This is a genomic window from Candidatus Cloacimonadota bacterium (genome assembly GCA_016932035.1).
GTDB lineage: Bacteria > Cloacimonadota > Cloacimonadia > JGIOTU-2 > JGIOTU-2 > Celaenobacter.
Map to the genome: position 1 here is coordinate 1 of JAFGDR010000053.1, position 40,693 is coordinate 40,693.

The window sequence follows — 40,693 nt, forward strand, 5'->3', positions numbered from 1 at the left end:
AAAGAAGAAGCCCACGAACTGGTCAAAGCACAATTAATGGTAGCGGAAGATATGCTTCCAGTTCTGGAAGAAGATGAATTTTATCCTAACCAGCTTGTTAACTACACAGTTATTACAAACGATGGCGTGTTTATCGGAAAAGTATCAGATATATTATCAACTCCTGGACAGGACATCCTGATAATACCTAACGATGATAAAGAAATAATGATCCCCTTCTGTGATGAGTTCATAAAAGTTATTAATCACGATGAAAAGAAGATCATGATTGAACCGATCGAAGGTTTACTCAATGCACATTGATATTCTGACACTATTCCCTGAAATGTTTGAAAGTCCGCTTGCACACAGCATTGTGAAACGAGCTATTGAACGGGAAAAGCTCTCGATCGAACTGATTAATTTCCGAGATTTTTCAGATGACAAACATAAACAGGTTGATGACTACCCCTTTGGAGGAGCCCCGGGTATGGTCATTAAGCCACAACCTATTTTTGACGCAATTGATTTTCTTAAAGAAAGAAGAAGAGAAATAATAGATGATGCTCCTTTCCCTCTCATCTATTTAACTCCTCAAGGTGAAAGGTATAATCAGAAAATCGCTGAAGAATTAAGTAATGAAAAATATCTTGCAATTTTATGCGGACACTACAAGGATGTTGACTATCGTGTTCGTGAGCATCTTGTAACCAGAGAAATTTCAATCGGCGATTACGTGCTATCTGGTGGTGAGCTTCCAGCAATGATTATCATCGATTCGTTAGCTCGTCTTCAGGAAGGTGTACTTACGAACATCGAGTCTGCGTACAGTGACTCTTTTCAGGAAGACAGCTTTGATGGTCCATACTATACCAGACCGCGTGAATATCGAGGTTATAAGGTACCCGATGTGCTACTATCTGGTAATCATAAAAAAATCGAAGAATGGCAAAAAAAAAAGCGGAAAAGATTGAAAGATAAGGTGAAAGGAGTTCCACATGTATGATAATCTGTTTCTTGGATTAGTCCATTATCCTGTATATAACAAAAACAAAGAGATCGTTACAACTTCTCTCACCAATCTCGATATTCACGACATAGCTCGAACATGCAAAACCTATGGTATCAAGAATTACTTTATAATAAATCCCGAACCAGCGCAGAAAGAGATTTTTAATAAACTTCAGGATTTCTGGCGAACAGGTCCAGGTAAGCAATATAATATCAATCGATTTGATGCCTTTAAACTTATCGAGTTTGTCCCGGATATTGAATCCGCAAAACAGTGGATCAAAAATAGGTATTCACAGGATCCAATTATTATCACTACTTCTGCCAGATTAGTTCCCGGTAGTGTTTCTTACAAAGAGATGAGAAGAATAATAGATCGATCGTTTCCAAAGCTTATCCTTTTTGGAACCGGCTATGGTATGTCAGAGGAGTTAATAAACTCAAGTAATTTCCACGTTTTACGTATCGAAGGAACCGGTCCATATAATCATCTTTCAGTTCGCAGTGCTATTGCTATAACACTTGACAGGTTAATTGGCAATTACGAATAAAGGCACAATTCACAAAAAATATTAAGGACTTAAAATAATTAAGCAATAATGAGGTTTTAATGGATATTTTATATAGAGTTGGTCAAGAACAAATGAATGTAGATCTACCGGATTTTAATACCGGAGACACAATAAAAGTGCACTATGTAATTCGAGAATTCGAAAAACCACGTATCCAGGTTTTTCAAGGTATCGTAATCCAGAAGAAAGGTTCTGGAATCAATAAGACTTTTACCGTACGTAAGATCAGCCATGGTGTTGCAGTGGAACGTATTTTCCCTCTTTTTTCACCATTGATCCAACAAATTGAAATAGTACGTTATGGTCGTGTACGCCGCTCAAAACTTTTATATCTGAGAAAACTTCGAAGTAAAAGCACAAAGGTGAAACGAGGGAAAAGACCTACGGTAAAGAACATTGCTGAAACAATAACCGAAGAATAACGAAAGGTATCAAAAAGCGCAAAGGAATATTACTGTTTTCTTAACATCATTCTGACTCAGAAATATAATATTCATGCACTGTTCATAGCTTTAGGCTACTGAAAATTATGTTTAAGCGAATTGATTTCAAGAAAGAATATTGGCAATTCTTTGAACTGTTAATGTGTTTCCTGTAGCTATTTGCCTGGCTTTCTTCATTATTTATCAGCAATTCCACCCCAAAATTATACCGCTTTTCAACCAATATACGCAGATTCTCATCCTGTATTTTGCATTTCTCAATATTCTTAAGATTTATTACAATCGAGGTAGCTTTTCTTACATCAAGAAAATATTTTTCGATCTTTGTGCCGTTGTTATTTCCTTTGTTTTTTATAACGATCTGATTGTATTCCAGGTATATATTATCCTGAGACAAATTGTCATCCTTATAGATATGCTTGCTTCAACAAGACCAGCTGTTAATCTTTTCTCAAGATTTAGAAACCATCCCTCCAAAGTGATCCTTCTCAGCTTTGGTATTATTATCCTTCTTGGAACGACATTCCTCAGTCTCCCGCTCGCTTCATCAAATGGAGAAAGTATTGGAATTATCAATGCGGGTTTTACAGCAACATCTGCAACGTGCGTAACAGGTTTGATTGTTCTCGATACCGGTGCTGACTTCTCCTCTTTTGGACATATAATCATACTCATCCTAATGCAGATCGGTGGACTCGGTATTATGACCTTCTCTACTACCCTGATCATGCTCTTCGGTAAACAAATCAGCCTTCAGGGGCAATCCCTTCTGCAAGGGGTTCTTGGTGAAGCAACAAAAGAGAGTGTGGTAAAATTGCTTCGAGCAATTATTATTACAACGTTGATCTTTGAGCTTGTCGGAGCAATGATTCTGTTCTTGAAGTTCAGACCTCTCAACCACTTTGCTGCACTCTCAAATATGGACCTGTTTGGACATAGTATGTTCCATTCTGTTTCTGCCTTCTGCAATGCAGGATTTTGTCTCTACCCGGACAGCTTTATCGGTTTCCAGGGTAGCTGGACAGTCAACCTTGTTATCATGTCGTTAATCATTTTTGGTGGTATTGGCTTCACTGTTCTACTGGATGTTTATAACAATGTTATACGAAGAAGACATATTAGATTTCTATCCTTGCACTCAAAAGTTGTGATCGTTACAACTGTTGCACTCATTATCATTGGTAGCGTTCTTATCTTTGCTTTCGAGTATAACAATCAGTTGAATCAATTACCCATGAAGAATAGTATTCTCGCTTCGACATTCCAATCTGTGACAACTCGAACCGCAGGATTCAATACCCTCGATATTTCGAAAATGAGTTTTGCATCTGTGCTTTTAATGATCGTTTTTATGTTTATTGGAGCATCTCCTGGTTCTACAGGTGGTGGAATAAAAACAACAAGTTTTGCAATACTGGTATTGTCTGTATGGTCGATCATTAGACATCGTGAGGATGTTGAAGTATTTCATCGCTCGATCTCATCAGAAAATACAAAAAAAGTGATGTCTCTCATCTCGATTTCTGCAACGATACTCGTAACACTTATTCTCGTTCTTCTTATATCAGAAGCAAGCCGTGGGTTCAAATTTGAACAGATAATCTTTGAGGCATTTTCGGCTTTTGGTACCGTCGGTCTCTCAATGGGTATCACTCCACACTTGACATCCATCGGTAAACTTGCAATTATTGCTTTAATGTATCTTGGACGTGTTGGTCCCCTGACTATCGCTTTCGCATTAAGCGAGAAAAAAATAAGTGTTCATTATCATTATCCTGATGAAAATATAGCTATCGGTTAAAAGATAGTTGTTCGGAGGAACAATGGCTCAATTTGGCGTTATCGGACTTGGTAGATTTGGTGTTACAATTGCTGAAACCCTTGTAAAAAAAGGCGCTGAAGTAATTGCGATCGACAATGACGAGAAGAAGGTCGAGGAAGCTCGTGCTTTTGTGACCAATGCTGTTTGTCTGGATTGTACAGACGAACAAGCGCTTCGTGCAATCGATATTGGAAACGTTGATGCTGTTGTCATCGCAATTGGAGAAAATATTGAAGTAAGCGTTCTTTCTGCAGCAGTTCTACGAAAAATCGGTGTGGGTAAAATTCTCGCAAAAGTCGATAGTGAGCTCCATGCCAGAATCCTTTCGATCATGGGAGTGCAACGCACAATTTTCCCTGAACAATATGTGGGTCGAGAAATTGCAAATCTGCTGATCTCTCAACATATTTTTACGTATACAGAAATTTCAAAAGAACATAGTGTCGTTGAAATCGCAGTACCGGCTTTCTTTGTGGGCAAAAGTCTTAAAGAACTCGATGTACGAAACAAATATAATATTAGTATCATTGCCATAAAAAGTACCAAACCCACCGTTGATGAACTTGGCAACAACATTCTCCTTGAAGAAACGAATGTTCTACCTTCTGCTGACGATGTACTCCATAAAACGGATAAGATCATCATCATTGGTAAAAATAATGATGTTGACGCTCTTGTAAAGATGGCAGAAAAACACAAGGTCAAGGAATAATTTGGAGATACCATGCATTTAACATTCCAATCAAAATTACGTATCATCGTCATTATTCTATTAATTTTTATTATTGCTAATACAGGCTTTATTCTCTATAAAATTAATAATCCTGCAATGCCAGAAATCGTTCGCGATAGGATCATGACAATTCAATACATCTTTCTATTCATCGAGCTTATTCTCGGTATTGTCCTTCTTTTTTATGTTCCTATGATACTTCAAAATTCACTAAGACCAATTGAATCTGTTTTTGAAGAGTTAAAAAGAGGTAAATTTGATATTTCGATTCCAGAAGAATATCATACAGGACCCGTTGCAACACTTATTGCTGCAACAAACCAGATGATCACAAATCTGAAACAATTCGATATTGAGAAGAAGAGTAAAATCCTTGAATACGCTCACCGGTTGAATGTGATACTTGAAAATACTGATGACGGCATCATTATAACAAATGAAAAAGATGAAATTGTCATGATAGATAGACATGCTCAGAAACTTCTCGGACTGACCTCTGTGGAAGACAATCCTCCACTGCTGGATTATCATTATGAAGGTGAAGTTTTCAAATTCTTCCAGGAATCGGTTGCTCAAAAAATGCTGGTTCCTGAGAGGAAGATTTATATTCCAAAAATAAAAAAACATGTATCATTTCATGTAGGTATTATTCATAATGAAGAGGGTTTGGTGATAGGGATGGTCTTTGTCATAACCGGTATCGACTTGAAAAAATTATATGAATCACCCGGGACTGAAGATGGAAAATCACGAGCAGAATGATAGGTTTGACAGGGAATTCACTTTCGCAGTTCGCACCGAAGAGAGTATCAGGATTGATAAGTATTTAGCGAACTTAAACATAAACGAACTGTATTCACGATCCTTTGTTGATCGACTTATGAAAGATGGTTTCGTGACACTTGACGGGAAACCGGTAAAAAAAAGCGAACATGTTCAGCAAAATCAGATCATTCATATAAAGATCCCACCTCCATTAAAAAAGGACATTTTCCCTGAAAATATTGAACTCTCATTTGTCTATGAGGATGAGTATTTAGCAATTATCGATAAACCTGTGGGTATGGTCGTTCATCCTGCTCCAGGTCACTATCATGGAACGCTCGTAAATGCTATCATGTATCATCTCAAGCAGCTTTCTGAACCTGATGATCCCCTACGCCCGGGTATCGTTCATCGACTTGATAAAGATACGTCCGGTTTAATCATCGTTGCAAAGAATGATCTCGTTCATACTAAGTTAAAAGAACTTTTTTCAAATCATCAAATTCAAAAAACATATATCGCTTTCACCATGGGAAACCTTGAAAACAATGAAGGTACGATCCGCACCTATTTTGGAAGGAATCCTGTCAATTCACGAAAAATGTCTGTTATTGATGAGGGTAAAATAGCGATTACACATTACGAAGTTATTGAAACCTTCCCCGGGATTGATATTGTAAAAATTGATCTTGAGACTGGTAGAACTCACCAGATACGAGTCCATTTTTCCCATCTTCATCATCCTGTGATGGGAGACACACTCTATTCAACGCAAAAACAGATGGTGAATCTCGTACCCGAACGAGCAAAAAAAATAATCAAGCACCTTCTGGCAAACACAATACGAAGACAGGCACTCCATGCTCATCAGCTTGAGTTCATACATCCTATAACAAACGAAAATATCTTTGTCACAAGCCCGATTCCTCAGGATATGGATAATGTTGTTAAGATCATGAGAAAAAGTTTTTACGGATCTTATATTTAAATTCGTCCATATTCAACAGTATATCCAAGGCTTCTTATTCTCTCATAACGATTCATAAAAAAATTGCCAACTTCTTACCCTCATTCCAGTTATGTGAAAAATATTCTAGGTGGTCTGATGAAAAAGCAATTTTATCTTTCAAATAGAAAAGCATTGCTTACATTGATGCCAGATAAAAGTTTTGCGGTTTTTTCTGCAACACTAACAGATTCCGGGAAATTACCGGTTGAATTCGTTCAGGATGCAAATTTCTTTTACCTGACAGGACTCAAAGAAGCAAATGCTCAACTCATTGTAGCAAAATATGGTAAAACAGAACATGCCATGCTCTTCATTGAGAGAAATATTCCTGAGATGGAAGTTTGGATTGGCAAGAAACTCTCAAAAGAAGAAGTGCAGGAGATATCCGGAGTTGAGAGGGTTTATTACGTTGATGAGTTGCCGGATGTATTACACCCGATTGCTCTCTCAAGCAGTGAATGTTTTTTTGACCATGTAAGCAGTAAGATCAACTCAAATCTGACGGATTCTCTTTCTCAATTGAAAGAGCTCACCACACATTATCCTACATTGAACATTCGCAATACCGGACAGCTCATTACACAGCTTCGAGCTGTTAAGAAAAAACCGGAAATAGAAGAGATGAAAGAGGCAATTCGTATCACTCGTGATGCAATTCTCAATATTATGAAGAATACGAAGCCGGGTATGATGGAGTATGAACTGGAAGCTCATTTCAGGCTTGAATGCGTAAAAAATAATGCGAAACAAATGGCATTTTCCCCCATCATTGCCAGCGGTAAAAATGCCACCATTCTACACTATGAAAAGAATATCGGAAAAGTTGGTAAACATGACCTTGTTCTTACGGATGTTGGTGTAAAATGGAATGAATATTGTGCAGATATCACACGAACATTTCCTGCAAACGGCACTTTCTCAAAGCGTCAAAAAGAAGTGTATGAAGCAGTGCTCACCATAAATAAGGAAATTATCATGAAAGTAAAACCCTGTCTTACTCTGAAAGATCTTCAGGATGAAACTATTAAATTGATGAAAAAGGCACTCAAGCAGTTAAAACTCATCAAGAAAGATGAAGAATTCAAGAAGTATTACATGCACGGAGTAAGTCATACACTTGGTCTTGCCGCGCATGATCTGGTGGATCGATCCAAAAAACTGGAAGAGGGATGGGTCATTACTGTTGAGCCAGGGATTTACATTCCCGAAGAAGGCATCGGCGTCAGAATTGAAGACGACATACTTGTTACAAAGAACGGGTATGAGAATCTTTCCGAGCACATACCTAAAGAAATATCTGATATTGAAGATATCATGAAAAAGTAACCAAATTTAAGGACTATCATGAAAGAAATTGCAATATATCCCGGAACCTTCGATCCGATAACAAATGGACATATTGATATTATAGAAAGGGCTGCACGAATTTTTAATAAAGTTGTTATCGGCGTTGCTGAAGAAACATACAAAGACTGCCTGTTTACTCTTGAGGAACGGGTCGAACTTGCGCATGAATGCACCAAACATATTCCAAACGTAACGGTTGAAGCATTCTCAGGACTTGCTGTCGAGTATGTTAGGAAAAGACAAAGTTCTGTTATGATCCGTGGACTACGTGCGGTATCTGACTTTGAATATGAACTCCAGATCGCTCTGGCAAACAGGACTCTTTCCGAAGAGGTTGAAACCGTTTTTCTCATCCCTCATAGTAAATATCTTTACCTCAGCTCCACACTCGTCAAACAGATCATTAGCTCCGGGGGTTCGATCAGAGAGTATGTTCCTAAATCAATAAGTGAAAAAATGTTGAGTAAGTACTTAAAGAAAGATTAAATGAGTTATCAAATCTCAACACTTACCAGCGGTGTAACGGTTCTTTCTGAGCATATAGAACACGTTCGTTCCCTCTCTATCGGAGTCTGGATCAATGCTGGCTCTCGCGATGAGACCATACATAATCGTGGAATTGCGCACTTTCTTGAACACATGCTGTTCAAAGGGACAACCACAAGAACCAAGATTGAAATCGCAAATTATCTTGAAGCAGTCGGCGGTTCGATCAATGCTTTTACAAGCAAGGAATATACATGCATATATGCCCGATGCCTTGAAGAATACCTTGAACATAGTATAGACCTTATCTCAGATTTGCTTCTACATTCAACATTTCCTGAAGATGAACTACAAAAAGAGAAAGATGTTGTCATCGACGAAATAAGCGATATACAGGACACTCCCGGTGATCTTATCTTCGATCTTTTTTATGAAAACATCTATCCTGAGAATTCTCTTGGCCATCCAATCGTTGGGTACAAAGAAGAGGTTATGGAATTTCAGAAAGAAACCTGCACCTCGTTCATCTCTAAAGAATATACTCCTGAACGTATCATCATTTCTGTTTCTGGACACATTGATCATAAACAACTCGTTCAATTAGTAGAAAAATATTTTGCTTTTGATGCTCAAGAAAAAGCAACATCTGTCAGGGAATTAGTATCTCCTGCACCAATCAGGAAATTTAAAAATGTTTACACAAAAAATGCTAACCATCAGTCACATGTTTGCATTGGAACAAGGACATTCCCCTATACAGATAAGGATCGCTACAAACTGCTGACCCTTAATGCAATTTTGTCTGGAGGAATGAGTTCACGACTCTTTCAAAACATCAGGGAAAAGCACGGCATTTCATATGATATCGGCTCGTTTACAGATTTCTTTCATGACACTGGCTGCATCGGGATCTATACAGCAACCAAGCCAAAAAACAGCAAAAAAAGCATCGATCTTATTCACAAGGAAATCAAATCCATTATTGATAAACCAGTAGCAGACATTGAACTCGAACGAACGAAAGCGCTTCTCAAATCGAGTATTTTGATTGGATTGGAAAGCACATCAGCTCGTATGAACCGTCTGGCTAAGCAGTATATTTATATAAAAGAAATTTATCCCATCGATAAAGTCATTGCTGAGATCGAGAATATAACTCCAGGCGATATTCAGGATGTTGCTAAACGAGTGTTTGAGAAAGAGGATTTTGTTACGACGATGTTGAAAGCTTCTGAGCAGGAGAAGTGATCGTATATACTGAATGTAACAATATTTTCCAGATTTACAATCAATAACTGAAAAGCCGCTCCCTTTTAAGATAATATTTCTTATACTTCTCGTTCAATTCCCTGTTCTTTTCATCATCCAAGTTATAATCGTTTTGGATAATACTGAAAGCCAGCTTTCTCGCATCTTCGAGGATTGGTCGATCACGAACAATATTTGCAATCCTAAAAGCAGGTAAACCTGACTGTTTGGTTCCAAAAAATTCTCCGGGACCACGTAATTCAAGATCTACTTCTGAGATTTTAAATCCATCATTCGTCTCTTTCATTGTATTAAGCCGTATCATTGCCTCTTCGCTTATCGGTTCGTAAGCCACAAGTACACAATAAGATTTATAAGCACCCCGTCCCACACGTCCACGAAGCTGATGGAGTTGAGATAGCCCGAATCTTTCTGCATGCTCGATCATCATAATGGTTGCATTTGGTAGGTCAATGCCAACTTCGATGACAGTCGTTGAAACAAGTACATCGATGGCATGCGCTTTGAAATCCTGCATGATCTGATCTTTTCCCTGGTTCGTCATTCTGCCGTGGAGAAGTCCGACCGAATATTCTTTAAAAACAGTGCTCTGCAATTCTTTATAGGTATTCGTTGCATCCCTCAAATCCGATTTCTCAGATTCTTCTACAAGTGGACAGACCACATAGACCTGCCGACCTTGCTTGAGCTGTTTTCTAATAAAATCATATACCTGTGCTTTTTTACTTGAGGAAATCCAGTTTGTATAGATTTCTTTTTTATGAGGTGGCAATTCATCGATGACGCTGACATCGAGATCGCCATAAACCGTAAGTGCAAGTGATCGCGGAATTGGTGTGGCACTCATGATCAGTTTGTCTGGTGTGTGCCCTTTTTGAGTTAAGGTTAGACGCTGCATCACTCCGAATCTGTGCTGCTCATCGATAACGATCATGCTGAGTTTTTTAAAATTCACGTCTTTTTGAATAAGTGAATGGGTGCCGATCGCAATATGAACATCACCTCTCTCGATTGCTGCTTTAATCTCATTTTTTCCTGCGTATGTTCCTCCCAAAAGGAGTTCAACACGAAGTCCAAAATTCTCAAGAAATTCTCGTAAAGAAAAATAGTGTTGTGTAGCAAGAATCTCTGTCGGTGCCATAATTGCTGCCTGGAAGCCATTTTCGATTGCCAGAAGCATAGCAAAGATCGAGATGATCGTTTTACCCGATCCAACATCTCCTTGAAGAAGCCGGTTCATTTGATGAGGAGATTTCATGTCTTCAACAATCTCATTGAGAACACGTTTTTGGGCGTGTGTTAACGTAAAGGGTAGCGATTCTCTTAGTTTAGTCGTATAGGTTCTCATTAACTCCATCGAATAACCGGAGGCTTTATGCCAGTTTACCTTTTTACGAGCAAGCATCAGTTCGAGGAAGAAGAGTTCTTCAAAGACAAATCGTTTTCGTGCGTTCTTAATATCTTCATCATTTTCAGGAATGTGAATTTTATAGAGAGCATCGTTGAGGGGCAAGAGTTGTTTATCATCCCTGATATACTGAGGAATTGTTTCATCTAGCATCAATTCCTGTGAAAGAACTGTCCGCATTATTTTTCTGAGTGTTTTGTTCGAAATTCCTTCTGTCAGAGGATAAAGCGGTAGAATATCCTGGTCGACCCAGAAACTCTTTTTCTCCTTATCCTGCACAATCTCAAAATCAGGATGTATGACGCATAATTTGTTATAGTAATACTGAATTTTTCCAAGAATGATTATCTCTTTGCCAACTTCAAATTGTTCCACGAGCCAGGGAGTTGGACGAAACCACATCAAGATCAGGTAGCCGGTGCCGTCAGAGATAAAAACTGTGAACGGATGTTTATGATATTTATTACCTTTTGATTCGAATCCAGTAATATGTCCTCTCACACTTGCCATGTCATTGATCTTCAGGTCAGCGATTCTTTTTCCTGATACCTTGCTGAGATAATCTCTTGGAAAGTAAAAAAGAAGGTCTTTTACGGTTTTAATACCCAGCTTATTGAGAAGCTTAGCACGTTTCGGTCCTACCCCCGGAACGAATTGTATATTATCTTGCAACTGGAATGCCACATTTACTCCGGTTGCATGCTAGCGGATTAGTGCAAATTTACCATTCACATAGTTTTTCCCAGAATCTGATGATATAACGTAGAAATAAATTCCACTTGCAGCATCTTTGCCATTGTTCTTGCCATCCCAGAAAAATCTAAAATGATCTGATTCCCCTATTTCAGCAATGAGTTCACCTGCAAGATTATAAATGTAAAGAGTATTGATTCCTGCCGGTAGTTTTGCATTGGGTCTGGTTTCAAAATAGACATAAGGATGTTCAGAGGGCTTGAAAGGATTGGGATAGATCACAATTTTTTCACCACTATCGGTCCCTTGTGTATTATTGATCTGAGCACCGATGTTGAATGAACACATACCCTCAGCGGTTCCAACATACAATTCACCAGTATAAACATTATGTGCAAATGAGAGAACAGCATTGCTTGGTAGGGATGAATTTTCAGTTGTAAAATTTCTGAAAGTATAGTTCTCTTCATCAAGAACAGAGATACCACCACCATTCGTGGCTATCCATTTCCTTCCATGCTGATCGACATAGACCTGGTTGATCTGTATTGCTTTTCCTGATCCCATACGCGGTTCTGGATTACCTTCATCATCATACCAGTAATAATCGTAATTATCCCACTCGATGCCGTTCCAGCGATACATTTTCACGTTTTCAACAAGCCCGTTCGAATACCTGAACCATTGTTGCCAATAGAAATCATACATATATAATCCATCTACACCGCATGCCCAGAGATAACGTCCATCTTCGGATTCCTGGTATTCGATATTGAGTATAGGACCGGAAAAGGATGGATTGCCAGCAGGGATGTGAATATCATTGACTATTGGAAATCCTGTTCCATCCCAGTAACGCATCCCACTATAATATGCACCAAACCAAACCTGACTGTAAGGCAGGAACAGAATTGATATAGGATCCTGTTTGTCATTTGGATGTGATGATGGAACAAAGCCCTGAAAACCATATACACTATCATCATTCACCACAATTTTAATATCTTTGTTATAGTCACCTATCCACATATTGCCATATTCATCATTTTGCAAAAAGGATATCGTATTTTCCTCTATGATCCCCGGCACATCACAGGTTGATCTGCTAGTTATCGACTGCCAGAGTTCTGTATCTTCTCCATAATCAGTAATCCTCGTGATACCGCTATTCCAGTCACCAACCCATATCCTGTGTCCTAAATCCTGTGTAATCCTGAATGATTTATCACCAACGAGTTTGCTGTTCGTCATATTATATGTAGTCCAATGATCATTTTCAAGAACTGAGATTCCTTTTACTCCCTGGCGTGCACCTGAGCCGATCAAACCGCTTGCACACCAAAGTCGCTTTTCATGGTCAATGAAAAGGTATGAAGCAAAATTGAATCCAATACAGTTACGCTTTACATTAATCCATTGTCCACTTTCCAGTGTTTTTCTATACAGATCCTCACCCCATGTTGAAACCCAGATATTCTGTTCATCATCAATGGCTATGTCAGATATTTGGTCCACGAAATCATTCTCACTATTCCAATGTCTGGGAACCCAACTTAATCCATCATATTCATATTGACTTATACCAGCGGCCGCCTCAATTGCCTGTTCATCCTCGTCGAACCAGCCAAATGCTACAATGAATAGTGTGTCTGATACAGGCTGGATATCTTGAATATAGACACTTGGTAATGCTGTATTGAATGCTTCATATTCAAAATTATCAGCATGAATATCTTTTATATAAGCAAATCCGTCTTCTGTTCCAAAATAAATTCTTGAGTTTTGATACGCTATGGTTTTTATCTTATCACTCGCTAGAGGATAGCCAATTGTTGATGAATTAATGTGATTCCAATTTGTACTTAAGATCATTTCGTCATACACAATCTTCGTGTAATCGATTCCTTCATCAGTAGCTACCCAGATCCTATTACTGTCATCGATAGCTATGCTGTTTACTCTGTCATGAGAAAGCCAACGCGGTGCAATGAAGGTTTTTTTGAAGATTGGTTTACCACCCAATATGATTTCAAACATAGAAAGTCCATTTTCAGAAGCAACAAAGATATACTCTCCATTATCATCGATATCATAAATGTAATATCCGTCAATACCTTGATTTTCCTGGTAGGGACTGAGAATTTCACCATTTTTATAGCGCATTACTCCTTCAGTAAAGGTGCCAAACCAGTATTCATCGATCTCAGGAATATAATGAACCGACCATAATTCGTTCTTCGCAAGACCATCGCCCTTTGTTATTGGTATAAAGGTTCCGGTCTCAGTGTCATAAATGCTTACTCCACCCCATGATGCAGATATAACTGAATCTCCTTCACATATCAGTTGATGTATATATGTTGTATTGGTATACACATTCCAGTTTGCAAGCGAAATATCTTCTGCCTCGTAAGCAAGAGCAGAAAATGATACAAGACAGATCATACATAGTGTAATTGCTGTTTTTTTCATTTTTTCATAAACTCGCTTTTTATTATATTATAGAAAATTATAAAAATCAATACACCCATACCTAGCAAAAGACTGAGCAGGATTTTCCTGTCAACTAAAAGAAATCCCAATGATACAAGACCAAAAAGCAATGTTATGAAATATCCGATCAGTACAACTGTCTTATAACTCAGACCAATCTCAAGAAGTATGTGATGAAGGTGGTTCTTATCTGCCTGGAAGATGTGTTTTGTTGATCTGATCCTTCTAAAGATCGCAAATAAAGTATCGATTAACGGTACAGACAACACGATGATCGGCACCAGCATGGTAAGTGCAGTTGCTCCTTTGTATTGCGCATTTCCAGCAATGGATAGAGTAGCAATGCAAAATCCAAGAAATAAACTTCCAGCATCACCAAGAAAGATCTTAGCAGGATGAAAGTTGTATCGTAAGAAGCCAATACAGCCCCCTAAGATGGAAAAGCTAAAAAGAGCTACAAAATAATTACCGGTACTCCATCCGGCAATACCAAGTATGAGAGAGACAATAGCAATGATCCCTGTCGCAAGTCCATCAAGTCCATCAATGAGATTGATCGCATTCACAACCAGCAAAAACCAGCAAATGGTAAGAGGATAGGATATGAAACCGATATTGATAGGATCTCCGAAAGGATTTGTGAGTAGCTCGATCTTGAAACCAAAAGAAATCATAATGAGCCCAATCCCGATCTCTATGATCACTTTCAGCCAAGCAGGGAGATTGTAGAGGTCATCGAGCAAACCAAGTATCACAATGAGAATCCCTCCTATTAACAAGCCATACATCAAACTATTGAGTTCCTGGAATTTAAAGAAAACTAATATCAACTGGGTTATAAATATCCCAACAAAAAGCGCTAAACCACCGCTGCTGGGAGTAATACTTGCATGAATACTCCTATCGCTGGGTTCATCAATGTTTCCCACTCGCTTCGAGAACCAGATATTTACTGGGGTAAGCAAAAAAACAAGTAAAAAGGTTCCAATCGTAACAAATATATTAATCATATTTTTTCTCTATTAATCTCTGATATAATTGTTCGTATGAACTCACGAACGTATCGAGTGTATATGACTCTAAAAATATCTTATAACCCGCTTCTCCAAATTTTTTTTGCGTCAGCGTGTCTTTTGATAGAGATATGATTTTTTTTGTCAACTCTTGATGATTATTTATATCAACGAGGTATCCATTTATTCCGTCAATAATGAGTTCATTATTCCCTTTTATGTTTGATGCAATAAGAGGTTTTTTCATGCTCATTGCTTCAAGAAGTGTCAATGAGAGCCCCTCCCATTTCGAATAAAGGATAACAATATCGAATAAATCATACCAGTCTTCAACATTCGACTGCCAGCCAACGAGTTTGATATTTTGAGTAACTCCAGCTTTGTGTATAATGTCCTGTGTTTCCTCAAAATACTCCCCGTCACCGATAAAAACAAATACAATATTCTCTGCTTGTTTAACCACTTCGACAGCTACATTGATAAGGTTGATAATATTCTTCTGTTCCGAAAATCGGCTAACTGATCCGACGATCACTTTCTCTTTTTTCAAACCAAATGTTTCGCGTGTTATGGGATTATGGGATTCCAATCCTACGATGCCATTGCAGATAGTCATAATTTTGTTTCTATTGATGAGATGTTTTTCAACTGCAAGATCACGCTCGAATACATTCACAGAAACCGCCTGATCACAGAAAATGCCTGCCAATCGCTCAAGATTTTCATAGAATTTTCGTACAAGTGGAGATTGATAGGGATGAAAAGGAAAGCCATGAATCGTATGAATAATTATCTTCACACCTGCGAGTTTTGCGGCTATTCTGCCCAATAAACCGGTTTTGGATGAATGAGTATGAACTATATCGAATCGATTATTTCTGAAGAATTTATAGAATCTGAATAAGATGAATACATCGTGCAGATTGATTTTCTGAATCAAATGATAAAATGCAACATGCTTTAACTTCATCTCATGTAACTTGTTAATCATTGGACCATCAGGAGCTGAGATGACCGTTATATCATATTCTGTTTTATCAAGATGATCGAGAAGATGGATCATCATGTTCTGTACCCCGGAAAGGAGTGGAAGCAACTGAACATGACAAATCTTATATTTCATAGTAACATATTGAGGGTTTCAGCAAGTTTTCCCGTCAATGTTCTACGCTCAAAAACTGAATAATCATTTGCTGCTAAAGGAAATCTGGATGTGATAATACCGAGTTCTCTTTCTCTTACTAACTCTACGACAGCTTCTTTGATCTTTTCAATATCATCCGACTCACACACAATTCCTGCATTGTTCCTGTTAATGATATGAGCAGCTTCTCCTTGTGATGGAATTATAGCCAAGATCGGCTTTCGTGCTGCAAGATACTCAAAAAGTTTTGCCGGTATAACAAGTTCTCCTTTGTACTTTGCAATAAACAGAAGCAAGAAATCACTTTCTAGGAGTTCTTTAATAGAATCCTTGTGTGATACTTGTGAGGTCAGTTGTATGTGGTCTTTAATCTTTGAATGTTCAAATTCTTCTCGAATAGAGTCTGATATATTCCCGAAAAATCTGAATAAAACATTTTCTGGCAATATCCTGGATTCCTTCAATTCTTCTAGTGCCTTGATGAGAAAAGCTGGACTGCGCTCTCCATAAAATCCGCCGGTATAAGTAAAAATAATCTTGTTTTTTGACGTAGCAAAATTTTGGGAATAATCCTCGGCATCAAAGCCATTATACAGCACACTAAATTTTGTATCATTTATTAAAGGATACAATTCACATATCCTTTTTTTTGCCCTTTCAGTATTCATAATGACTGCAGATGCCCGGCTAAGAATTTTCTTCTCCCATTTGTATGCATATCTTTCATGCCATGATGTTAAATAACTTTCATCCGGCTTCCCAACAAAGAGATCACGATAATCAACAACGAAAGGTATACCAAATTTCTTTGAAAGCCTATATCCAAGAATAGCTGAAGAAAATGGTCCCACAGTACTGTAAATGACATCAATATTTTGGGTTTTACATATTTTTTTTCCTTCACGATATGCAAAAGGTATCCAGCCAATCTTTGAATCGATAGGAAATATATCTCTGAAGAACTGCTTTCTATGCTGTGAAGTCTTTGTATAGATTCCTTGTTCCTGGTTTGTATCTTTGAGCTTTTCAAAAAGATACAAAAGACGCATCATATCCAGCGAATCGGTTCTATCAAGATCCACATTTTTAACTTCTGTAGTGAGTGAATCATCCCTTGCTATATACGCTATATCTTTGACAGTGAGGATTATTGGATGCCATCCGAATTCAGGGAGATACTTACAGAATTTAACAGATCGTTGCACACCCGGTCCACCAAGAGGTGGGAAAAAATAGGATATGAATAGAACGTTTTTCACTACTCTTTCGCCTTATTATATACTTGAATATTTCGGGATTTTAATAAAAAAATATGACATTCAGAACTAGGAAAATTAAAGATATCATACTGAGAAATTAAAGTATATTTTGAATCGTCAAACTCATTTGGTTCATTTGTGATGTAATAATTACCTGAATTATCTTCCTGGTGATATACAAATGGCAAATGGTTTATTGCTGCAAGGATACTTGAAGGCATGCCAAACATACAGTTTGTGTATTCTACGTATTTTTCATTAATATCTGCTTCAATATCTTTCTGAATAGAAAGTGCTGAATTTTTAAGTGTGAAATTCCTATGACATAAAAAATTTCCCATTTTCCATATGTTCCATGTGTTTGAAAGTACAATCAATATGAAAACGATTAATATACTTTTTGGGTTAATATCTATATTACTATTCGAATGAAAATAATCTTTCATAACAAGAAATATTTTCGGAACAAAATAGAGCATTGGAATAAGAAGTATAGTAAAGTAACGTTCTGCTTGAGGAGTAAAATATCCCAAAAACAAGAAGCTGGATATTGTAAGAGATAACATTATTAAATCAATTAATAATATTTTCCTCACTATAATAGATTTTTGTATAATAATAATGATACTCACTAACATAATGAGGAATAGAGCACTATTATAGATCAAAACATTGTTCGTAAAAAATCTCATGTAATTTTTCATGATCAGCAAAGGATTGAATTGGCTATTATTAACTGTTTCAACATTGATTATATATCTTAATGGCATTGAGAAAAAAGAACCTGTAATTATTTTGTTTGTAGTAAGTAATATCAACAACAGTGTGAATATTGTTGTGATAAAGAATAGAATCAATCCCTTAATATTTGCTCTATTATTCGATTCATTAAAAATTTTTAAAAACAAAACAGAAACGATTGACGATATAAAGAATATTAATCCTGTCGTTTTAACACACAAACATATGCCTATAGAAACTCCATGTATCGCGAATAATAGATACTTCCTTTTAGTTTTTGTTTCTTTTAGTGCATGATATAAAATTATCAATCCAAACATCCCAAAAACGAACATTGGAATATCAAAAAAAGCGATTCTACCTTGTATGAATAAAAAATAACTTGTTGCTGCAAGAAAGACGTAAAGAAGTATTGTTATTAGAAAAGTGTTACTTTTCTTCTCTCGCAGAGAGTATAATAAGGTTATTGCAATCAGAAACAAGAGTACGATTGAAAATAGAACAAAAGGTAAACGTAATGAAAAAAGTGATAAACCAAAAATTCTAAATGATGTATATACAATCAGGGGCATTACTGGCCATAGAAGCATATCATTTTTATCATTGCATAGCCATTTATTTGATATTATTTTGTTTATTGCATTTCCCGATTTCCATCCCTCGTCTGTTACATATGCACCTTGCAGTTTTGAAATCGAAACATCAGGATCTGCTTCTATAGCTATAAACCTTGTTGCTATGCTAAAGAGAATCCCTAAAAATATAAGTAAAATCAATACAAATCTAATTTTTGAATCTTTATTAGATTTTGTTTCGTATCTCATGAAGAATATCTTTCTTTTTTGTAATTATAAAAAATATTGCTCCAATAATAGCAATAAAAACAACTTTAATCAGAGTATGATAAAAATGATATGGAATGATAAAATTAATTATTGAGATAGCAGCCAGAACTACTATTGCTAAAATTACGTATCCAAAATTATATTTTACTGGATACATTCTTTCCGCAATGATAAGATTGAAGAACACAATGAGAGCAAAGGCAATGATAGACGCAATACCTGCTCCATAAATCCCGTACTGAGGAATTAACATGAAATTCAAAACTATATTAAGAATTGCTCCAAGTCCGACAGCAAGTGCAATGTTTCCTGCTTTCTTTTTAACATAGAAACTCAGATTGATAATATTAAAAATGCCGTAAAGATAATTTGAAATGACCCCAAATACAACAATTTTGATCGCTTCATGATACCTGGAATCGATAAATATCTTAAAGATTTCTGGAGAAAATAAGATGACAGAAAAGCCAATTAAACCTCCAAAAATAACATAAAAATTGAATACTTTTCTGAACGAATTTTTTGCATTAGAATCCTCAGCAACTCTCATCGCATAAGGGAAATAGACAAGACTTATGATCGAATTCAAAAAAGTAATGATCATACCGATTCGGTACCCTATCGCATAAATACCCACATCATATAATGACCGTGCAGAAAGGTAGGTCAACATATAACGGTCAGACACTTTGAGGATCAACATTGCAAACGTGCCGGGGATCATGACCAATCCGAAGGAGAGGAGTCTTTTTATGATCGGATATGAAAATATTTTCTTACTCCTGCTATTTTGTGATAATCTCCTCATGATCGAGCCCATTACACTGACCGCAACAAGTGCAGCACAACCGGAAGAAATAGTCATCAAAATAAAGATTGTCTTAAGGTCGAATCTTGAAGAGATAGCAGCTACAATAAGCAAGATGAGAAGGAGAACATGCTTGAAATTACCGACGAATATGTATTGCTTAGACCTCTCCATCATATTGAGGATACTCAGAACCATACCATAGACTACATCGAAAAAAAGGATCATACTCACCCATAACATGATATTAGAGAAAGCTTTTGTTCGTAAGATCAGTTGTGATAATTCAATTCTGAAAATGATAATTATTATCGATAAAATTATACCAAATACGATTATCGTTATAAATATCGAGCTAATAAGTGTGTAATGATACTCGGGTGATTTCTTTTCATAGAAATAAGAAAAGATCGCTTGCTGAAATCCGAGAAAATAAATCAAACTTGCGAATGATATGAACACCACAACATTCGTATAGACTGCATATTCTTCCGGTACAAGGAAATGAGTAAAAACAGGCAGAAGTATGAGGAGAATAATTTTTTGCAGTAGATTTCCTGCAGTGTAATGGAGTATTTTCTCTATATATTCTTTCATTTTGAGAGAACGTTTTTGTACATATTAACTGTCTGCTCGGCTATCTTATCCCATAGAAAATTCTTTAGAATATGGTTGCGAAGATCGGAAGATTTCTTTTTATTTAATGCAAGTTCAGTCATTTTTATAATAGACATAACAGAAGATGGTTCAGCATATTCTGCCAAGGAATCAAAGTATTCTCTGGTTCCACCATAAGGAGTTATGACAACATTTGCACCTGCCAGTCCCGCTTCCAGCGCAGCCCGTCCCGGCGTTTCATAACGGGTCGGTAGAACGAACGTATGACAAGCCGCATATGCAGATTCAAATAAGGGGTCATCATGCTTGAGCCAATCAATATGAAGTATATTTTTTGATTTCCCAAGCATCTCTTTGCAAAGGTCGCCCTCCTTATTCTTTAAAACATCTGCAATAAGAACTGCAGGATGATCGATCCTTTGTAACGCTTCGATGATCTTCGGACCATTCTTTCGTACAGCACCGAGATGTCCTACATAGAGAATGAAATCCTTGAGATCATACTTTTTCTCAAAAAGTGCCGGATCAGCATGAGCAAAGCGTTCCTCCACACCATTATGGATCACTTCGATCTTTTCACTTTTTACCCCAAGACCTCCACATAGAAGATTACCTTCATCACGCGTATTTGGCAACACTTGTTCAGCATTATCGCAGATGAATTTCGTGAAGTAGTAGTCGGAATAGGTTCTTTTAAAAATTTTCTTAAATGGAGCTTCAAGCATCCTGTACATATGGATCATCTGAGCTGAATGGTTACTGAAAAAAATGGGATTGACCACATATTTAGCACCATACAACTTTAGATTCATCGCCATCGGATAGGTATGGATGTTCGCATTAAATATATGAACGATGTCATCATCATCAAATTTCAGATCATAATCCCACATATTGAAAAATTCAACATTAATTTTAAGTTTATCCAAAGCCTGTTTTAATGACAAAATTTTATAGGTGGGTCCACCCCTATTGATCATCAATGTTTGGTAACTCGCTAAGTAAATTTTCATTATTGCTTCTTTGCTTTTTTATGTTCATGGTTTTGCAAAATATCTCTCCAGTAAAATTGCCGCATTGACTTGTTTTCATCAAAAAGGAGAGGGTCTACTTTTGTAAACATCAAACTATTTATTTTGTATTCTATGTTCGGTTTAAGATGGGTTACACTTCCTTGATCCGTAATAACTGAATAAGTCATTTCAGAGTCATTGCTCTGAATAGTAATTGTATCATTAGTCGAATCATACCAAAATTTATTGTTCAATCTTTTCTTCCACCAGGATGAGAACTCATACATCGTTGGATTCCAAGCATTTTTGTTTTTGATGTATAAGAATACTTCTTCGATAACATCAAGCTTTTTATGATGAGGATGGTGATAGATGATCGCGGGAACATTTCGAGAAAAATTATAATCGATAAAATTCTTATAATATTGTACCATTTCATCATTCATGAAGTGTGACCTTCGAAGTCTGCCGATGCTTATTGGATGGATAGGAATCTGCAGTACAGGAGAAAAATGATCCTTAAAGAATGGATGAAAGGCTACATCGTCATAATCGAGAGAAAATTCAGAGGAATAATCAAATCCTAAATCCTTAAGCACATGTCCAAGAGATTCATTCCATTCTCCAAATGGTGCAGCGAATCCTTTTACTTCTATACTATTTTTTCTCAAGGTATCCAAAGCATGTTCAAGATGATGATAATTTTCTTTGTAAGTTTTATGTACCTTGTGATGTTCACAATGAAGAGCAATCTCATGATCTGTAAAATTAGGATATACACCCTTAAGTAAGGTTTCATCGTGAGTATCGACAAACCAGGTTGCTTTAATGTCATATTTTTTGCAGAGCTCATAGAGATTTTGTGCATCTTGGGCTGAACAAAAATCTGTATCGATTCTAAACATAAAAGCATTTTCAGTCTTATCTGGATACACATCTTTTTCAACAACAGGAATATTCATTTGCTGAAAAAATCTACTAATCACCGTAAATATGATATCACGAATTTTACTCTTACTAACACGCGATACCACTTCTGAGGGAAGTTCTTTTCTGTCTGCATAGAAACGTTTTCTCTTAAATGCATTTGAAAGGATCGTCTCATTTACAGAAAAGGGAAGAATCACTACTTTTCCTTTGCCGATCTTTGATTCGTAAACACTGCAATCTTTATCAATTTGGTTACAAGATTCACCTTTTGCTATATAAAAATCTGTATAAAAATCAACCAGTCCAAGTGAATGAAATATTGATTCTTCGCCTGGAATTATGTATGTTATCTTTCTTTTCTTACATGTACTATCAAAAAAATACGGAAATGTATCTTTATCAAGAATTGCAAAACCACCGTTTGAAATAAATGCTTCTAAATCCTGTTTTTTTGTTTCAGCGAGTTCGCTGTTTGGAATAAGAAGGTTGAACTTCGAAAAATCAATCTTTGAATTGATATCCAGCTTTTCAAAACTTATACCTAGCTGTGTTATAATGATCTCCCAACCGGGATTAGGTGTACAAAGTCCTATCTTTATTTCCATGCTGTATGCTTGATAAGATTAACGAGAGCATTCTCTCTTCTTTGCATTGAGAAATGCTCTAAAATATGATTTCTGACATGAGTGCCTTTTGTGGATTGAAGGGCTTTTTGGATTGCTTTTGCGGTTTCTTCAGGTGCATTAAAAGGGACATAATAACCGTTATCTCCAACCAATTCGGGAAGAGCACCTTTTTTGGTCACTACCGGAATGCACTCGCATAACATTCCTTCAGCAAGTGAGATACCGAACCCTTCATGTCCCGAAACCTGCACATAGACTCTTGCCTTTTGATAAAATCTTATCAACTCCTCTTCTATTACATAACCGGTGAATATCACATTTTCAGTTGCAATTTTTTTCAAATATTGGAGCGTTGCTTCGTCAGCTTTTCCAATAACATAAAATGGAATACCGGGCAGATAGGCAGCTGCTTTCACGAACGTTTCAATACCTTTACGGCTCAAATTCGATGAGGTAACAGCACCAACAGTAATTGCAATATTTTCTTTTGGAATCACAGAGTCAACGAGAAATTTCTCTGTTTCAACACCATTATAAACAAGAATAGATTGAGTATATCCATAATTTTGAATCAACTCATTTTTACTTGCTTCAGAAACAGACAACACGACGTCAGCATGCCGGATGATCCAGGATATCTTACTTTTCAGTTTCGGGCTAAATGCTCCCCCATAGGAAATTTGAGGTTCATTTGCAACTTCATATCCACCTACCACCAGAATCGTTTTTTTCTTTAATAGCTTGGAGAACATAATCGTAATCATCGCTCTGAAATCAGCAAACCAGATGAATGAAAGATCACAAGATTGTAGTTTCTTCCAAATGACTATAATTGTTTTTAATGTTTCTCTAATTGTTTTTTTTATTCCGACAAAATTTGCAACCTCAACATTAAAATGCTGTTGTAGAAGTTCAATATCACGTAGAACAAATGCAACTGAGTAGGATGAAACTATTAAGACTCGTAAAGTCTTCTTCATCGTTGTTGTTTATTGTATTATCCGAATAATATCTGCTGAGATAGACTCAGGATCAAGATGCAGGTATGAATAAACTTCTTCACTGCTTCCCGAAATACCATATCTGTTGACGCCAAACGGATGAACACGAGCTTGGATTCCTATTTGGTTAATTTTTGCCGAAAGAATTGCTCCAAGACCTGTATGAACATTATGATCTTCATACGTGAATACGATCTTATTTTTTGAAATCTCTTTCAAGTCGTCCTGGTTTATATCCGTTGGAGAAGATATGTTCCACACATCGAGTTTGATGCCTTGATCACGTAGTATTTCATGAACTTGTACCGCTTTTTCAACCATTACGCCGGTGGCAACAAGTGTAGCATACTTTCCATGTCTTAAATGATCTGCAATACCATACTGGAATCCATAGTCTTTTCCGTAGAATTCATTACCATCTTCATCAGTAATAATTGCAGTTCCGGATCGTCCAATTGGCACATAGAAGTTACCTGGTTGAGTTGCAATATATCTGATGATCTTATCTGCCTGATTACCATCTGCAGGAATAACGATCTTAAAACAAAAGAGGTTACTCATCAAGGAGATATAGTCGATACACTGGTGGGTCTTGCCGTCCTCGCCGACATTCAATCCAACGTGTGTAGTCACGAGTTTTAAATTGGTGTTATTAATATCATTGAGCCGCTGCTGGTTATATGTTTCGTCAACGCCAAAAACCCCGAAATCTGAGAAAAAAGTAATGATATTCTCCTTCGACATAGCTCCGGCAACCACTGCTGTGTTATGCTCCTGAATACCCCCCTGATAGAACCTTGCCGGAAATACCTTTGCAAATTGTGATGTTTTGACGGATCCTGCAAGATCGCAGTCAAACACAGCGAATTGCACATTGGTATTCAGCTCCGCGATGTCTGCAAGAGCACAACCATATGCGCTTCTGCACGCAACTTTCTTATCTTTTGAATAAAACATTTCACCCATGTTATAAATATGAGGATAAATAACAGAAATTTCATTGTGTGGAGATGGGAAAAAATTCTCTCTTACCTTTATGTATTTATTAAGATCATTTTCCAGATCGAGTTCCTGTAATGCCTTTACACATTCCTCATATGTCAGCGCTTTTCCATGAAATCCCTCATCATTTTCCATGAACGAAACACCATGCCCCATGACTGTGTGTGCTATAATAACAGTCGGATTTGGATTTTTATGAGCTCTGTCAAGAGCGTCAAAAATCTGATGAAAATCATGACCATTTATTTCTATCACATCCCAACCGTCAGATATATAATTATCAGCAATGTTCTGAGGCATTACATCATGAACGCTACCGCTGATCTGTAACTGGTTATAATCGACAAGGGCTGTAACATTTGTGAGATCATATTTTTTAATAAATCTGCGTGCTTCACCCAATTGACCTTTCTGTTGTTCACCGTCACCCATGCACACGTAGACATTGTAACTCAATCCTTTTTGTTTTCCAGCCAACGCAAATCCTGCACCTGCAGATAAACCTTGTCCAAGATTTCCTGTGGCCCACTCGATGCCGGGAACATCAGGTTCTATGTGACCCTCAAAGATACTACCAGCTTTCCTGAAACATGCAATAACATCATTAATATCAAAAAAACCGAATCGACCAAGAACCGAATATATTCCCGGTGCGGTATGACCATGGCTTATGATGATCCTGTCCCTATTTTCATCGGTCAAATTTTCAGGTGTTATATGTGCAGACGCATACAATGCAAGATACAGGTCTAATGATGACATCGAACCGCCGGGGTGTCCGCTTTTAGCAATGGTCGTCATCTTAAGTATGTCACCCTTGCAAAGTTTGCTCATTTCATTAAGTTCTTCGATCGAACGCTTTAAATCTTTCATAAAATAAGCCCTTCTAGTATTAGTTCTTTTTGATAGGCAATAATCTCTTTTATCCCTTTCTCAGCAAACGAAAGCATCTCTTGTAACTGCTCCCGGCTAAATGGTGTTTCCTCGCTTGTACCCTGTACTTCAATAAAATTACCATTCTCATCCATCACAATGTTCATATCAACCTGTGCTGCCAGATCCTCATCATAGGCAAGATCCAGCAAAACAGTATCTTGTACAACACCTGTACTAATTGCGCCGATAAAATTTTGAATGGGAAACTCCTTGAGCCACTTCCTCTCTCTCATATATGAACATGCATCATAGAGGGCAATAAAACTACCGTTTATCGCTGCTGTACGTGTTCCACCATCCGCCTGGATGACATCACAGTCAAGGATGATTTGCTTTTCAGGAATTTGAGTTAGATCGAAAATAGCTCTGAGTGAACGTCCAATAAGGCGTTGAATTTCCTGGCTTCTTCCTTTTATCTTTCCCTGGTATCTGTCCCGCAAGATCCTTTTTTGAGAACTTCTTGGGAGCATATCATATTCAGCTGTTACCCATCCCTGGCTGAGACCCTGTTCTCGAATGAATTGGGGCACCTTATGATCAATGGTAGCTGTACAAATTACTTTGGTATTTCCTAGTTCAACAAGCACAGAGCCTTCAGGATCATTCAGATAATTTCTCGTTATTGTGAATTCACGTAATTGATCGACTTTTCTTTTATCACTTCTCTTGAAACTCATTCGAATCCTTATTATCTTCAGATTTCTTAACCTCTGCAGGTTTTGCTGGTTTTACGATTTCTTGTATAAACTTCATAAATGTCTTATTATCAATTTCGTTTTTAACAGACTGAATCGATTTTATCTCCTTTGAGATTTCTCCAGGCACTTGCTTTTCTAGGGTCAAAGTTAAAGCTAACTTACAATTCTTATCTTTTTGCGGACAACTCGCCTGTGTTCTTCCAGAGAGATACGCAACGATCTCCATGCCAAAAAGAATTGTCAGCCAGGTAAAATAAAGCCAGATCATAAGTATAGGAAAAGCTCCAAGTGTGCCATACACAGATCTTACATTTGTGAAGGTTGCAATATACCAGTCAAAGCCACCCTTTCCAATCGACCAGATAATACTTGTTATCACTGCACCAATTAATGCATGTCCTACCTTAGGATGGACAGGTGATACAACTTCAAACAACACAAATATTAAAAGAATCATTCCAAGGTATGGTAAAAGCTTGATAAAAATACCTATTTTTGTAATTTGACTGATGACAGGCATAGAAGCTGCAACGAGAAGTGCTGCAAGGACAATAAAACCCCCGACAATTGCTGCAATAAACCGTTCAAAATCCCTGAAAACTGAACGCTTTTTATGTTTTTGGGTAGGTAATATCTTAGAAAATGTATGCGATATTGATTTGAATAGGAAAAAGGATGTAATTACAAGTAGAATGATACCAATCACATCAAGACCTGTTCTGCGAGCAAGCAGATCATTGAAAATCTCTTTAAGAATTTCTGCAGATTTCGGAATGAATGTCTCGAAAATGAAATTGAGAAAAACATCTTTGATCTTTACCATAGTTATATTCGGCGTGAAGAGAAACGTAACCATGATGAATGGCATAAAAGCTAAGAAAGTAATATAGGAAAGTCCTGTTGCTCTCAAATATGCCTGATCCTCTACAAAATGTGCATAGAGAATTTTCAACGTTTTCCAAAAATTCTGTAAGCCTTTTTTCATATGCTACTCGTACCGTAATATTTTAATCGGATCAGAGCGACTCGCCTGCAGGGCTGGAAAAAACCCGGCAATAAATCCTACTCCTACAGAAAGCACAAGGGCTATTACAATCATATTAGGACTGGCTGCAGTTGGTGACGATAAAAATTTTCCCAAAGCTCGTAGAAGCGAAATCCCCATTATAACGCCTATTATTCCCCCGATCAAACTCATAAAGGTAGTTTGAATTAAAAACTGCACTAAAATATCTTTCCGTTTAGCCCCAACTGCCATTCTGACCCCAATTTCCCGAAGGCGTTCTTTTACTGATGCCAGGCTTATATTTGTAATAACAATTCCTCCGACAATGAGTGAAATTCCACCAACGATCATCAGAATAAGTTGTGTATCTTGTGAGCTTTTCTCGATATTTTCAAGTCGGTCACTGTTCGCCCGAACTTCAAAGATTTCGTTTCCATTTCTGAGAGCTTTGAGAAAACTATTTAGTCTCTCCTGAGTCGGCTTTACCATCTCAACTGATGACACCTGAAAATTTATCTCATCGATCGGCTCATCACCGAATAATTTCTTCAACATTGTTGTTAATGGTATGAAGGACTGCCTGTTCAACCAATCCATGGGATTATGTCCACTCCAACCGGACATCTCCATCGTCTTCTCTTCCATAACACCAACTACTTTAAATTGCGTTTCATTAACGATAATATTCTTACCAAGAGCATTTTCCTTACCAAAGAGTGCATCTTTCACCCTTACTCCGATAGCGATTACGCAGGAAGCTTGTTCGATATCGAATTCCGATATAAATCTTCCATCACCGATATGAAAATTCTCAGCATCCTGATACGCAGGAAAGACACCGTTCACAAGAGTGTGGAAGATTTTTTCCTTATACTTCAATCGCAGCCACTTGGAACTTTCCGGACTGAAATGTAACAAATCAGGAAAATAATTTCTGATCACTTTCATATCCTTAAGCATCAAACGCTGTTCATAAATCTGTGAGCGTTCATTAAGATCAAGACTCCACTTTGTATCGATTGACATTTTGAGAACACCACCCCGTTCTTCCAGCCAGCGAATTGACTGCTCACGTCCACCTTGGACCAGTGAAAGCACTGCTATGATTGACATCGTACCGAGTATGACTCCGAGCATCGTTATCAAGGTTCGTCCAACATTGTGGATCATATCGACAATACCGAGTTTGATGTTATATAGGATACTCATGAGCTTACGACTTTCCCATCCCGTAAGGTTACGACACGCTGGGTCATTTTTGCAATATTGCTATCATGCGTAACGACGATAATCGTATGTCCCTGTTCATGAAGATCGGAAAAGATTTTCATAATACTACTTCCTGATGTACTATCAAGATTCCCTGTTGGTTCGTCGGCAAGTATGATCGATGGGTTATTAGCGAGTGCTCGTGCAATTGCTGTTCTCTGTCTTTCACCACCTGATAATTCCTGGGGTTTATGCTTTAACCGATGTCCAAGTCCGACTTGCTCCAGAACCTCTTTTGCTCGATTTTTTCTTTTCTTTTTTGATACCCCTGCATACATCAAAGGTAATTCAACATTCTCGAGGATATTCATATTTGGAAGAAGATTGAATACCTGGAAAACGAAACCGATCTTGCTGTTCCTGATCTCAGCTAGTTTATTGTAACTGAGATCACTAACCGTTTCATGATCAAGATAATATACTCCTTCAGTTGGTGTGTCAAGACAACCAAGTATGTGCAGCAGTGTTGATTTTCCAGAGCCCGACGGTCCCATGATTGCAGTATAAGTATGCTTATTAATAGAAAGGTTGATCCCAACAAGAGCAGGGACTTTTACCTTTCCCATCTGATAGATTTTTGATATATTTTCAATTTGTATAACAGTATTATTGTTCATTTTTTCCTTCGTAAACTGATCGTACCCGAATCATATATTTTCAAATGATACATTCGATCTGATTCAAACAATCCTTTTATCTCGTGCAACAATGCAAGATTCTTGATGTGGGATTTGTACACATGAATCTTTTTCTCAAAGGGATACCATACATTTGCAATGCATTTTGCTGCTTCGGAGAGAAATTTTTCTGTTGTTGTTTTTGCTTTTTTCCATCTATCTGGTTTTACCTTATTTGGTGTAAGAAAATAACAATTTATCAGTGAATCATAATATTTATTAATGTTATAGATTTTATCATAAAGATACCTCTCCATATCTTTGACTGGATATCGTCTTTTACCAATATTAAGAATGATTTTGTTAAAGTTTTTTCTTACATCAGCTTCATATATCTTATGAGGAACTTCCTCGAGCTCGAATCTGTATTTCCCATCTGTATGAAACGGCTGATGAAGATCTGCAACATAATGTGAGATCACACCAAGCTCAAATACGAGAGCTTTTACTGGATTATCCAAAATGTTCTGTATATAAGAAGCACAATTAGGATGATAAACGAGTTTATCGTGATTGTCGATCATATGATTAATAAGTTCTGTCTCCTTAATAATCTTTTTCACGACACTGCCATAGTGATAACCAGCTGCACTTGGTGTGCAGTTGTAATAATGATTTGTGGAGTCGCAAAACAATTTATCAGGCGCAATGATGCCGAGTTCAAAATATTCAGGATAGATGGAAATGATTTTGTTGAATGGCTCGGACATTTTATTTAGTGCATGTTTACAAAGCTGAATATGGGTCGCGGGATTCCAAATCCAATTCATTGTTAATTATCTCCGAATTGCTCGATCCATCTCACGGTCAGCATCTCTTTCTTTGATCTTATCTCTTTTTTCATACGATCTTCTTCCCTTAGCCAGAGCAAGAACGATCTTTGCAAGCCCTTTGTCATTGATATATAGTGAAAGCGGTACGAGCGTATATCCTTTTTCTGTTATTTTACCCTCAAGTCTTCTAATTTCATATTTGTGCATGAGGAGTTTTCGAGCTCGTTTCGGATTGTAATCATAATTGAAACCTTTCTCGTAGGGGCTAATATGTAAATTCTCAAGCCAGAGTTCACCTTCCTTGATCCTGGCAAAACTGTCTGTAAAATTCACTCTTCCTTCTCGGATTGATTTTATCTCATTACCTGTAAGAACGATACCCGTCTCGTAGGTTTTTTCAATATAATAATCCTTTCTCGCTTTTTTATTTCTATACTCCATGCTATTTTTTATAGTATTCGATAATTTCTTTGAGGATACGGCTAAGATTTACTTTAGGTTTGTAGTTAATGTCGCTTCCTGCTTTTGATATATCAGGAATTCTTTGTTTCATATCCTCGAAGCCCTCTTCATATGCCTCATCATAAGGAATGAGTTTAATTTGCGACTTGCTGTTAGTAAGCTCCTTGACTTTTTCTGCAAGGTTGTAAATTGAAATTTCTTCATTAGTACCTATATTATATATTTGACCGATACATTTCTCATTTTCCATTAACTTAACAATGCCGTCCACAACATCACCCACATAAGCAAAACATCGGGATTGCTTTCCGTCACCATAAACTGTCAGAGGATGGTCGAGAAGTGCCTGTTGTACAAATCTTGGAACAACCATACCATATTGACCGGTCTGTCTGGGACCTACTGTGTTAAACAATCGAGCGATCACAACAGGTAATTTCTTCTCATGTAAGTATGCTAATGCAAGGAATTCATCAATGGCTTTGGATTCTGCATACGACCATCTCCTTATCGTAGTAGGACCATATACTCTCATAGCATCTTCTTTAAATGGAAGTTCGTCTGATTTACCATATACTTCAGAAGTGGAAGCAATAAAAATCTTCTTCTTATATTTATTTGCTGCTTGAAGTAAGATCTCAGATCCGCCGACATTTGTCTCAATTGTCTGAACCGGATTATCAACGATAAACCTAACACCAACAGCAGCTGCAAGATGATATATATGATCACAATCCTTAACCAATTCATCAACTAATTCGCGATTAAAAATAGTATCTATATGTACTTCCAGGTTCTTATGCCGATAAATATTTTTTATATTGGCAAGCCGTCCAGTAGATAGATTATCTAAGACAACTACATAGTGTCCCTTATTCAGCAAGTATTCTGCGAGATATGATCCAATAAAACCCGATCCGCCTGTGATTAAAACTTTCATGAGTTCTCCTTATTCAATAAAAAATCAATCGTTCTATGTAAGCCTTCTTCGAAAGGAATTTCAACCGTATATCCCAATAATTCATCAGCCTTTTGTATCGAGGCGAACGAGTGTTTAACATCTCCGCTTCTCGCTTCAGCAAAAAGTGGTTGGACATCTCTTTCCAAATATTTATTAATCATTTCAACCAGTTCTAATAGCGTTGTACTATCATGGCAGGCAATATTGATAACCTGTCCAGCAGCTTTTGGAGCTGTACATGCAAGCAAATTAGCATTTATAACGTTCTGAATAAATGTAAAATCCCTCGATTGTAATCCGTCTCCGTAAATCGTAGGTTGTATATTTTCAGAAATCAGTTTAATAAATTTTGGTATGACTGCACTGTACTGGGAAAAAGGATCTTGATTTGGTCCAAATACATTGAAATATCTAAGACATACCGTTTCTAGCCCATAAATCATTGTATGTATCTGGCAGTAACGTTCGGCTGTATATTTTGAAAGAGCATATGGCGAAAGGGGACGAATGAACATATCTTCTCTTTTCGGAAGTTCTTCACTATCACCATAAATTGAAGAAGATGAAGCATAAACGATTCTTTTAATATTAAATTCACGAGCTGCTTCCAGGATATTAAGTGTTCCCAGGATATTTACATCGTTCGTTGTAATCGGATCATTTATTGAGCGTGGAACCGATGGAAGAGCTCCTTGGTGAAGGATAAAATCAATTCCTCTCACCGCATCTCGAACCGTATGAAAACTCCTGAGGTCACCTTCGATTAACTCAAAATTAGAATTAGTCATAAAGGATAATATATTATCTCTTTTACCCGTAGAGAAGTTATCAAGAACACGTACTTCTTCTCCTCTCCTGAGAAGTTCTTGTACAATATTCGAACCAATAAAACCGGCACCGCCAGTAACTAAATATTTCATGCAATCTCCTTGATAATAGTACTTCAATGACGATAGTAAGCTTTTTTATGCAAGTTTTTCCTATCTCTGTAAATAATATTATAATAATCTTTATAAAATAGTAATTATCTTACTTGAATTCCTCTCTCTTTATAATACCACTCAATCGTCCGTGTAATCTCTTCCTCTATAGTATAACACTGTTTGTAACCGAGTTCTCTTATTTTCTCCGCTCTATAGTCAGTTGATGTCGCAAATTTTTTCATCCTATCACTATTTATTGGGAGATCTTTATGAACTATTTTTCCGATAACATCAAATATTTTACCAATACCAACGGCGAGACCTAATGGAATGCGGATATAGGGCATATGGAATCCCTTATGGCTCGCAATGATCTCCATAAGTTTGTGGAGCGTTATATATGGTTTATCGATACAATTATATGCTTGTATACCAGGTTTAAAATGAGACATTATAAAATATGTCATATCAACAAGATTTGCCAAAGATACAATCGACTTGATGTGATTACATTCTCCGATAGTAAAATAGGGTTTTCTATATAGCGTATCAACGAGGTTATACATATTTGCATAATTATATGGTCCGTAAATAATTGTGGGTCGCAAGAAAATCACTTCGCGCGAAACATCCTCTTTCCACCATTCTTCAATGACTATCTCTCCTGCTAGCTTTGCTTCACCATAGATAGTATTTGGCAGATGATCCGCAGATTCGTCGCATGGATGATCCTGGTGACCGTAAATAGAAACTGTGCTGTAATATATTATTTTTGGAATGCTCTTCCGGGTCATGAAATCAGTTAATACTTTGGTTCCATATTCATTGGTGCTGAAATAACTTTCTTGAGAAATTCCAAAATCGTGTTTTTCTGCGGCACAGTGAATTACCAGGTCAAAATCGATACTATCGAACTGCTCATAATCTTCTGTATTTCGGATATCCCCCCTTCGATTGTTTGGATGTTTTTCAATTAAACAAGACTCATCTCTATCAATACCCCAGACTGTATGTCCCTTTTCTTCAAGAAACCATATCAAACGTGATCCAACAAATCCTGTTGATCCTGTAATAAAAATATTCATCAATACTCCAAAATTAATAAATTCGAGATTATTGTTTCAATCTTGGCTGCAAGAACCTTTCTATCATAGTTTTTTTCAACGAACCTTCTTCCAATTTTACCCATTTGATTCAGATTTTCTCTGTTTTTTAACAACATTATTTTTTCAGTTAAATCGTTGTGTTCTTCAGGTTCATAAAAATAACCAGCTTTACTCTCTTCAAGAATAGCACGGGCTTCCCCATCTACACCAATGAGTACTGGAACCTCGCAAGCCAGATAGTCGAAAAGTTTTGAAGGTATCGTACCTTTAAAGACATTAGACTTGATCAATGGAACGATCCCACAATCTGCAATGGAAAGAAATCGTGCAATTTCCTCTCGGGGCTGTTCCTCAATAAACACTACATTTATAAGATGTAAGTCTTTATGAATGCTATGCAATTTCTCCCGTTCGGGACCATCACCAATAATTAGGAATTGTATGTCTTTTGTATCTTTTAGAATATTTGCTGCTTTTAAGATCGTTTCAACACCTTGCGCAAGACCGAGATTACCAGCATACATCACGACAAATTTATTATCAGGATTATATTTCATTTCTAGATCAGTAGTATCCTGCACCCGACTCCAATTACTGATATCAGTTCCATTTCTTACAACATTGAGTTTATTGATGTTAACACCTTTTTTATTTATTTCATCTCGAAAATAATATGTTACAGGAATAACTGAATCTGCTAATATATAACATTCTTTTGCTAACTTAGTACTTAATTTAATAAACTTAGGATTATTAAGTTCACCCATCTCAACTGCAACATCAGGCCATAGATCTCTTACTTCAAAAATAAACTTTATCTTGGGGAATAGTCTTTTGATTGTGATTCCAATTCCACCTACAAAAAGCGGAGGAGAAGAAACAAATACAAGATCATAATCGCGCCAGGTAAGCAGAGCTGTTAACAGTCCAAATATCATAAATGATATATAAAAAAGGATTCGAGTGATGAAATTTTTCTTTGGGGATGTATATATCCACGTCCTCAGCACATCAAATCCATCCATATTTTCATGAATGAATATTTTCTTTCGATATGGTTTAAAAATTATACCCCGTGGATGATTGGGCATCTCGGTGAGGACTGTGACGTGATGTCCACTATCACTCAAATGCTTTATTGTTGCATAAGCACGATTAGACGGAGCACAGGTTTCCGGTAAAAAATATTGTGTTATATACAAGATTTTCATAGAGCTCGAATTCTTGTTTCCAAAAATTTTGTGTCCACAAATCTACCTGATACAATTAATGTATCTTTATCCTCTTTTATATACATCTTCGGAAAGAGAGAAGTTTTCTCACCAACTATATTTTCATCCGATAGGATAAACTCCATATTATTATCAATAATTACGTTATTCTCAGACAGTTGAATCGAACAGTTGGGAGAAAAATGAAAAAACATTCGAAATGCATGTTCTCCTGTTGCAAGCAGGATGTCTCGAATGATGATTGCATCATTCTCGATTTTAATCTCTCTGCTATGGCTGATATTACGAAATTTATACGTACAACGAATTAATTTGCTGGAAATTTCAGGCTCAGTAATAAATGCACGATTCCCTACCCGGAATGCTTTCCACATTTCTGCCTGATCACTTGAATCAATCTCGATCGTATTATGAGCTTTTGTTGATCGAGAATATGCTCTTTCATCGCTTTCAGAATAGGTATAATTGCCTGTATCAACCAAGATCCGCTTGCCATTATACCAAAGAAGAACAGAGTTTATATCTGCGTGTGAGTGGGAAGGATTGTATGGTGGATTGAAAGGAGCACAACACATCATTATTTTCATACTTCCATTATTGATCGTGGGATAATAACTTGAATGTTGATTCTTCTTGCTATTAATTCCTAACACCTGAGCTAACTTAATAATCTCATCAGGTTGAGGAGTATCCTGATAATTTACATCATTTATAGGAAGATAGCCCTCTTTATCATAATAATACTGATTCCAATAAAGCGCTGAACTGGTCACATTTTGCAGATTTCTCACTGTTTCGTTATTGACGTTACAATCATTATTTGACAGCAAGTTATACACATTAAGTAGATCCTTGGTAAAAATCGCATGATAGGTTGGAGAAAATTCAAAATGATATCCCTCTTTAGTGATTTGCTCATCAATTTGTTTATTTAGATCATGAAGCGCCCATTGAAACCACTTTTTATTGCTGAAAACATATCCTAAATACAATAAAGCAACAATATTCTTAAAGAAATGATTTGCAAGAAGATGGAATTCTCTTTGATGATACAACCAGATTCCCTGCAGATGAAGGGAATTGTATATCGTTTGATCCTTAATATCAAATTTTGCAATGAATTTGATCCAATTTACCACTCTGATCGAAATTGTATAAGGATCCCATTCAATAGAATCAGATGGCGGATTTTCATGAATCCAGTTGAGAATAATATCTAAACCTGTTCCTTTGTCGATACCTAAAATGAAATCATTATAATGAAGATGATATTGGAATAAAGTATCGTTTATATGCTCTTTCCAATTTATATGAGTTAGATCGATAGAATCATTAAATAATTTATATTTACGATCTGCGTATTCTCGAATTTTGGGAATTATAAGTTTTGGTATATGTAATGAAGATGGTGGTTTGCAGTTTTTTTTGAATGCACACAGGTATTGTCTTTGACATCTCAACCATATCCTCGAAAGGAATTGTATTACATTAATATACCTCAAGGAATGAAAATAACAAGAGCACCTGGATAAAAACATTATATCTTGAGTGCAAGTCCCGTCTTTATTGATTCCATTGCGCGAATTGTCGTCAATGTAGTGATATATAGGTCGTTAAATGCAATAGGTGATGATTTTCCATTTCTGATTGCATTGAAAAACTGAGAATATTCTTCCAAGAAACCCTTATTCTGACCTTTTGAGGAATATGATGTCTTCTTGCCATCATGATATAACTCGGTTTTGTAGAAGTTATACATCTTAGCAGTTTTGTTTCCAGAACTTGCTTCAAAATACTCCTTAGGTAAAGAGCGATCACCAACGGCATGATATGTAATACAACCGATCGAACCATCTGCAAATTTGATTGTAATTTGTACAGAATCGTCATTATTGTATAGTATATCATCTGTGTTTACTGAAATCGCATAAACCTCTATTGGATCACTCTGACAAATTGATTGCATAAAATCTATAAAATGACAGCCTTCTCCGATTATTCGACCTCCGCCAATTTCAAGATTTTGAGTCCAATGTTCTGGAGGTATTGCTCCCGCATTTATCAAGTAGTTCATAACCAATGGTGTTCCGGAATTTTGCATGAACTCTTGTATCTTTTTTGCATGTGAAGAAAATCTTCTATTGAAACCTACCAGGATAGAAACATCTGACTTTTCATATATTTCCTTGATTTTCTTGAGTTGTTCTTCGTTCATAGCTAAGGGTTTTTCAACAAATACATTTTTACCTGATTTAATGCAATCAATTGCTAGTCCTGTATGAGTATTATGGGGAGTTGTGATCATAACTGTATTTATGCTATCATCTTTGAGTATTTCGTTGAGATCTGAAGAAACCTGTGAAAATCCGAATTTTTTTCCGATATGTGTTGCAATTGATGTGTCAAAATCTATTAGGGCTGTAAGATTGGCATCGGTTTTACGCAAAAATGGTAATGCTACAGATTGACAAAAATTACCAGCACCAATAACTGCAAGATTAATACTTCCCGATTTATTATGTGCATTGAGCTCAACAGTACTCTTTTTATACTCGATTTCTGAATACTCTAAAACAATGCCAAGATAAGGTTCTTTTTTCTTACCAGTTAGTAGTTCATAAGCTTCAAGCACATTGGTGAAATCAAAAACGTGCGAAATAAGTTTTTCCGGAGTGATTTTTTTCTGAGAAATAAGGTTAAGAATAGCTTCCATATTCCTTTGTTCAGTCCAGCGCACAAAAGAATAGGGATAATCTATACCTCCTTCTTCATATGAAGGATCATATCTTCCAGGTCCATATGACATTGATAGTTTACATTCAAGTTCTTTTTTATAATAGAGATCTCTCGGAATTTCTATCGGAAACATTCCTACGATGATGACCCTCCCCCTTATTCTGCACAATTCGCCAGCACTGGTCATAAGAGATGGAGATGTCGTTGAAGCAGTAATGATAACGCCATCAACACCTCTGCCCTCTGTAAATTCCTGAACAGCTTCAACCATATCTGCATTTTGGACGGCAGCATCAGCACCCATTTCCTTAGCAAGCTCCAATTTAGCTTTCGCGATATCTATTGCTATAACATTGCATCCGTTCGCCTTGAGTAGCTGGATTGTGATTTGTCCTATAAGACCTGCTCCAATAACGGCGATCTTCTCGCCGAGTGTTGGGTTCAATTGCCGAACACCCTGAAGTGCAATAGCGGCTACTGTGGTAAAAGATGCTTGCTGATAACTGACATTCTCAGGTATTTTTACAACTAAATTACCTGGAACAAAGTTTATTTCTGCATGACTTGCATAACCTGCTCCAGCACATGCCACTCTGTCTCCCGGTTGGATATCTTTGACATTCTTACCTGACATACATACTTCACCAGCACACGAATAACCAAGAGCAACTGGCGAATCGAGTTTGCTAAAAACTTTTTCAAGAGTTGGTTTTAATCCATCACGCTTGATTTTTTCCATAACCTGTTTGACCAAATCCGGTCTTGCTTGTGCTTTACCAACCAGGGATTTTTTTGCTAGATCGATCATAAGTTTTTCTGTACCTGCAGAGACGAGTGATGCTTTTGTTTCTACAAGGACTCCATTGTTTCCACAACCTGGTATGGGCACTTCAACGACTTCCATTTTTCCTGTTTTATATGATTGTATCAGTTGTTTCATTGATATTAACTCCGAAATTTTATGCTACATCTCTTACGTATATCTCTACTGGTCAAGAATGGTACTTTTATCATCAACTTTGATCATTGAATCATTGATATTTTCAAGAACATTTCTACTGATCTTATTTGATGGGCTATTGTCTTTAATGAGTATATTATATCGAATGATTTTATCATTTTTTAGTGTTGTAACAATTTGATTATCCGTGATAGTATTATTCGTTGAGAGTGGTTCATCTGGTTTGTATTGTGCCACAGAAATCTCACCTGTTTCAAATTTATTGATATTGGTTAGATGAGAATAAATATTGTTATTCATAATAAAATTAGTCTCGATGGTACACCTCTGAGAAGAAAAGACAGCGATACCTTTTCCATTATTATTTTCAACAGAATTCTTTGACACAAGTAAGCCGTCTGATCTCCAGAGACAAATTCCAACATCACCTCCATAAGCAACATAATTTGACTCAATTACGCCGATAGAGCAATCATATGCTCCAATCATATCGGCATTTCCACCATCCTGAAAAGGAAGGGAGTTACCGATAAGAGTGTTATTTGAAATCAGGATATTTTTATGACGAATCCCGCCACCAGTTGATAATCTAATAGGATGACCTGCAAATCCAGTACCCCCGATATCACTCATAAAATTATTACTGATAATAATGCTTCGAGTATAACTTTTTTTCTCACCACTCCCCTGGAAATCGATAGCCATATTTGCTATTGAGTAAAAAACACTATTAGATATTTTAATATTTTCTGCATTATCTGTTGTTCTAATTCCATAATAATAATTATGAAAAGTGCAATTAGAAATTTCAACATCCTTTACCAATACTTCTTTTTCATCTCCCTTGATCCATACAGCATAATCATTTTTTTTGATATTTTTGAAAACTTCGCAGTTTTTGATTGATATATTCTGTATGAGCTGACCATCAGGATCAATCTTAAAAGCATGGAACGAATCGCGATCAATTAATGAGCAATCGATTATTAGATCAGAAATATGTACATTACTTCCTTTAATAAAAAAGCAATTGCCACCTGTAAAATCTTTCGATAATTGAACATATACCTTCCCGCGATTCGCTGAAATTGATATTTCCGAAGGTATAGTTACAGTTTTTGATATTAGTATTACTGAATTAAATGGAATAATAATTTCACTAATTCCTTTATCCTCTGCATCCTTAAGAGCTTGTATAAAGGATTCATGGGAAATCATATTTCCTATACCTTCGATATATGTTCCTAGATTGATCTCCTTCTGCTTCATATTAGATTGAGATGATTTAGCATACAATGCAATAGAAAAAGCTAAAAAAATTAATAAAAAAAATACAATTAAGATTTTTACATTGATTTTCATGATATTCATCCTTTCTTTATAGAGTTATTAATAAATTGCATGTTTAATGTAAATCTTTCTTAAAACGTTGGCATATTTTTTCCAATTATATGCTTCAATATATAGTCTTTGTGCATTGTCGCCATAGGTTTCAAGTTTTGATTTATTCCTTTTTATATCTCTAATCGTATCCTTAATTATTTCAGTTCTTGAATATTCAGTTACAATACCAATCTTATGCTTAACGACAAAATCAGATAAAGATGTTCCAAAATTAGTGAAAATAGGGATTTTTAGCATCATCGCTTCAAAAACCTTGTTTGAGTTAGGATGTTTGTGAGCTATAAGATCTGGATTATAAAATGCAAGTAACAAATCACTCCTGACCATTTCTTGAATGCATCTTTCATGAGTTAAATTACCAAGTGAAAAAACATTTGGATATTCAAAGAGTTTCAGCATGAACTCATCTTCAAAACTCACATTCCCGCTATTAGCAATTTCAAATCTGACATTCTCCAATCCCTGTATGCTTTGTGCAATTTCCATCAATCCCCTATCCTTACCAACTCTCCCACTGTA

36 protein-coding genes are annotated in these 40,693 nt (G+C 36.6%); 11 read left to right on the plus strand and 25 right to left on the minus strand.

Annotation, left to right across the window (positions count from 1 at the left end):
• From rimM to JW794_09155, 11 genes are all read left to right on the plus strand, one after another.
• The coding region (gene rimM, locus JW794_09105) for a 16S rRNA processing protein RimM (GenBank protein MBN2018268.1) at positions 1–303 on the plus strand (303 nt) is incomplete at its 5' end.
• Positions 293–985, plus strand: a complete 693-nt coding sequence (trmD, locus tag JW794_09110; GenBank protein MBN2018269.1) for a tRNA (guanosine(37)-N1)-methyltransferase TrmD — start codon at positions 293–295, stop codon at positions 983–985. The genes rimM and trmD, both read left to right, overlap by 11 nt.
• Positions 978–1,541 (plus strand): RNA methyltransferase, encoded by a 564-nt coding sequence (locus JW794_09115; GenBank protein ID MBN2018270.1) that lies wholly within the window; start codon positions 978–980, stop codon positions 1,539–1,541. Before trmD ends, JW794_09115 begins: the two co-directional genes overlap by 8 nt.
• A 59-nt stretch (positions 1,542–1,600) precedes the next feature.
• On the plus strand, positions 1,601–1,984 hold the full coding sequence (rplS, locus tag JW794_09120) for a 50S ribosomal protein L19 (protein MBN2018271.1): 384 nt from the start codon (positions 1,601–1,603) through the stop codon (positions 1,982–1,984).
• Positions 1,985–2,147: 163 nt separating this feature from the next.
• Entirely contained in the window at positions 2,148–3,806 is a 1,659-nt protein-coding gene (locus JW794_09125; GenBank protein MBN2018272.1) for a hypothetical protein, read from the plus strand.
• 22 nt (positions 3,807–3,828) lie between these two features.
• On the plus strand, positions 3,829–4,539 hold the full coding sequence (locus JW794_09130) for a TrkA family potassium uptake protein (protein ID MBN2018273.1): 711 nt from the start codon (positions 3,829–3,831) through the stop codon (positions 4,537–4,539).
• A 12-nt stretch (positions 4,540–4,551) separates the two neighbouring features.
• Entirely contained in the window at positions 4,552–5,322 is a 771-nt protein-coding gene (locus tag JW794_09135) for a hypothetical protein (GenBank protein MBN2018274.1), read from the plus strand.
• Positions 5,300–6,313 carry an RluA family pseudouridine synthase gene (locus JW794_09140; protein ID MBN2018275.1) on the plus strand — a complete coding sequence of 338 codons (1,014 nt, stop codon included), beginning with the start codon at positions 5,300–5,302 and terminating at the stop codon, positions 6,311–6,313. Before JW794_09135 ends, JW794_09140 begins: the two co-directional genes overlap by 23 nt.
• A 117-nt stretch (positions 6,314–6,430) precedes the next feature.
• Positions 6,431–7,660, plus strand: coding sequence for an aminopeptidase P family protein (locus JW794_09145; protein MBN2018276.1), 1,230 nt, complete (start codon positions 6,431–6,433; stop codon positions 7,658–7,660).
• Between the two features lie 18 nt (positions 7,661–7,678).
• A complete protein-coding gene (gene coaD / locus JW794_09150) occupies positions 7,679–8,167 on the plus strand; it encodes a pantetheine-phosphate adenylyltransferase (protein MBN2018277.1) in 489 nt (162 codons plus the stop codon).
• Positions 8,168–9,415, plus strand: a complete 1,248-nt coding sequence (locus JW794_09155) for an insulinase family protein (protein ID MBN2018278.1) — start codon at positions 8,168–8,170, stop codon at positions 9,413–9,415.
• Between the two features lie 40 nt (positions 9,416–9,455).
• Here the strand turns inward: JW794_09155 and recG are convergent, their stop codons facing one another.
• The 25 genes from recG to JW794_09280 all read right to left on the minus strand — a co-directional run.
• Positions 9,456–11,528 (minus strand): ATP-dependent DNA helicase RecG, encoded by a 2,073-nt coding sequence (gene recG, locus JW794_09160; GenBank protein MBN2018279.1) that lies wholly within the window; start codon positions 11,526–11,528, stop codon positions 9,456–9,458.
• Positions 11,529–11,546: 18 nt separating this feature from the next.
• The gene (locus JW794_09165) at positions 11,547–12,566 is read right to left on the minus strand and encodes a hypothetical protein (protein MBN2018280.1); all 1,020 of its coding nucleotides are present in this window, start codon (positions 12,564–12,566) and stop codon (positions 11,547–11,549) included.
• A 1,439-nt stretch (positions 12,567–14,005) separates the two neighbouring features.
• A complete protein-coding gene (locus tag JW794_09170; protein MBN2018281.1) occupies positions 14,006–15,040 on the minus strand; it encodes an undecaprenyl/decaprenyl-phosphate alpha-N-acetylglucosaminyl 1-phosphate transferase in 1,035 nt (344 codons plus the stop codon).
• Entirely contained in the window at positions 15,033–16,166 is a 1,134-nt protein-coding gene (locus JW794_09175; protein MBN2018282.1) for a glycosyltransferase family 4 protein, read from the minus strand. Before JW794_09175 ends, JW794_09170 begins: the two co-directional genes overlap by 8 nt.
• The gene (locus JW794_09180; protein ID MBN2018283.1) at positions 16,163–17,446 is read right to left on the minus strand and encodes a glycosyltransferase family 4 protein; all 1,284 of its coding nucleotides are present in this window, start codon (positions 17,444–17,446) and stop codon (positions 16,163–16,165) included. Before JW794_09180 ends, JW794_09175 begins: the two co-directional genes overlap by 4 nt.
• Entirely contained in the window at positions 17,446–19,011 is a 1,566-nt protein-coding gene (locus JW794_09185) for a glycosyltransferase family 39 protein (protein MBN2018284.1), read from the minus strand. Before JW794_09185 ends, JW794_09180 begins: the two co-directional genes overlap by 1 nt.
• Positions 18,989–20,437: an oligosaccharide flippase family protein gene (locus tag JW794_09190; protein ID MBN2018285.1), complete on the minus strand. Its 1,449-nt coding sequence runs from the start codon at positions 20,435–20,437 to the stop codon at positions 18,989–18,991. Before JW794_09190 ends, JW794_09185 begins: the two co-directional genes overlap by 23 nt.
• A complete protein-coding gene (locus JW794_09195) occupies positions 20,434–21,471 on the minus strand; it encodes a glycosyltransferase family 4 protein (protein MBN2018286.1) in 1,038 nt (345 codons plus the stop codon). The genes JW794_09190 and JW794_09195 overlap by 4 nt, the downstream gene beginning before the upstream one ends.
• Complete coding sequence (locus JW794_09200; protein ID MBN2018287.1) at positions 21,471–23,006, minus strand: polysaccharide deacetylase family protein; 1,536 nt, start codon at positions 23,004–23,006, stop codon at positions 21,471–21,473. Before JW794_09200 ends, JW794_09195 begins: the two co-directional genes overlap by 1 nt.
• Positions 22,997–24,007, minus strand: coding sequence for a glycosyltransferase (locus JW794_09205; GenBank protein MBN2018288.1), 1,011 nt, complete (start codon positions 24,005–24,007; stop codon positions 22,997–22,999). Before JW794_09205 ends, JW794_09200 begins: the two co-directional genes overlap by 10 nt.
• A 9-nt stretch (positions 24,008–24,016) precedes the next feature.
• Entirely contained in the window at positions 24,017–25,903 is a 1,887-nt protein-coding gene (locus tag JW794_09210; protein ID MBN2018289.1) for a transketolase, read from the minus strand.
• Positions 25,900–26,643 carry a ribonuclease PH gene (gene rph / locus JW794_09215; GenBank protein ID MBN2018290.1) on the minus strand — a complete coding sequence of 248 codons (744 nt, stop codon included), beginning with the start codon at positions 26,641–26,643 and terminating at the stop codon, positions 25,900–25,902. The genes JW794_09210 and rph overlap by 4 nt, the downstream gene beginning before the upstream one ends.
• Positions 26,624–27,649: a YihY family inner membrane protein gene (locus JW794_09220; protein ID MBN2018291.1), complete on the minus strand. Its 1,026-nt coding sequence runs from the start codon at positions 27,647–27,649 to the stop codon at positions 26,624–26,626. The genes rph and JW794_09220 overlap by 20 nt, the downstream gene beginning before the upstream one ends.
• 3 nt (positions 27,650–27,652) lie before the next feature.
• Complete coding sequence (locus JW794_09225) at positions 27,653–28,879, minus strand: ABC transporter permease (GenBank protein ID MBN2018292.1); 1,227 nt, start codon at positions 28,877–28,879, stop codon at positions 27,653–27,655.
• Positions 28,876–29,556, minus strand: coding sequence for an ABC transporter ATP-binding protein (locus tag JW794_09230; protein MBN2018293.1), 681 nt, complete (start codon positions 29,554–29,556; stop codon positions 28,876–28,878). Before JW794_09230 ends, JW794_09225 begins: the two co-directional genes overlap by 4 nt.
• Positions 29,553–30,386 carry a zinc dependent phospholipase C family protein gene (locus JW794_09235; protein ID MBN2018294.1) on the minus strand — a complete coding sequence of 278 codons (834 nt, stop codon included), beginning with the start codon at positions 30,384–30,386 and terminating at the stop codon, positions 29,553–29,555. Before JW794_09235 ends, JW794_09230 begins: the two co-directional genes overlap by 4 nt.
• A gap of 6 nt (positions 30,387–30,392) precedes the next feature.
• On the minus strand, positions 30,393–30,830 hold the full coding sequence (gene smpB, locus JW794_09240; protein MBN2018295.1) for an SsrA-binding protein SmpB: 438 nt from the start codon (positions 30,828–30,830) through the stop codon (positions 30,393–30,395).
• Between the two features lies 1 nt (position 30,831).
• Entirely contained in the window at positions 30,832–31,791 is a 960-nt protein-coding gene (locus tag JW794_09245; protein MBN2018296.1) for a GDP-mannose 4,6-dehydratase, read from the minus strand.
• Positions 31,788–32,732 carry an SDR family oxidoreductase gene (locus JW794_09250; GenBank protein ID MBN2018297.1) on the minus strand — a complete coding sequence of 315 codons (945 nt, stop codon included), beginning with the start codon at positions 32,730–32,732 and terminating at the stop codon, positions 31,788–31,790. Before JW794_09250 ends, JW794_09245 begins: the two co-directional genes overlap by 4 nt.
• A gap of 104 nt (positions 32,733–32,836) precedes the next feature.
• Positions 32,837–33,820, minus strand: coding sequence for an NAD(P)-dependent oxidoreductase (locus JW794_09255; GenBank protein MBN2018298.1), 984 nt, complete (start codon positions 33,818–33,820; stop codon positions 32,837–32,839).
• Positions 33,820–35,052: a glycosyltransferase family 4 protein gene (locus JW794_09260; GenBank protein ID MBN2018299.1), complete on the minus strand. Its 1,233-nt coding sequence runs from the start codon at positions 35,050–35,052 to the stop codon at positions 33,820–33,822. The genes JW794_09255 and JW794_09260 overlap by 1 nt, the downstream gene beginning before the upstream one ends.
• Positions 35,049–36,533 carry an alginate lyase family protein gene (locus JW794_09265; protein ID MBN2018300.1) on the minus strand — a complete coding sequence of 495 codons (1,485 nt, stop codon included), beginning with the start codon at positions 36,531–36,533 and terminating at the stop codon, positions 35,049–35,051. The genes JW794_09260 and JW794_09265 overlap by 4 nt, the downstream gene beginning before the upstream one ends.
• A 77-nt stretch (positions 36,534–36,610) precedes the next feature.
• Positions 36,611–38,749: a bi-domain-containing oxidoreductase gene (locus JW794_09270; protein MBN2018301.1), complete on the minus strand. Its 2,139-nt coding sequence runs from the start codon at positions 38,747–38,749 to the stop codon at positions 36,611–36,613.
• A 45-nt stretch (positions 38,750–38,794) separates the two neighbouring features.
• Positions 38,795–40,132: a right-handed parallel beta-helix repeat-containing protein gene (locus tag JW794_09275; protein MBN2018302.1), complete on the minus strand. Its 1,338-nt coding sequence runs from the start codon at positions 40,130–40,132 to the stop codon at positions 38,795–38,797.
• A gap of 27 nt (positions 40,133–40,159) precedes the next feature.
• Positions 40,160–40,693 (minus strand): hypothetical protein (locus tag JW794_09280; GenBank protein ID MBN2018303.1); only part of this gene is annotated, 534 nt, incomplete at its 5' end.

What these genes read in the sequence shown, in the direction of transcription:
- trmD (MBN2018269.1), top strand. Translation starts at nt 293, where the DNA reads ATGCACATTGATATTCTGACACTATTCCCTGAAATGTTTGAAAGTCCG.
- JW794_09115 (MBN2018270.1), top strand. Translation starts at nt 978, where the DNA reads ATGTATGATAATCTGTTTCTTGGATTAGTCCATTATCCTGTATATAAC.
- rplS (MBN2018271.1), top strand. Translation starts at nt 1,601, where the DNA reads ATGGATATTTTATATAGAGTTGGTCAAGAACAAATGAATGTAGATCTA.
- JW794_09130 (MBN2018273.1), top strand. Translation starts at nt 3,829, where the DNA reads ATGGCTCAATTTGGCGTTATCGGACTTGGTAGATTTGGTGTTACAATT.
- JW794_09135 (MBN2018274.1), top strand. Translation starts at nt 4,552, where the DNA reads ATGCATTTAACATTCCAATCAAAATTACGTATCATCGTCATTATTCTA.
- JW794_09140 (MBN2018275.1), top strand. Translation starts at nt 5,300, where the DNA reads ATGGAAAATCACGAGCAGAATGATAGGTTTGACAGGGAATTCACTTTC.
- JW794_09145 (MBN2018276.1), top strand. Translation starts at nt 6,431, where the DNA reads ATGAAAAAGCAATTTTATCTTTCAAATAGAAAAGCATTGCTTACATTG.
- coaD (MBN2018277.1), top strand. Translation starts at nt 7,679, where the DNA reads ATGAAAGAAATTGCAATATATCCCGGAACCTTCGATCCGATAACAAAT.
- JW794_09155 (MBN2018278.1), top strand. Translation starts at nt 8,168, where the DNA reads ATGAGTTATCAAATCTCAACACTTACCAGCGGTGTAACGGTTCTTTCT.
- JW794_09165 (MBN2018280.1), bottom strand. Translation starts at nt 12,566, where the DNA reads ATGTGGATAGGTGACTATAACAAAGATATTAAAATTGTGGTGAATGAT.
- JW794_09170 (MBN2018281.1), bottom strand. Translation starts at nt 15,040, where the DNA reads ATGATTAATATATTTGTTACGATTGGAACCTTTTTACTTGTTTTTTTG.
- JW794_09175 (MBN2018282.1), bottom strand. Translation starts at nt 16,166, where the DNA reads ATGAAATATAAGATTTGTCATGTTCAGTTGCTTCCACTCCTTTCCGGG.
- JW794_09185 (MBN2018284.1), bottom strand. Translation starts at nt 19,011, where the DNA reads ATGAGATACGAAACAAAATCTAATAAAGATTCAAAAATTAGATTTGTA.
- JW794_09190 (MBN2018285.1), bottom strand. Translation starts at nt 20,437, where the DNA reads ATGAAAGAATATATAGAGAAAATACTCCATTACACTGCAGGAAATCTA.
- JW794_09195 (MBN2018286.1), bottom strand. Translation starts at nt 21,471, where the DNA reads ATGAAAATTTACTTAGCGAGTTACCAAACATTGATGATCAATAGGGGT.
- JW794_09200 (MBN2018287.1), bottom strand. Translation starts at nt 23,006, where the DNA reads ATGGAAATAAAGATAGGACTTTGTACACCTAATCCCGGTTGGGAGATC.
- JW794_09205 (MBN2018288.1), bottom strand. Translation starts at nt 24,007, where the DNA reads ATGAAGAAGACTTTACGAGTCTTAATAGTTTCATCCTACTCAGTTGCA.
- JW794_09210 (MBN2018289.1), bottom strand. Translation starts at nt 25,903, where the DNA reads ATGAAAGATTTAAAGCGTTCGATCGAAGAACTTAATGAAATGAGCAAA.
- rph (MBN2018290.1), bottom strand. Translation starts at nt 26,643, where the DNA reads ATGAGTTTCAAGAGAAGTGATAAAAGAAAAGTCGATCAATTACGTGAA.
- JW794_09220 (MBN2018291.1), bottom strand. Translation starts at nt 27,649, where the DNA reads ATGAAAAAAGGCTTACAGAATTTTTGGAAAACGTTGAAAATTCTCTAT.
- JW794_09225 (MBN2018292.1), bottom strand. Translation starts at nt 28,879, where the DNA reads ATGAGTATCCTATATAACATCAAACTCGGTATTGTCGATATGATCCAC.
- JW794_09230 (MBN2018293.1), bottom strand. Translation starts at nt 29,556, where the DNA reads ATGAACAATAATACTGTTATACAAATTGAAAATATATCAAAAATCTAT.
- JW794_09235 (MBN2018294.1), bottom strand. Translation starts at nt 30,386, where the DNA reads ATGAATTGGATTTGGAATCCCGCGACCCATATTCAGCTTTGTAAACAT.
- smpB (MBN2018295.1), bottom strand. Translation starts at nt 30,830, where the DNA reads ATGGAGTATAGAAATAAAAAAGCGAGAAAGGATTATTATATTGAAAAA.
- JW794_09245 (MBN2018296.1), bottom strand. Translation starts at nt 31,791, where the DNA reads ATGAAAGTTTTAATCACAGGCGGATCGGGTTTTATTGGATCATATCTC.
- JW794_09250 (MBN2018297.1), bottom strand. Translation starts at nt 32,732, where the DNA reads ATGAAATATTTAGTTACTGGCGGTGCCGGTTTTATTGGTTCGAATATT.
- JW794_09255 (MBN2018298.1), bottom strand. Translation starts at nt 33,820, where the DNA reads ATGAATATTTTTATTACAGGATCAACAGGATTTGTTGGATCACGTTTG.
- JW794_09260 (MBN2018299.1), bottom strand. Translation starts at nt 35,052, where the DNA reads ATGAAAATCTTGTATATAACACAATATTTTTTACCGGAAACCTGTGCT.
- JW794_09270 (MBN2018301.1), bottom strand. Translation starts at nt 38,749, where the DNA reads ATGAAACAACTGATACAATCATATAAAACAGGAAAAATGGAAGTCGTT.
- JW794_09275 (MBN2018302.1), bottom strand. Translation starts at nt 40,132, where the DNA reads ATGAAAATCAATGTAAAAATCTTAATTGTATTTTTTTTATTAATTTTT.